Below are 43,117 nucleotides of genomic sequence, written 5' to 3'. Positions count from 1 at the left end.
TCCCGCCTGGCCTCAACCGCCAGCCGCGTAGCCCGCTCCCGCAACTCCTCAGGATACTTCCGTGGTGCCGCCATGACTGTGAATCCTCCGGGTGTTCGATGTCTCCATCAAACCCGGGGCGGGACATAGGTCCAGTCGCTAGCCTGATTGTATGGGACTCACAGCGGCCGAACTCTTCGACGTTCTTGGCCAGGATTATGAGACAGCCTTCGCAGGCCTGACCGCCCAGCGTGAAGAACTCGAGTGGCTGCTCGACGAACTGCCCGGCCGGGCTCGGGTGCTCGATGTCGGCTCGGGCACCGGCCGTCCTAGCGCCGAACTACTGACTGCGGCCGGCCATTCCGTGACCGGCTACGACGTGTCGCCGCGTATGGTCGAGATCGCCCGCGAGCAGGTCCCAGCCGCCAGCTTCGAGGTTGCCGACCTGCGGACGCTGTCGTTCCCGCCGGACAGCTGGGACGCCATCACCGCGTTCTTCACGCTGCTCCAGGTCACTCGTGCCGAGATCGACACCGCCCTCGCTGCTTTCGCCTCATGGCTCGCCCCGGGCGGCATCTTTCTGTTTGCCACCGTCCCTGCCGACATCGAGAATCTCGACATTGAGTTCATGGGCCAGCCTGCCACCGTCAGTAGCTACACCCAGGACGTCTACCGCGACAAGCTTGCTGGCCTTGGCTTCGACGTCGTGCGGCAGCGCATGGTCGAGTTCCAACCATCCCATACAGAGGCAGGCCCGGAGGTGGATCTGTTCATCGCGGCTCGCAAGGTCTGACGGAGTTTCACCGACCGCATCGACACCGCTACGAGTCCACGGCACCCAACCCCGGATGAGCAGCGCAGTCCGCCGACGGGCCATCCCGCAGAGCCGCCCACTGCCGCTGAAGGTGCGCCGCGATCCGCGGATCGATCGGCCTGAGCACGTCCAGAGCTTCCTCGACCTTGGCCCGGCCGTCGTCGCGTTCGCCGAGCGCGTAGAAAATCATGCCAAGCTCGCCGAGGGCTTCGGCCTTTCCAGGGGTATCGCCACATTCCTCGTAGGCTTGCAGGCTTTCCACGCCCACTCGCCGTGCCCGTACTAGATCGCCCGTATGCCGGTACGCCCGGGCTAGCGGGACGCCGGTGTACCCGCGCCCATGTGGAGTTCCTTCGTTACCCTGCAATGCGAAGGCATGGTTACCGTGCTCTAGGGCGAGATCCGTCTTGCCGAGCTCGAGGTAGGCACGCCCGAGGTGGGTGTGCGCGTAGGTTTCCCCCACCAACGAGCCGACCTGTTTCGCCACCGCCAATCCCTGCGCGCACAGCCGCGCCGCCTCGACGAAGTTCCCGCGTTCGTACATGATGTTGCCGAGCCCAACGTAGGCGAAACTGAGGATCCATGTCGGGCCGAGCTGCTCGGACACAGCCACCACGCGGGAGTTGAGTTCCCAGGCACGGTTCAGATTGCCGCGCCGCAGATACGCCTCGGCCAATTCCTCCGCTGCGGGGACGATACGCTCCGGATCCTTGGCTTGCTCGGCCGCTTGTAGCGCAACCTCGAAGGTGTCGATCCACACTTGCCACGGCCGGCGGTGCAAGTAGAAGTCGAAACAGTCCAGGGCAAGCCGCCAAGCCGGAAACAACAGGTGATGGTGCAACGCCAGCTCGCCGACTCCAGCGAGGTTGGGCAGCTCGGTCTCGTACCACCCGGCGGCTTGGTCGAAGGTGGTGATCGGCGCGGGCGTGACGCCGTCCGGGGCCGGGCCGAGGTCGAGGTGATGTTCGGGCCGGTTCGGCCAGATCGCCCACGAGGCCTTGTTGGCTGTGTAGAGGTACCAGTCCACCAGTCGGCGAATCGCGGCGTGTCGTTCGTTGTCCCACCGAGGATTGGCAGCCTCCTCGGAGGCGTAGTCGCGCAGCAAGTCATGCAGGCTGAACCGGTGCATCGTGATCTGCTGCACAAGGTGCGCCTGCACCAGCTCCGCCAGCAGCCGGGTCGCGTCACGCACTGGGATTGCTACTAACGCCGCAACCGCCGCGGCGCTGATATGCAGGCCCCGGTGCACGCCGAGCAGTCGGAACACCTGTGCCTGCTCCGGCCGTAGCGACTCATAAGACCAGCGGAACGTCGCCCGAACCTCGGTCGCGTCGTCATCCTCGACCCGCAGCTCCAGGCGCCCACGCTCGGCAAGATCGTCTGCGTGCTGCTGGACCGTCATCAGGTCGTTCGCGGCTACCCGTTCGGCAGCAATGTTCAGCGCGAGCGGCAGCGCTCCGCACAGCTCCACCAGGCGAGCGATTGCATCCGGCTCAGCCTCGGCGCGAGCCTCGTCGATAAAGCTCGCCATCAGTGCAGCGGCATCCAGAGCGTCCATCGGCTCCAGCCGTACCGACTTCGCGTGGGCTTCGATCACCACGCCGGACAGCCTGGTACGGCTGGTGATCAGCACCGACGTGTTCGGCGTCCCCGGAAGGACCTGCGCGACCTGGCGGGAATCGCGGGCGTTGTCCAGCACAATCAGCACGTGCTGCCCGACGCTGCGACGCTTCTCCAGTTGCCCCTGCAACAAAGCCAGCCGCAGCTCGTCGGTGCCGGGGATGCGGTCGTCCCGCACGCCCAGCCCGCGCAACAGGCTTTCCAGGACCTCCCCCGGCTCTGCCGGTGGCCGAGGCCCATAACCGTGCAGGTCGGCGTAAAGAACCTGCTCGAACCTATCCGCGTTCGAGTTGGCCCAATGGCGAGCAAGCGCGGTCTTGCCGACACCCGGTGGCCCGGCGACAAACACCACCGTGGATCGGTTTGGCATCTCGTTGGGAGCAACGATCAGCAAATCGGTCAATGCAGTGAGCGCTCGAGCTCGGCCGACGAAATGCAGCGGCGGCGGGGGCAGACCCGCATATGGTTCGGCGCGAGCCGCTGTCGCCAGTTCGAGCAGCGCACCCTTGGTATCCAACACCCGGTCGAGCTGCTCCGCGTGATCCGTGGTCGGCGACAATTGCCCGGCCTCGAGTCGTGAAATAATGCTATGGTGCACATAGGCCACCTTGGCCAATTCCCGCTGGGTCATTCCTTGACGGACCCGGACACCTCGAAGAGCCTTACCAAACTGCTCAGCGGCCGTCAACGGGCGTGCAGGCAGTTTTGCCGAGCGAGATTCCTCCCTGTCAGACACGCCACCACTTCCCTCCTGCCCCATGAGTGGATATTGCCATATCGCGACAGCAGCACCGTCCGGACCTGTGGACAACCAGTCCGGCAAATGGGACCTTGCCGTGGATCGGCGTCTGGGCAACGGTCCAGACACCCGGCTGGCGCGGCTGCCGCCCCACCCGCCAGCACAGCCCAAACCTCCATACAGTCAGGCAAGTCATCTGTCGCCGTCGGACGCTGACCTACCGCGCCACTACTTAGGCGTTTGCCTTGAGCGCGTACAACGTCGGCACACGAGGCGCATCCCCGCTTCCTCGCCACCACCCGTAGTCAGTCTGGACCATCCACGGCCATCGCTGAAACGGCAGAACGTCCGGCTCGATCAAGTGATCGATCTTCAGTCCGGCCAGTGCGAGCGCGGTCACCACCTCGCCCAGGCCGTGGGGCCACTCATAGTGCACGGTGTCGCCCTCAAGCGGGGGACCATCGGTGTAGGTACGGCTGCTGTCGCGCTCGACGGCGCCGCGACCTCCCAGATAATCGTGGCGGACAGTCAAGTCCACCGGATTGCCCGGGCGGACAGTCGTCCCGAACGCGTTGAGCAGGGGGTGAAATTCGACGACGTACACGAAACCTCCAGGCCGCAGCAGGCCTGCCACGACCTGTGCCCAGCGGGTGAGGTCAGGCAGATAACACAGCGAGCCCTTGCCGGTGTAGACGATGTCGAAGCGGGCGCCGCCGAGCACGTCGACCGCGTCATAGACGTCGGCCCGGACGTAGGAGATCTCGACCTTCTCGTTGCGCGCGGCGATATCGGCCTGCTCGACCGACCGTGCCGAGAAGTCCAGGCCGACGGTGCGGGCGCCGGCCTTGGCCAGAGCCATCGTCTCCACACCAAGGTGGCACTGCAGATGGACGACATCCTTACCCGCGAGATCGCTAAGGGCGTCCCACTCGAACGGCAGGATCCAGTCCAGCGGGTCACGCCTGCCGAGAGCGTAGAAATCGCTCCGAGCATGAATCCGGGTCCGCGCGTCCCAGTTGCGCTCGTTGAAGGCCATCTGCCGTTGGGTGTCGATGTCGAAAGCCATGGTCAACGGGTACCACACCGTGCGCCACTTTCCGTGTCCTCCGCACTAGTAGGGTGTCGCGGCTAGGTCTTGGGATATAGGTGGCGGAGCTTGACGCGTGCGTCGTCGGTAGTGAACTGCCAGTGGATTTGACGTTGGTCGGTATTGGTGGGGTGTTGCCATGCGGTGAGTTCGGTATTGAGAGTGTCGAGGTCGTTGATGAGGCGGTCGATGCATTGCTGGGTCAGTGCGGAGAGTTCGATTTCGGCGATGTTGAGCCAGGATCCGTGTTTGGGGGTGTGGTGTATCTCGAGGCGCTGAGCCAGCGCGAAGGCTTCTGCGGGTTCGAAGGCTTCGTAGAGCGAGGCGATGCCGTGGGTACCGAGGTTGTCCATCACCAGCACCACGGTCTCGGCGTCGGGATAGTCCACGGTCAGGAGTTCTTTGACCTGCCCGGCCCAGTCGATCCTGGTTCGCCGGGAGAGGGCGTGCACGCGGCGCCAGCCGCGCAGGTGCTCGACCCAGACGAAGATCGAGCAGGTGCCGCACCGGATGCATTCACTGTCTTCGCGGATGTCCTGGCCGGGCTGGGCGGGGAGCGGGTCGCGGACGTGGCCGAGTAGCTGAAAGGGCTTCTCGTCCATGCAGACCACGGGGCGGGTGGCGTCGCAGGGCCGGGCGTAAACCGCGATCACCTCCTCCATACAGGCCGCGAACTGGGCGTTCGCCTTCGGCGGAATGGTCCAGCATTTCTTCAGATGAGGACGCAGTTCCGTTTTTTAGGACCCGGCCGATGGCGGAGTGGTCCAGGTTCGGGATATCTTCGATGAGCGCGACGTGCTTCTCCAGCAGCCGCAACGACCACCGGGCATACCCCGCCGGCGGCTGCGAGCACGCCAGGGCGATCAGCCGCGCCTCGACCTCACCGGTCACCGGGGACGGCACCGGCGGATGCTCGCGCTGCTTGCGCTAGATCGTGGCCCAGATGTCACCACCGGTCTCGGCGAAGCGCTTGGCGACCAGCCGCAGCGTCTCACCCGATACCCCGACCCGCGCCGCGATCGCCTCTTTCGCGTCCACCTCGCCCACCGAGATGTCCAGCGCCAGCAGCACCCGCGCCCGCATGATCATCGACGCCGGATGAACACCCGTCGTGGGCACCCGGATCAACTCCGCGCGATCCCGCGCAGTCAACCTGACAGGCCGCTTCTTCTGCGAGGGCATCACAACCGTCCTTGTTCGACAGGGGAACGACCTGCCGCACAACAGCATCCCAGCCACGTAGACCACAACTAAGCAGCGACACGCTACTAGCCGGTTCCGGGGCAGGCTGCCGCGAAGTACCTGGTCAAGGCCGGTGCCAGTGATCCTCGTTGGTTGAGAAGGCAACCAACACCTGCCGTACAGCGGCATGTTTCAGGGAAAAAAGCAACACCTACCCCTTGCCACACTGCGCTCATCCCAGCACACTCGCAGTGATAGAAGGGGAAGGGCATGCACTACATGCGGAGGTGGCTGGCCAAGACGTCACGTGGTGCGTCTGTCCCAGGTGAATAGGCCAGTCAACGATGTAGCCGCCGACTGGAGTTGGAGCCACACTGCGGGCTACCGACTTCATGAAAAGAACCTGCGCGGACGAACGAATGAATGAAGACCTCAAAACGTCACAAGTCGCAGGCTCCGGATGCAGCCAACCGCACGTGGGGAAATCGATCTGAAGGGGATACGATGATGACCGTCGGGGAATACCTGCGACGACCGCTCAGTTGGACAAAATCTGTGCACCCCAGATGTACTCGCGGGGACTGGGGCTGGCCCGAGACGGCCGACCTACTATCGATACGCAAGGGTGATGCGGGTGCTGCGGCACCACTATGTTGACTCCTATGCCACATTCCGACGCAGGCCGGTTGGACTGAGGAGAACGTCCTGAAGGGGATGTCATTCGTGTCAGTGGACACCTCGGTGCTGGAGGGTCCGGCTGTCGAGGTCTCGCGTCGAACTAAAGGGGAGAGGAAGCCTTGACCGTGACACGGCCAACCCATGCGGGGACACGCCAGCAGTTTGGAGAACCAGCACCCCGCACCAGTGAGACCAAGCTGACGTCGACGGCTGCCCAACCTGCGGCCGGCCACCTTGCGACACCGTCACGGGACTGGGTGCCCGCTGGACCTGGGCGCGGCAAGCCCCTACCCACCTGCGGCACATTCTCAATCGTGGCTGCGCGGCCGCGGAGCCGGAATGGGTCTTCTGTGGACACCTGTCGACGCGGAAGTGTGTATTCGAAATGGGGGAACCGTTTGTGGCCGAGCACGGCGATTATCAAGTGAAATACCGCATGCTTGGACCATTGCGTATTGATTTTTGCGGGCAGAGTGCGGTGCCCAGTGCGCCGAAGCTCAGAATGTTGCTCACGCTGTTGCTGTTCAACGCGAACCGGCCGATCGCCACGCCTGTCCTACTCAAGGAGCTCTGGGGGGAGAACCCACCGGCCAGTGCGATGAACACCTTGCAGACCTACGTCTTTCAGTTGCGCAAGTGGCTCGCCGACAGCTGCGGCTCCACCCCGGACGAAGTGGGCCGCGACCTTCTTGTGACTGATGTGGACGGTTACGCGCTGCGCGTGCGTCGTGGCGAACTGGACGTCCATCTGTTCGAGGAGCAGGCACTGGAGGGCAGTCGGACCCTCGCCGCCGGGGAGCACGCCGCCGCCGCGTCGCTCCTGCGGGTGGCGTTGGAGTTGTGGCGCGGCCCGATCGTCACCGACTTCCAACCGGAACGCGGCATCCAGGCGCACATCACACGGTTGGAGGAGCGGCACCTGTACGTGCTTGAACAGCGCATCGAGGCGGACCTCAACCTCAACCTGCACCAGGAGTTAGTCAGCGAACTCGCCTCGCTGGTGGTCGAGCACCGACTGCACGAAACTTTGCACGCGAAGCTGATGATCGCCCTACACCGCTCCGGACGGACCTCGGGCGCACTCGACGTCTTCCGCCGACTGAGAGAGGAGATGGTGGACCAGCTCGGCATCGAGCCGTCCTTTCGGTTACAGGCGCTGCATCGGGCGATTCTGTCCGGCACCCGGTTGCTCGACTGGGCGCCGGGCCGCGGTGGCGTCCGTTCGGTGCTAGACCTGATCGCCGCCAGCGGCTGAGCCGTCGGGACGCCGGACCCGAGTCGGGGTCGGAGCATCAACCGCACATCGGGTCGATGCTCCGACCCCGCGTTTATCCGTCGAACCTCCCGGGCAGGCATTCGAGCAGAGCCCACCCGTGCCCGGGCCTGTTGTTCAGTTGAAAGCCAGCGGACTCGAGCATCCTGGTCCACTCCTCGAGCGTCCGCTCCCGGCCACCGAACAGCACCAGCATGTCCATGTCCAACAACCTGCCGTGGCTCAGTTGGTTCGGCGGCGGCAACACCTGGTCAATGATCGTCAGGCGCGCATCTGTGTCGCCGATGGTCCTTCGCACCCTGCGTAGCAGGGCCAGTGCCATCTCGTCCGACCAGTTGTGCAGCACCGCCTTGATCAAGTAGATGTCGCACCCGGTCGGCAGTGGCACCTCGAAGAAGTTGCCGGGCACCAGGGTCGCGCGATCCAGTACGCCGTGCTCCCGCAGCACCGTGGGCGCGTTGGCGACGACGTTGGGCAGGTCGATCAGAAATCCGCGCAACTCCGGCTGACGGCTGAGCAGGTTGGCGAGGAAGTACCCGTCGCTTCCGCCGATGTCGACGAGCGTGCTGTGGCCGGGAAAGGTCAGGTCCTTGAAGTCACCGTGCACCATCCGGCGGCTCCAGTGCATCATGAACCTCTCGAAGAACGCGCCGATCTCGGGCTCCTCGCGCAGGTACTGATAGAACGGTATGCCGAAGGTCCGCTCTAGCACCGGTTCGCCGGTACGCACGCTGTGCAGCATCTCGTTGTACGGCCGGCGAGTAACGTCGAGGTTATTGTACTTGACCAGTGGCAGCACGCTGTTGGGGTGGCTGGAGAGTAGACCGCAAGCCAACGGCGTGAGCTGGAAGGTCTGCTGCGGTTCCTCCCGGAAGATACCGACCGACGCGGCACATCGAAGGACCCGGTAGAGCGAGTCCGTGTGCGAGCCAGATTTCGCGGCGAGGTCGATCACCGAGTTGGTGCCGTCGGCCACGAGGTCGGCGATGCCCAGTTCCGCGAGCACGTGCACGACACGTGCGAGACGCTCGCCGCACGCCAGCAACAGGATCTGCTGTGTGAAGAGGTCCTCGGCGTCCTGTGCCGCGGACTCCCGATGCGCCTCCTGCTCGATGACTGCCTTGACGTGCTACATCTGAACGCGAGTCCTTCCGTTGAGATAGTCCGCCATCGCCTCGTCCGTGCGGCCGGCGCCGAGCTTCATCGCGAACTCCTGACACCAGGTCATCTCGGTGCCCGACCCGACTTCTTGGTACGACCAATGGATGTTCATGTGTTGAAACGGGCCGGTCTCGGTGCGCCGGGCGTCTGCGGTTCCGGCCTGCCGGTTCGTCCGGCGCTCGGAGACCCAGGTCCACACGTTGCCCTGTTCGTCAGGCACGGTCGTCAGCCGGAACGTGACGGTGTCCTGAGCTCGGCCCAGAATCTCGACGGAGGCGTACTCCTCGAACAGAGTGACCCAGGACTCAACGTCATTAGTCATCCGCCACACGAGATCCAGCGGGGCGTCGATCATAATCTTGTTCTCGATGCGCGTACCCATCACACACTCCTGGCCAGCGCACCGTTGACCAGATGGACTAAGGTCGCGGGCGTGGTGTGCTCGGTGGTCAGCTCGTCCGGGAAGGTGATGCCGACATCGCGCCCGATCTGACCGATGATCTCGATCAGCGCCACCGAGTCGTAGCCCAGTTCGTCGAACGGGACATCTGCGGCAGAATCGTCTAGCGCATGGACTTCCGGTTCTCCCGCACACTCCCGCATGATCACCAGCAGGTCGTCTAGAGTGAACCTACTCATGTCGTTCCTTTCGTAGAACCATGGCCGAGTTGAATCCACCGTGACCACGGGCGATCACGAGCACAGCGTTCGCGTGGCACCTCCTCCGTCGGCCGAGCACGAGGTCGAGTTCGTACGCTGATCGCGTCCGTCCCTGCGCCGTGGTCGGCGGAATGACGCCAGTTCGCAGGGTGAGCAGGGCGGTGGCCACGTCAAGCGCCGATCCTCCGGCGTACAGCCGGCCTGTCGTGGTCTTGGGAGCCGTCACCGGAATTTGGCCAGGGCCGAAGACCTCAGTGATCGCTTCAGCCTCGATCCGGTCCTGCTCCGCGACGGCACAGGCATCGGCGAACACCACGCCGATCTCTTCTGGATGCAGGCCGGCGTCGGCGAGGCTGAGTCGGATGGCGCGGGCCAGGGTGGCTGGCCGGCCACTGCGTGCTGGCGGGTCGAAGGTCGCGGCGTACCCGGCGACCTCGCCGTAGCGTTGCGGTGCACCTCGGTCTCGTGCCTGATCGGTATCTTCGAGCACCAGGATCGCGCCCCCTTCACCTGGCACGTAACCGCTTGCCGCGCGATCGAACGGCAGGTAGGCGGTGACGGGATCGCCGTGCTCGCTGAGCCGGCCGCTTGGCAGTTGCGCGACCAACCCCCAGGGGCACTGCAGCGCGTCGAACCCGCCAGTCACCATGGAAGACGCCGTTCCCTGCCGCAAGAGGCGCCGCGCGTGCCCGATCGCGTCGAGACCGCCGGCCTGTTCGGTAACCACCACCGATCCGTGTCCGCGCAGACCATGCCGGATCGAGATCTGCCCGGTGTTGACCGCGTAGAACCATGCGAAGGACTGATAGGCGCTGACGAACGGCGCACCGTCGCGCCAGAGCTTGGCCAGTTGGCGCTGACCGAACTCGAACCCGCCCGCAGCGGTCGAGGTGACCGTTCCCATGGCGTAGTCGGGCAGCTGAGCCGGATTCAGTTCCGCGTCCCGCAACGCCCATTCGGTTGCGGTCAGCGCGAGTTGGGTCACCCGGTCGGTCTGCGGCAGCAGCCTGGCCGGCACGTGCTGGTCGGCGAAGAAGTCCGTGATCTCGCCGGCAACCCGGACCGGGTAGTTGGCGGCGTCGAAGCGGCTGATCGGCCCCAACCCGCTGACACCGTCCTGCACTGCGGCCCAGTAGGATCCGGTTCCCAGCCCGTTGGGCGCGATGACGCCGATCCCCGTGATGACCGTCCCCCCGGTACCGTTCACGCCACTCGCTTCAGCAGGACGGCGCTCTGGAACCCGCCGAACCCGCTGCCCACGCTGAGCACCGTGTCCACTCGCTGTTCGCGCGGCTTGATCGGGACGTAGTCCAGGTCGCACTCCGGGTCGGGCTCGTGCAGGTTGGCGGTCGGAGGGATGACGTCGTGTTCGATGATCAGTGCGCACGCGGCGAGTTCGATCGAGCCGATGGCGCCCAGCGAGTGCCCGATCATCGACTTGATCGAACTCACCGGTACCTCGTACGCCCTTGCACGTAAGGCCTGTTTGAACGCCGCGGTCTCGTGCCGGTCGTTCAGCTTGGTGCCGGACCCGTGTGCGTTGACGTAGTCGACGTCTCCGGCATCGATCCGAGCCCGTGCGAGGACCGCCCGGATCGCCTCCGCCATCTCCCGGCCGTCGCTCCGGAGCCCGGTCATGTGGTAGGCGTTGCACCGGCTGGCATGGGCCGAGACCTCCGCATAGATGTGTGCGCCGCGGCGCCGCGCGTGGGCCAGTTCCTCCACCACGAACACCGCCGCTCCCTCGGCGAGGACGAAACCGTCCCGGCTGCGATCGAACGGCCGGGACGCGTGCTCGGGGTCCTCGTTGTTCGCCGAAGTGGCCCTGAGTGCGTCGAAGCAGGCCACGGTGATCGGCGATATGGGCGCGTCGGTGGCCCCGGTGATCACGATGTCGGCCGCACCCTCACGGATCAGGTCACAGCCGTGGCCGACCGCGTCCAGCCCCGAGGTACAACCGGTGGAGATGACCGCCACCGGCCCCTCGGCACCGACGGCCCACGCGACCTCGGCGGCCAGCGAGGACGGGACGAGGTAGTTGAACAGCTGTGCAGCTGCGTTCCTGTGGTCGACCAGCCAGTTCTGGCCGCTGTCGCTGACCACCGCGTACTCCGCGTCCAGACCCATGGTGCATCCCACCGCGGTGCCGATGGTCACGCCGGTCCGGTGCGGCTGTAGTTGTTCGGTGGACAGGCCGCTGTCCCGCACCGCCTCTCTGGTGCACACCACGGCGAACTGGGCCGCGCGATCCATACATCTGATCTCCAGTGGGGTGAGTCCCGCTCTGCGGGCGTCGAAATCGATCTCACCCGCGATCCGGGACCGGAACGGACCGGGATCGAACAAGGTGATCGGCCCGGTCGCGGTCCGCCCGTTGCTGATGAGGTCCCAGAACCCCGTGGTGCCGATGCCGCCGGGGGCAAGGACACCGATGCCGGTGATGACAGCCCGGCGCGTCACCGACCGCCGCCAACCGTCGGCGGCGCGGCGTGCGGGAACGGCACCGGTTCGGTGTCCACGTGCCCCAGTTCCGGGCTCGGAGCCAGCGGACCGATGTGGAAGACCGCGAGGACCGGTTCGCTGCCCTGGTTCTCCAGTCGGTGCCGGCGCAGCCTCGGCACCATGACCGCATCTCCGGCTAGGAGCTCGATCCGTTGTTCCCCCGCGCGCACCAGTAGGCTGCCGCGAACCAGGAAGATGAACTCGTCGGAATGTGGGTGGTAGTGCTCGGCGACGTGTTCTCCGGCCGACAATTCCAGCGTGCCCAGGAACCCGGCCGTAGCACCTACCGACTTCGGTGTGAGCAAGGCTCGGACCTGGCCACCCTGGCGAATGCCCGGAACAACGTCACCCATTGCGATTTTCACGATCTGTGCCACCAAATCCAGCCACTCCTCCCGCTCGCCTGTGACCCGTTCCGATCGTGTCCCAGGGCGGTTTACGAACCAGTGAGAACCGCTGGAGCTGCCCGTCCAACCTGGCGGTCGTCCAGCTCTTGATTGGAACTCACGTGGTCGGGCTGAAGCTTCATCCGTTACCAGCGAACGGAACGAGCCAGCGGAGGTACGACTGTGTACCGGGCACTGATGGTGCTGCGAATGGACCCGACCGACGCCGAGCGCGTAGCGCGGATCTTCGCCGAGCACGACCGAACGAATCTGCCGCACGAGATCGGCGTGACCAGGAGGACGCTGTTCCACTTCCACGGTCTCTACATGCATCTGATCGAGGCGGAGGACGACGTCATGGATCGTCTGTATGCCGCTCGCAGCCACCCCGATTTCGTGGCAGTCAACGAGCAGTTGGCGGCCATCCTGCAGCCGTACGCGCCAACCTGGAGCGAGCTGAAGGACTCCAAGGCGGAGGTCTTCTACTCGTGGTCGGCTGATTGAGGCGATGCGTATGCGGCGCAGGCTGGTGATCACTGGCCTGCGCCGCACCCGGTGAACGATCAACCTGCCAGTGCCACGAGCCGATCGACCATCGCAGCCGGGGAGGGCAGCGCGGCGATCTCGGCGCGCACCTCGCTTGCCGCCTTCCGGAGTTCAGTGCTGCTCACCAGCTCCTGGATCACCGCACTGTCCAGACTGGACACCTCTGGCGCCAGACCGACCCCGCGCTCGGCGACGACCGAGGCGTTGTAGAACTGGTTGAGGCCGTGCGGCAGCACCAGCTGCGGGACGCCTGCGGTCAGCGCACCCATGGTGGCGCCGGAGCCGGCGTGGTGTACCAGCGCGGCACAGTTGGCGAGCAGTGCGTTTAACGGAACCCAACCCGCTGCCCGGACGTTGTCCGGCAGCGCGCCCAGTTCGGCTGGGTCGGCCTTGCCCAGTGCCAGCACGAAGTCAGCGTCGACCTCCGCGGCAGCCTCGACAAGCCCGCGCAATCCGCCGACACCGCTCAGTTGCGGCACGGTCGTACCGAGGGTGACCCCGACCAGCGGCCGTTCGGGCTTGGCCAGCAGCCACTCCGGCATGGAACCGCCCGTGTTGTACGGCACGTACCGCACGAACCAGCCGAAGGAGCTGTCGAACGCGATGCTCGGAGGTGCCACGTTGATCACCGCGTCCCGCCGTAGCGGGCCGGTGAGGCCGTGCCGCTGGTAGGAGTCGGCCATGTACTGGTGCAGCCGCTCGGTCAGCAACGGTTGGCTGCCGAAGTCGATTCCGTGCTCTACGGCCGGCACGCTGACCTTCTGCCCGACCAGCGGACCGACTCCCTGCAAGTGACCGTGCACCACCAGGTCCGGCCGCCAGGTCTCGGCCAGCCGCACGCCGCCGTCGACTCCGATGTCGGAGATCTTCGCGAATAGTTCTGCGGCGTAGTCGACGATGAACTCTCGGTCCGCCATCTGCGCGGAGTTCCAGTCCAGTCCGCTCTGCGCGGTGTACGCGCCGACCACCGCGCCCACGTTCGCATCCGGGGCGAGATCCACTGCGTGCAGACCAGCCCGTGCCACGGCGTCCACGGCGTCGCCGATGCCGCCGAACAGCACTTCGTGGCCAGCGCTGCGCAGCGCCCATGCGGTGGGGATGAAGGGGAACACGTGGCCAACGGCCGATGAGGTGAGGAAGAGAACCCGCATGTGGGATACCTCCATGTCGGTGAAAATGCGATTGGTTCACGCGCGAACCCACGCCGTTGAGCTCCGGCGTGATGAGTCGGGGCGATCGTGTTCGCCTCCATAGTTGCACGGAATTCTCATGTCACGCATATGTCAAGTGTCGCTCAAGCGTCACTCACCGGGGATTCGTGGATGGCGTGTTGCTATTGATTCCGAGGGGCGTAGCCAGGTCCTTAAAGAATTCGCTGAGATGCAGCACGTCCTCGCCCGAAGATGACTGAGGGAGATGTGTACGAGTGAAAACGATCCTTGTCACCGGTTGTGCCGGGTTCATCGGCAGCAACTACGTCAGGTACGTGCTCGAGAACGACGCCGACGCCGCCATGATCGGTCTCGACGTGCTCAACTACCGGGGCCGGCGGGACAACCTGACCAGCGCCGATGCGTCCGATCGGTTCGAGTTCGTCCATGGCAGCGTGTGCGACGAGGAGCTAGTCCGCGAGCTGATGGCGAAGGTGGACCACGTCGTCAACTTCGCGGCCGAGTCCTTCGTCGACCGGTCGGTGCTCGACCACCGGCCCTTCCTGCAGTCGAACGTGGCCGGCGTCGATGTGCTGTTGCGTGCCGCCCGTGACTCTGGGGTGACCCGGTTCCTGCAGATCAGCACCCCCGAGGTCTACGGTCCTCGGCTGACCGACGCAGCGGACGAGCTCGACGCCCTGCGACCCAGGAACCCCTATGCGGGGTGCAAGGCGGCGGCGGAGATGCTGGCACGCGCCTACCAGCACAGTTTCGGCGTCCCGGTGCTGTTCACCCGGGGCGCCAACGCCGTGGGGCCGCAGCAGCACATCGAGAACGCGGTGCCGCTGTTCGTGACCAACGCGCTGGACGGTGAGCAGCTCCCGCTGTACGGCAGCGGCGTCGCCGTCCGGGACTGGACCTTCGTCGACGACCTCAATTCGGCCAATCATCTGGTGCTGTGCGAGGGCGAGGTCGGCGCGGCGTACAACATCGCCGGCGGTAACGAGCGCAGTCTCGTGCAGCTCGGCGAGACAGTGCTGCGGGAACTGGGGCTCGAAGGACAGGACCTGTTGCAGTTCATCGGCGAGCGGCCGGCTCACGACCACCGCTATCACCTCGACACTACTCGTTTGCGCGCGTTGGGCTGGCGTCCCAGGAACTCCTTCGAGGACACGATTTTCGAGACCGTCCGCTGGTACCGGGAAAACGAATCCTGGTGGCGCCCGGTGAAGGAGAGCGAGCAGCTCCGTGAATCGCGTCGTGCGATTTACGACCCCAAGAAGGTCGGCGCGAAAGCATCGTAGTCCGGCGGGACGGCGGCAGAGAGGAAACTGGGAATGACTGTGACGATGGTGACCGGCGGTGCCGGCTACATCGGCCGGATACTCGTCGCAGCTCTGGTGAACACCGGCCGGCACGTGGTCGTGGTCGACCGTCTGCTGTACGCGCAGCCACCACCTGGCGGGGCGGACACCGGCGTCGAGTTCCTACATAAGGACATCCGCGACCTGGCCGGCTCCGAACTGTCCGGAGTGGACGAACTGTTCGATCTGGCGGCGATCAGCACGGAGGGCGCGGCTGACCTGCTACCGGAGCTCACCTGGGAGATCAACGACGTCGGCCGCCGCAGACTGGCCGACCTCGCCAGACGGTCCGGTGTGCGCCGCTATCTACTGCCGTCCTCATCCAATGTGTACGGAGCGCGTGCACAACCCTACGGGGAGGATGATGAGGTGGCCGTGGCGAGCATCTACGCCAAGGCCAACCATGCGGCGGAGCAGGGCGTCCTCAGACTGGCTTCCGCCTCGTTCACACCGATTGTGCTACGGCAAGCGACGGTCTACGGCTGGTCGCCGAGTATGCGCTACGACCTGGCGATCAACGCGATGACCGCCGATCTGCTTACCCGAGGCTGCTGTCAGGTCATGGGCGACGGCCGCCAACGCCGGCCCTTCGTCTGGGTGCGGGATCTGGTCCGCGTGCACCTTCGTCTGCTGGAGCTGCCCGCGGAGCGGGTCGCCGGCAACGTGATCAACGTCGGTTCCGCCGGTGACGAGTTCGCGGTCGGTGCCCTGCCGGGTCTGTTGGGCCGGATCGCCGGTGTCGAGCCAGAGATCGGGTACTACGGCGTACCGGACCGGATGAGCCACGGCCTGTCTTACCGGCGGCTCAACGAGATCACCGGCATGGAGTTGGGCCCGGGCCTGCATGCCGGTGTCACAGAACTGGCCACGCACATTCGTGCCGGCTCGGCGCAGGTGGGCGATCCGAGCACGCGCAGGGCCAATTGGATGGAGGCGACATGGTGCTCACCGACGAACTGATCGCGGCGGCGGTGCGCGGCGGCGAGATCGTCATCGATCCGTTCCACGCCGAGCTGTCCCGTCCTGCCAGCCACCTGCTGACCCTGTCCGGCAGATTCATGCGCAGCAACGGGGAAGGCGGACCGATCGATCCGTTCCTGCGATCCGATGTGGACAGTGAATTTGATCCGCTCTTCCTGGCGGACCGGGTGGAACTGGCGCCAGGTGAATTCCTGCTCGGCGCCACTCGCGAGCTGGTTTCTTTGCCCTCCAAGTATTTCGGCCGGATCACCGGGATGTCCCACCTGGCACGCCTCGGGCTCGTCGTGCACGTCACCTCCGACCTGATCAGCCCTGGCTTCGGATTCGGTGCGCCCACTGCGATCACTCTGGAGTTGGTGAACCACCATCCCAGGCCGATCGTGCTGCACGAGCACATGCCCGTGTGCCACCTGCAATTAGCTCGGCTGGAGACGGAACCGACCAAGTCGTACCACCGGCTGCCGACCGGCTACACCGCGGCGGTGCAGCCGACCGCCAGCCGGTACTGGGCCGAGTTCGGCCCTGGAAACGCCACGAGTGCCGGAGCGCGTTCGTGATCGTCCGAGATGTCGATGTCGCGATCGTGGGCGGCGGGGTCGCCGCGCTCTGGTTGGCCGCGTTGGCCGCGCGGACGAAGCTGCGCGTTGCACTGCTCACCGCCGGTCTACTCGGTAGCCACTCCTCCACCAGGAATCAGGGGTGGATCCACAGTGGATCGTTCTATGCCGCCAACGAAGCGTGGACACTCGCCGAGCACTGTGTGCGTGGCGGCGCCGACATTGACCAGTTGGCTCGCAGCACACCAGAACTGATCGCCGGACCGCGCGGGGAGTGCGTGCTGCGCGATGCCGAGCACCTGGACCTGGTCACGGCACGGCTGCGGCGTGTCGGGATCAGCCACCAGTTGGCGTCTGCGCCGGCGGTGAACGCGTCCAGGCTGTTCCGGCGGGGCGACGCTTTCCCGGTGTTGCACACGCCGGACCGTGCCGTGGACAATTCGTTGCTGCTCGACCGGCTCGCGTTCCAGGCCAGGCAGGCAGGGGCGGTCGTGGTTGCGAATTCGGGGCAGCCGGAACTCCGGCGGGACGGTCGCCAGTGGTGCCTGCGTGAGGGCGACTGCGAGGTGCGGGCGGACCAGGTCGTGCTCGCCCTCGGTACCGGGTTACCGACGTACCTGAAGCGGTGGCGGCCCGGGACACGGCATCTGCTCTACGCGTCGACGACCACACGCGTTGTGGTGGTTCCGGGACTGGGCCTGGATGCGCCGGTCCTACCGCTGTTCGACGCGGCACCGACCGTCGTCCCGGTCTGGCACGCGGGACGTGTCGGCGGCGTGACCATCTGCGTGCCGTTCGACAACGTGCGGCATTCTGGATCGCCGCGCCCGGTCACCGTTGAGCTCGCGCAGGAGGTGGTGGACCTCTGCGTACGCCAACTGCCCGGGCTCGCCGATCACCTGCGCGAGAACGAAGAAAGCCCGATCGGGATCTACAATTGCGAGAAGCTAATCATCGACGGCCAGCAGGACGGTGCCGAAGAAAGTCGGAGCTTCCGCGTCGACAGGGTCGAGGCGGGGCTGTACGCGTTTTATGCGGGAAAGTTCACCACAGCTTCCGTGGGGGCATCCGCAATGCTCGACACCCTCGGGACTTCAACAACCAGTTCGGGTGGTCGAGTTCGCCGTCCCGGTGAACTGATTGGAAATCTGACTGTCTCCCGTCGGGCCGCTGCTCGGCCTATGAACTTCGTAATCGGCTCTGAGAAATCCGAATTTCTTGTATCGCCTCAACGGGGGTACCTTAGATGACTGTCGACAATTCTGAAGTGTTTGATTCCTGCGCCGCCTCGGCGTACGACAAGGACTGCACGTTCTGTGTCGAGTTCAAGCACGGCGCTCGGCATCCGGGTAGTCCGGCCGGTACCGTGTTGGGCGCCGACCGCGAGGACCGGCTGATCTGGCAGGACGACGAGTTGGTGGTGGTCCCGTCGATCGGTCCGATGACGAAAGGTCATTCCATGGTGCTCACCCGCGAGCACTACCTGTCCTTTGCCCAGCTTCCGCTGCCCCTGCTGGAGCGGGCCGAGAAGGTGGCGAAGACGTTGTGCCAGCAGCTGTCCAGCCTTGGCTCTCCGATCATGTTCGAGCACGGTGCGATGAGCGAGAGCGCGACGGGCGGAGCATGCACGGACCACGCGCATCTGCACTGCCTGCCCCTGGAGGACATCGACATCAAGGAGCAGTTGGACGAGCGGCTGACCCCTCGCCGTATCGACTCACTTTTGGATCTCGTTGAGCAGCGGGAACGCGGCCAACCGTACATCTACTACCGGAACCAACAGGGCGAGTCATGGGTGTACGACGTAACCACGGACTTGCCCTGTCAGTTCGTCAGGCGGGCGATCAGCAGTTCTCTGAACGCCGACAGCGAGTGGGACTGGCTGGTTCATCCACGGCCGCAGCTCGTGCGTGCCACCCTGGACGCGGTTCGCTGGAACTAACTAATTCTCCTTGATCAAGTGCTAGGATGGCCGCGTGACCAAACTACTCGTAACCGGCGCTGCCGGATTTATCGGCTCGAATTTTGTTCGGTACTGGCGACGCAGTCACCCGAATGACGGTGTGGTTGCGCTGGACATTATGTCCTATGCTGGAAACGAAGAGAACCTATCCGATGTGCGGGCGGAAATCGATTTCGCCAAGGCTGACATCGGCGACGGTGACGCGGTCCGAAGCGTACTAGCCGAGCACTCCCCGGATGTCGTGGTGAACTTCGCGGCCGAGTCGCACAACAGTCTCGCCGTACTCGACCCGACCCGGTTCTTCAGGACTAATGTGATCGGCACTCAGACGTTGCTGGAAGCGTGCCGACAGGTCGGTGTCGAGCGCTTCCACCACGTGTCTACGTGCGAGGTGTACGGCGACATGGCGCTGGACGACCCGGGCAGTTTCACCGAGTCGTCGCCCTATCGGCCCCGCACTCCCTACAGCGCCAGCAAGGCTGGCGGGGACCATGCAGTCCGGTGTTACTTCGAGACGTTCCAGCTGCCGGTGACCATCACCAACTGTTCCAACAACTACGGGCCCTACCAGTACCCGGAGAAGATCCTCCCGCTGTTCACAGCCAAGGCGCTTGCGGGGGAGCAACTTCCGCTTTACCAGTCCAGCCAGAACCGGCGAGAGTGGATTCACGTCCTCGATCACTGCCGGGCCATCGACGCTGTGCTGGCAAAGGGCCGGGTCGGCGAGACCTACCACGTTGGGACGGGGACCGAGGCCAGCATCGAGCAGATCGCCGATCTAGTGCTCACGGAGCTGGGGCTGCCGTCCTCGATGAAGACGACGGTGCCCGACCGGCCCGGCCATGACCGCCGCTATCTGCTCGAGTCGAGCAAGATCCGCGACGAGCTGAGCTGGCAGCCGGAGTACGAGTTCGACAAGGGCGTACGGGAGACCGTTCGCTGGTATGAGGCCAACCCGGGCTGGTGGCGTCCGTTGCGTGAGCGGGCCCGCGTCGTCGAGGAGAACTGGAAGGCCGGCTCGTAACCGGATCCTGGGGGTGACGCCGCTTGAGGTTGTCACCCCCGCCGCTTCGGCCGTCGGTACCAGCGGGGGCAGCAACAGGGGGGGGAGATGAACGATCAGCTTGTTCCGCCATACCGGATCTGCCTGGACGAAGGTCAGGTGCGGCAGGCGGTTGACGGGTTCGAGGAGGTACTGCGCGGCGGCACGTTCGTGCTAGGGCCGAAGACCCGCCGATTCGAGCAGGAGTTCGGCGCCCTGGTCCTTGGCCGCGAGGTCACCGCAGTGAGCACGGGCACGGTCGCGCTGGAGATGATCTTCCGGGGCATCGGAGTGCACGGCAGGGATATCCTAGTGCCCGCCAACACCAACTTCGCCACCGCTCGCGCGGTCACAGCGGCCGGCGGCCGGCCGGTGCTCTACGACGCCGGGCTACTGCCATCGGTGACAGCGATCGAGCAGGCCCTGACGCCGCAGACCGCTGCCGTCACGGTCGTGCACATCGGCGGCCACGTCAGCCCAGAACTGCCCGCTCTGTGTTCGCTGCTGGACAAGGTGGGTATCCCCTTGGTCGAGGACGCCGCGCACGCGCACGGCTCCACTCTCGGCGGCGTGTCCGCCGGCGCGTTCGGTGCGGCGGCAGCCTTTTCCTTCTTCCCCACGAAGGTGGTGACGACCTTCGAGGGCGGTGCGGTGGTGACCCGAGACGCGGAACTCACCCGACTGACCCGGATGTACCGCAATCAGGGCAAGGACGCGCACGGACTGCACGTGGTCGAGGGGAACAGTTGGCGCCTGTCGGAGGTGGGCGCGGTACTCGGCTTGGTGCAGCTTCGCAGGTTCCGAGCCGACCAGCGGCGGCGCGAACAGATCCTTGACCGGTACCGCGTCGAGTTGGACCCGTGTCCAGGCATCCGGTTCCCCACGGTACCAGCCGGCGCCGCGCTGAGTGGGCACAAGGCGATCGCGCTGCTTGCCGAGCCGGAGCACCGTACGCAGTTCCGGCAGACCCTGGCACTGCGCGGAGTCGGACTAGCTGGTGGGGTCTATGAGGTTCCACTGCACCGGCAGCCCGTCTTCGAGCACCTGGGTGCCGGCCGGCGGTTCCCCGAGGCCGACGCGTTTGCTGCCGCGCACATCTGTCTGCCCATGTGGGCCTCGATGAGCGACCGGGAGGTCGGCACGGTGATCGACGCTGTGGCCGCCGCGGTCCGGGATGACTGACCCGCCATCCACTGGCTTTCCGTTCCGTGCACAAGGTGATCCGGGCTGTCGGCGACTGAGTGCCCGGGCTGCCCTTACCCGAATTCTTCAGACAAAGCCGGCTAGGAGGAACTACGGATGCGCGTGGTGTTTGCACAAAAGGCAGTCATCATCCACGACAACAAGGTCCTGCTCGTCCAGAAGGACGACAACGACCCACACCAGCCGCTACGCTGGGAGATCCCCGGTGGCCGGATGGCACCGGACGAGACTCTGGACGAGCACATCAAGCGTGAGGTGCGGGAGGAGGTCGGCCTGGAGGTCGCGCCCGGCCGACCGCTGGCCATGTGGTCATGGGTGTTGGGCACGAAGCCAGACGTTCCGACAGCCGTCGCGGTCGCAAGGCAGTGCCGCGTTCTGACCGAGGACCGAACGATCAGCTTCGACCAGCACGACGAAAGTGACCACATCGGCAACTGGGCCTGGGTGGACCTGGCCGAGGTCGCCGGTTACGACCTCATTCCTGATCTGCGGCAGCCCGTGCTCGAAGCGCTCAGTCTGGTCGGCCCGGTGAGCGGGCGTAGCGATGGCTGACCGTGTCTGCGTGGTGATCGGCGACCTCTCCGTCGACTTTCTATCCACTGTGGACGAAGTCGACGCCGCGCCCAGGTTGGCCGATGGCAGGGACGTCAACGTGGACAGCGGCAGTCAGTTGCGGATCGGTGGCACTGCCTGGCTGTTCAGCGAGGCGCTGATGGACAAGAGTGATACCCGGCCGCTGATCCTATCGACGGTGGGCGAGGACCTCGCGGGCGAGTTCATCAGATCGCACGTCGCCTCGGTCGGCCTTGCCTCCGAAGGGATCGAGGTGCCGACCGGATTCGCCACGAGTACGTGTTCCATGACGTACTTCGCCGACAAGCAGCGGCTGATGCTATACCCGAGTAGCGCGCCGAAGGGCAGCTCTACCGAGCACGTCAACCAGTTTCTGACCGTGGCGCAACAGCGTTCTCCCACGTGTACTTGGTTGTCGGGACACACCGTCAACAAGAGCTCCGCGGAATGGCGGAAACTGCTGCGACTGGTGTGTGATTCGATGCGGGACGCAGGCAGCCGCGTGGTCGTGGACCTGGTGCCGCACAGGTTCCGCGAGGCGGTCGGCGAGTTGGATCTCGTGGACGGACTACTCGGCGTGGTGGACGGCGTCGTCGGTGAGCTGCCCACCCTGCTGGAACTTGTCGACCTGCCGGCGGGCCATGCACGGGGCGTCGAGGGCCAGATGAAGCAGCTCGCCGAGCTGACCAGCAGGCGTTACCGGCTCGGCGTCGTCCAGGGCCGATTCGACCAGGGCAGCTACGGCCAGGCAGTGGCCCTCGACGGTGATCTCATCAGCTGGCAGCGGGAACCACTTGCTGGCAGGAGTCTGCGCGGACTCGGTGATCAACTCTCGGTCGACGCACTGATCGTCGCGCAGTTCCTCTGAACTCGCCTACCACAAGCACGCCGAAACGAGGAGCACTATGCCCAGTATCTCCACCGAGCGGGATCTGTTCACGCTCATCAACGTGTTCACGGTCGACACCGCTGACCAATGCCGGCTGTTCGACCTGCTGACCGAGGCCACTGAGACGATCATCCGACATCTGCCTGGCTTCGTCTCGGCGAGCTTCCATCTCAGCGAGGACGGCCGGCAGGTGATCAACTATGCCCAGTGGCGCAGCAGGAACGACTTCGAGGTGATGCATGACCACCCGGACTTCCAGCCGCATATCGCCGAATGCCGGCGGATCGCGACGGTACAGCCCGTCGTGTGCCGGGTCAGGTACACGGCCGAAGGCACGCACCCCGGTGCTGGGCAGTGAGATGACGCGGTGGACCGTGCATGGCAGCCATCGAATCTACACGAGCCCGTGGCTGGACCTGGATCTGGACCTGGTCGAGCTGCCCGACGGGAAGCGGATCGAGCATCACGTGATCCGCTTCCCCCGGGGCTCGGTCGGCGCGGTCGTGGCCGAGTCGGACCACATACTTTTGTTGTGGAGGCACCGTTTCATCACCGATACCTGGGGCTGGGAGGTACCAGCGGGCTGGGCCGAGGACGGTGAGGATCCCGTAGCCGCAGTGCGGCGGGAGGTGGTGGAGGAGACCGGCTACCGGCCGGAGGCGGTCGAGCCATTGGTGAGCTTCGCGCCGTTGATCGGGATCAGCTCGCACCGCTTTGAGATGTTCGTGGCCTCAGGGGGACCCCTGGTCAATGAACCGGACTCCATCGAGTCCACGAAGGTGCAATGGCTTCCGCTGGCGGATATACCGAGGTTGGTCGCAATGGGCCAGATTTCGGACGGACCGTCCCTCACCGCGTTGGCCTACTACCAACTTCGCCACCACGCTCACAACTGATCCACCATAGGCGAGCGTTGCCGGTCTTGGCCTGGTCGAGCACCGCTGGCAGCGAACGGTCGACCTCGCGAGCCACAGTCGCCTGGTCGGCGACCGTGGCCAGCCACCCGTGGCGGCCAAGCCAGCCTACCGGGTCGTCGACGGCGGACTTCCAGTGACTGGCCACCACACGGCCGGGACCCTCTTTGGCGAAACGCGTGATCGCGGAGTTGACGTGCTCCGCTGCGAGGTGGCTGTGCGGTGTGGAAAGCCGGAACACGTCATCTAGCAACCGGTCGTTGTCGGCGTCTGACAGGTACGGCAGCACTCCCTCTACGAGCCAGGCCGTGGCCACTGTCCGGTCGAAGCTGGTGGAGTTGACCAGAGTGTTCGGCCAGTCCTCACGGAGGTCCGCGCCGACCATGGTGACGGCACAGGTGGGTTCAGTACCCAGCTGTGCCAATACGTTCTCCTTGAAGGCCACGACCTCCGGCAGGTCGATCTCGAAAACACGGGTGTCCGCGGGCAGGGGAAGCCGATAGGCCCTCGCATCCAGGCCAGCAGCCAGGATTACCACCTGGGGGATGCCGCTGTTCGTTCTCTCTAGCAGCCAGTCGTCGAAGTGGCGCGTGCGCAACGCCAAATATCCGCTCATGACCGGTGCGTGCTCGCTGATGGAAGCGCTGAGGTGACTCGGCCCAGCGGCGACGAAGGCCTCGGCCAGGTCATCCCGGAACAATCGGTCACTGCGTTGGCTCTCCAGCTGCCGCTCAACGGCCACCGTGAACGCTGTGAAGGAGCTCTGGGTATTCCACGTCATCCCAGTCCGCCTGCCGCCACGATGGACTGACCGGTAATCCAGCCAGCTTGTTCGCTGACCAGGTAGGCAACGATGTCCGCGATGTCACCCGGCTGGCCGATCCGGCCCAGCGGCGTCATGGAGGCGATCATGTCGAACTGTTGACGCACATGAGGCAGGATTCCGTCCGTGTCCACGAGACCGGGCAGTACGGAATTAACGGTGATGCGCCGGTGTCCTAGCTCCTTCGCCAGCGCGACCGCCAGCAGTTCGCCCGCTATCTTCGTTGCGCTGTAGGCGCCGGTGTCTGGACAGTGCGCACGAGTGCATCCGGTCGAGATGTTGACCACTCGGCCGCCCTCGTTAAGCTTGTTCGCCGCGAGCCGCATGGCGCGGAACGTGCCCTTGATGTTGACTTCAACCGCGCGGTCAAATGTTTCGTCGGTCACGTCGGCAATCTTGCCGTTCGCCTGGCTGGCGGCGTTCGTGACCAGGATGTCGAGCCCACCGAAACGTTCGAGTGCCGTGTCGAACAGGCGCTCTACGTCAGCCTGGACACCCATGTCCCCCTGCGCAGCGATCGCGCTCCCACCGCCTGCGGTGATCTCGCCTACGACCTGCTCGGCTGCGGTCAAATTGCTATGGTAGTTGACGGCGACCGCAGTGCCGTTGAGTCCGAGTCGTAGGGCGATTGCCCGGCCAATACCGCGGGAGGCTGCGGTGACGATTGCCGATTTCTTGGGTGTCGTCATTTTTGGATGTCTCCTAGCTGGGTACCGTAATCCGTATCGAAAGTACAACTGGATGGTGCTGCGGTCAAGGTTCATCTGTCAGGTGTGTGTTGACGTTCGTGGCGGTGTGAGAAATAGTGAAGGCGGGGTCAAACGATCATAGCGACGCCAGGATACGATCTTGGTAGCGCCGATCGATAGGAATGGTGCATGAGCTGGCACGAGTCATTGCGGTTCGAAGAGTGAGAGATCATCTCTCGTGAGTTGAGTAAAAGATCGTTCGGCTCGATTCATCGCGAAGGTGCTGGGGCAGCACCATTCGACGATTGCTCGGGAAATCGACCGCAACGGTGGCCCTGTGGAATATCGTGCTGTCGAGACGGTAACTGTTCACCTGGTTGGTAGAGGTGTTGGTGTCCAAGGATTTCCGGTGACAGCGGCACGGATTGATTCGAAGGCGTTGTGGCCGTGCTTGCCTGCGGTTGAGACGTAGCCGCGGATGCGGACCCAGGCGGTGGCGCTGGCCTCGGATCGGAAGGTTCCCGAGATTTTCATCTGGGTCTTGGTCGGCCGTAGATCGCGCTCGGCGAGGTTGTTGGTGAAGGGCACGGACAGGTCTCGGGCGAAGCGCAGCACCAGTTCCTCCCGGCCGAGTAGGCGTTCCAGGAGGTTGCGGGTCTTGGACTGCTTCCAGCCGGGCTTGCTGGGTGTCCCGCCTCGGGTTCGATGTCTCCATCAAACCCGAGGCGGGACAACATGCGCCGACATGGTCTTGCCGGTTCCCGGGGGTGTCCCTATGTGGTTGTCAAGCCGCGGTTGCGGTGGGAGTGGGTTCGGGGTGGCGGTAGTGGGTGTGGTTGCGGAGCATGGCGTAGAGGACGTCGCAGCGGCGTCGGGCGAGGCATATGAGGGCGGCGTTGTGTTTCTTGCCCTCGGCGCGGTTGGGTCGGCCCGAGGCGCGGTGCCGGTCTTTCGGCTGGTCCGTTTCCTCGGGCCGCCCGCCGAACCCGGCGTGCCCATTACTGAGCACCGGGCTCTCCACAGGTCCCGGCTGGGCGGCTGGTGGTCCTCAGTTCGTGGCGGTCTACGGTGTCAGGATCTTCGTGCCTCGGTAGCGGTAGCGGATGATCCGCATCCGGCCGGGATCGAAGAGGTAGGACTGACCGTCGACGGGCCACCATCCACCGCCGCAGAAGCGGCGTCGGAGTTGTTTCCAGGTGATCTTGCGGTGTTTGCGCCTGATCCATCCCATGGCCCGTTCCCAGGCGTACTTGGACAGGTATTGGAATGTCGAGGCGGACACCCCGGCCCGGAAGTAGGTGGACCAGCCCCGCAGCACCGGGTTCAGCTGGCGCAGCAGGGTCGCCAAGGGTTCGTTGATGTTCTGCCGGCAGATCGTCTTGACCTTGGCCATGACGGCCTTGAGAGCCTTCTTGGCCGGATAGGTGTAGATGTGCCGCCGGTTCGTGCCTCGCTTGCGGTGGCGCTGGATGCGCCAGCCGAGAAAATCGAGGCCCTCGTCGATGTGGGTGATCATCGTCTTGGTCTCCGACAGGCGCAGGCCCATCGGTGCCAGGACCGCCGCTACCACGTCACGCGCTTGCTCGGCGTGTTCACGGTCGCCGGACACCATGACCAGGAAATCATCCGCGTACCGGATCAACCGATAGCTGGCCTGGCCACGCAGCCGTCGTTTGCGGCGCTCCCACTCGCGAGTCGCCGGACCACCCTCGACCTGGGCGAAGTACTCGTCCAGAATCGACAGAGCGATGTTGGCCAGCAGCGGCGAGAGAATGCCTCCCTGCGGAGTGCCGGTCTCGGTGTTCCTGAATTGCCGATCCTGAGACAGGATGCCCGCCTTCAGGAACGCCTTCACCAAGTCCAGCACGCGTTTGTCCCCGACACGACGGCGCACCCGGTCCATCAGAGCCGTATGGTCGATCATGTCGAAGCACGCCTCAATATCGCCCTCGACCACCCACTCATAGGAGTGCTTGGCCAAGAACCACGTCTCGGCGATCGCGTCCTGCGCCCGGCGTCCGGGGCGGAACCCGTAAGAACACGGGTGAAACTCCGCCTCGAAGATCGGCTCCAGCACCAGCTTCAGGGACGCTTGGACCACCCGGTCGGCCGTGGTCGGGATGCCCAGGCGACGCATCTTGCCGTTCGCCTTGGGAATCATCCGCTCCCGAACCGGAACTGGGTGGAAGTTGCGCTGCTTGAGTTGGCAGCGCAGCTGGTCGAGGAATCCCTCGACCCCAATGGCGGTTTCGATGTAGCGGGCGGTCGTGCCGTCCGCTTCAGCCGTGCGCGACCCCTTGTTGCTCCGCACCCGATCCCACGCCACCAAGAGGAAGGCGGGATCGGCCACGAGGTTGAACACATCGTCGAACCGGCGATGAGGATCGCCGGTTGCCCATCGGTGCAGTTTGGTCTGGATCTCCAGTACCCGGCGCTCGGCCCAATACAGGACCGATTCCGGATCGCGGGTATTCACCCGTGGCCTCCCGGCATTCCAGCATCCTCCTTGCTGACTTGCTGGTCTCCTTCGCCATGTACGCGCCTCTCGCGCGCTCGGACTACTACGAGACCTCCGTCCCACCCCAAGCCCATCGGTCGGCAACGGACTTGCCCGCCGCCGGGCTGGCTGCCCGGTGGTGAGGGCGGACTGGGGCGGTTCCCACGTTCACTCGGTGTTCGATCGGCCAGGCAGGCACCCAGCTCTACCCCGGCAGCATCGCCACGCCTACGCCGCAGACCTTCAACGTGGCCTCCTCACCAATTAGAAGAACGTGGCTTCGGAATCGGTCCCCTCGCAAAACAGGGACCGCGCACTGCATCCCGGCCCATATCCGCCAGGTTGGAGCCGGTACTACGCTTACGGGGCGTCAACCCTGACCATTCACGGGGTTTGGTCAGAGGGTGAGGGGTCGGGGTTTTGCTGTGGTGGGGCGGTTTTTCGGTGTGGGGTCATGCCAGCGGCCCAGCAGTCGGGCCGGGTGGCCGGGGGTTCCACAGGCCCCCGAGGGTCTTTCTGGTTGCAGAGACGGGTTCGCGCTGTTCAGGGGGCTTGGGGCAGGGCGGTGATGCGCTGCCACGCGTTCATGATCTGCGCGGCCCAGGGCCAGGTGCGGGGAACTTTCAGGCGTCGTTCCGGCCGCCGCGGACGAGGCGGGCCGTGGTGTGCAGCACCCGGTAGCGCAACGTTTTCGGCTCGGCCCGCGCGAGATGGCCGTCGAGAGCGAGGAGTTTGAGCCAGGCGAGCAGGATCGCGGCGGTCATGGACGCGGTCAGCCACGCGGTGTTGATCGCGAAGTCGTGCGAGGGGAACCGGCCCAGACCGGTGTCCTTGCCGGTGCGGATGCAGTCCTCCACCCGCGCGTGCACCCGGTGCGCGGCATCGAGGTACTGCGGCTGCCCCAGCCAGCCGGTCGTAGTGTCGGGGCGGTTGGTGACCCACAGCGTGTAGCGCCACCCGTCCTCCGTTTCGAACAACGTCAGCTGCGCGCCGGGGTGGAGGCGTTCGCGGCGCACGAACACCCGCATCGTGCCCGGCCAGTTCTCCAACTGGTCCCCGCCCGGACCGTGGCGTAAGAGCCCGGTCAGCTCGGCCACGTGGGCTTGTTCGACCCAGCAACGCGAGTGCGCGCACCGAGCGTTGTCGCAGGCGTCGTCGGCGCGGCGCTCACGCAGCTGGCCGCGTGGCCCGATCGCTTGCACCCACGCCTTTTCGGGCACCCGTCGGATCGCGGTCTTCTCCCGCCCGGTCAGCGCCCACCCCACCGAGTAGATCAGCTGATACCCGCGCCGAGACGCGAGCGTATCCAGGTGCTGGATGAGGTCGTGGCTGGCGCCTGCACCGTCCACAGTGACCATCAACCGCCGCCGAAACCGTTGCGGCAGCGCAGTAATCGCCGCATCGACGATGCCCGTGTGGTCGTCGGCGGTGTTACTGCCCGCCGACCCGGCCCGCAGCATCCAGGCCAGCGGCTCACCCCCGGTGTTATCGCAATACGCCTGCAACGGGTGATGCCCGAACCCCTTGAAGTTCGCCTCGGCCCCCTCCTTGTCCGAATGCGCCACCGTCACCGTCGCGTCGATCCGGATACAGGTCACGTCGTGCAGGGTTCTGTCCGCGATCCGCACCCCGGGAAGTGTCCCGTGCCGCGCCACGATCCGGTCCCACGCATACCGGCGGGCGGCATTCACCGCGGCGGTGATCTCCTTCCCAGTCCGGGTGCCACCCGCGGCGATCTCGTCCAGCGTCCGCCACGCGGTCGGCACCGACGCCACCGGGCCGAACAGCTCTCCTTGATCACTCATCACCCGGAAATCGCTGATTGCCCGCGCTCCGTCGCCGATCGCGCACGCCACATCCGCCATCACCCGTCCCCGGTCATGCACCAGCAACCGGGTGCCTGGCCAGCGCCTTCGACAAGCCCCCGGTCAGACCCGTCTTATCGGTCAGGCCACGCAGCAGCGCGAGCCCGGCGTGCGACACGATCCCTTCACCATCCGCGGTGACTTCCAAACCCCGCGACCACCCAGTAACGTTCACCTCGGAAGTGCTCCTCGACCTTGGTGCGACACGGACCCTAGTGTCCTGCGTCGGAAATTCGGTGGCAGTATCGTGCGAGTGAGTCGATGATCTCTTCGGCGGTCTTGGCCCACACGAACGGTTTCGGGTCTTGGTTCCAGTCCTTGATCCACCCGCGGATGTCTTTTTCGAGGGCCGCGACACTTTTGTGTACACCGCGACGGATCAGCTGGTCGGTCAGGAATCCGAACCACCGCTCGACTTGGTTGATCCAGCTCGATCCGGTCGGGGTGAAGTGCATGTGGAACCGAGGGTGGCTCGCCAGCCATGTTCTGATCGCGGGGGTCTTGTGGGTGCCGTAGTTGTCGCAGATCAGGTGGATGTCAAGGCCTGCAGGGACGGTCTTGTCGATCGTGGTGAGGAATTTCTTGAACTCGATGGCGCGGTGCTGGCGGTGCAGTTCGCTGATCACGGTGCCGTCGGCGATGGTGAACGCGGCGAACAGACTGGTGATGCCGTGGCGGATGTAGTCATGGCTGCGCCGTTCGGGCATGCCGGGCATCATCGGCAGCACCGGCTGGGACCGGTCCAGGGCTTGGACCTGGCTCTTTTCGTCGGCGCACAGCACGACGGCTCGTTCCGGGGGCGGGTTGTGGTAGAGCCCGACCACGTCGATGACCTTCTCCATGAACAACGGGTCCGTCGAGAGCTTGAAGGTGTCCGCCTGGTGCGGTTTGAGCCCGAAGTCCCGCCAGATCCGCCCGATGGTCGACTTGGACAGCCCGGACCGCTCGGCCATCGACGTTCGCGACCAGTGCGTGGCGTTGCGGGGCGTCTGCTCCAGGGTTGTCACGATCACCTCCTCAACCTGATCCAGCGTGATCGACGGCGGCCGGCCCGGCCGGTCTTCGTCGACCAACCCGTCCAAACGATCAGCGAGGAACCGGGAACGCCACTTGCCCACCGTCATCCGATGGATCCCGAGCCGATCCGCAACCTCCACATTGGACAACCCATCCGCGCACGCCAGCACGATCCGACATCGCAACGCCAACGCCTGCGCCGATTTCGCCCGCCGCGCCCACCGAAGCAATGTCTCACGCTCGTCATCGCTGAGAACCAACTCGACTTTGGACCGTCCACGCGCCGCCATCACCGCATCCTACAATTAGATAGCGGACTTCCGACGCAGGACACTAGGCGCAGTGCAGCATTCTCCCGCAGCGCCGCGTCGAGTTCTTCCTGTCGCCTGCGACCACCGAACACCCGCGTCTCCCTTCGTCGGTTCCGGACCTGGCTGAGACGGTTCTCTCCGTCTCAGCGTCGCATCCTCCGCGCTACCCAGTGCCCGAAAGCGTTGATCTTTGTCCTCCGGCCCTGGAGTGTGCGCTGCCGAGAGCCGGCAGAGGTACCGCCGCACAGGCGTCGGACGGAATGTCTGGCACGATCGCGGATGAATGTTGCGAAGCAACCTGTTCGATACTCGGACGAGGGCTGGATTGTTCAACATCAGCCACGCCAACCGGAAATGACCTGAACCGTAGAGCCCCTTACTCGCGACGGTTGATCATGGCGTCGGCATTGTCGGCAGGGGTGGCCGGAGTTGCGTGGTCAGGATTCACGGATGTCCAGTCGCTGTCATAGACGATCGGGTCGAACGGTTGGGAATCGAGGATGATCATGTCGACGCGTGGAGTGTTCAAGAGGTGTGGGTGCCGGGAGCCGGAGACGGGGAAGCAGCGGGGAGCGGAGTGTTCTCGCTTGGATGAGGCAGGGCACGGGTCGTGGTGGTTCACGGCCGAGGGGCCGGTCACGGCTGACGGTGCGCGTTCGCGGGTGCGTCGTGGCGGGTACGCAACAGAGGAAGCAGCGGGAGAGGCGCGGAATCGCACGTTGGCGGCGGCGAAGGGGATCGGGTTGACGACCGGTCAGTGGCTGGATCGTTGGCTTGCAGGCAGTCGACTTCGGTCGAGCACGGTGCGTGCTTACCGTGGGCATGTGACGGGCTATTTGAAGCCGCGGCTGGGGCACGTGCCGGTGGCGGCGCTGAGCGTTGCCGATGTCCAAACAGTCTTCACCGCGATAGCTGGCGAGGCAGGAATTGGCGGCAGGAGGCTTGCTCCGGCATCGGTGGCCCGGATCCGTTCGACGCTGAGTTCAGCTTTGACCGCCGCTGTCCGAGAGCAGGTTATTGCGCACAATCCGGCCCGAGGAAGGGAGATCGATCTTCCGAAGGCACGCAAGCCGAGGCCTCTGGTATGGACAGACGCGCGCGTCGCCCATTGGCGTGAGACTGGCCGTACGCCTGGGCCGGTGTGCGTGTGGACCCGGGAGCAAACCGTTGAGTTTCTGCGTGCCATTGCTGGAGAGAAGCGCTATCTCTACTACCACTTGATTGCGGTGACGGGTTTGCGTCGTGCTGAGGCGGCGGCGTTGCGCGAGTCAGATGTGGATCTTCGAAGCAGTGAGGTGTTCGTGGCACCGCAGCCGGGCCAGCAGGCGGATGATGACGGCGAACTCAAGAGCCCGGCCAGCGCTCGCACCTTGGCACTTGATCACGTCACCAGAGGGCTGCTCAGGCGCTACCTCGCAGACCGTCGTAACGTGCCCTCCGCCGAGGACGGGAACCGTTACCTGTTCAGCACTCCGGGCGGGCGGCCTTGTGGGTTGAGTTTGTTCTCGCACGAGTTCAAAGAATTGCTCTATGGATGCACGAGCCTTCCGCCGATCCGGCTGCATGATCTTCGGCACGGCGCTGCGTCGCTGTCCTTGGCTGCGGGCAACGACCTCAAGGACATTCAGGAGATGCTCGGGCACGCCTCGCTGTCTTTCACCGCCGACTACTACGTCTCGGTCTATCCCAGCCGGCGGCACAGTACGGCCGAAAGGATTGGAAGCTTCTTGTTCCCCGCGAAATCCAACCGGTTCGGCCGGGCCAGCCGCCAGGTCCTCTGCTGCCGGCGGCTAGCCGGACGTCTCGTTCCCGGCAGCAGCCAGGGCCGAACGTCGGCAACGGATCACAAATCCGCGGGAAACAGCGGAACTCGCTAGTCCACTGCCAGGTTGACCAGTGGAAACCATCAGATGCCGTCGTAGCGGTGTCTCCGATTGGGCTCCGTTGCTCAAGCCGTGCTCACTGGATCCGCGTGCAGTGCCGGTTCCGGGCACACCTCAGGGCCCATAACGTCATGGCGCGCCAGCGGTTGGCCTCGGCAATCGGCCAGGTGCTTCCGACTTCGCGACTTCCTGTCATCAGGCTGTCTACCTGCAGAAATAGGCCGCGTAGCACTGCGTCGGGCGATGCTGTGGAATCGTCGGGGCCGTGGCCGTTTTGTCACGGCCCCAACGCGGAGACGCCGACCCGGTCACGCTGCTGGGCACACCCCGACCCGCGGACTTCTCCGATGATCATCAGATGCGCTGCTTCCGCAGGTCAACGGGATAAAATGAGTGGGCCGCCAGGGGATCGAACCCTGGACCCGAGGATTAAAAGTCCCCTGCTCTGCCAACTGAGCTAGCGGCCCGTGGGGAGAGTTTAGCGTGGGGTCGTTGGGCGTTGCGGGCGTGGTGTGCGATGGCGTGCCGGGAGTTGTGCGGAGGTGGACGGCCGTTGGCTCGGCCTAGGGAGGACTGGGTGCGTTGGCTGGTGAGATACCGGGCTGAGTGGCTCACCGGGTTCGTTGTCGGGCCTGAGGGCGTGCGTTGTGGGCTTTTGCGTGGCCGCTGTGTTCGGGGACGCGTCCGACGGCAGCGAGTGTGTAGGGCGCTCGGGGGTTGGCGGTGTTGTCGGGCTCGGGCCAGCAGCCGGGGGTGGTGATGCCGGGGTGGAGTAGGTCGAGGTCGGCCAGTAGTGAGGCGAAGTCGGCGGGACTGCGAAGCAGGTGGTGGGGCGGGGCGCACCTGTGGTGTGCTCGACGCCATCGTGCGGTGTCCGCGCGCAGGTCTTCGAGGACGCCGGTGTCCGCGGGTGGTCGCAAGGGCTGGTCGGCAAGGTGTGTGGCGGCGATCAGGCTGCCCGGCGCGAGCCTGCGGGCGAGGCGGCGAGGCACGCTCCGCACGTTGATGTCGGGCTCGCCGAAGTGCAGGATGTCCACGGCCAGGACGCACACCCGCTGATCGAGATCAAGTAGTCCTCGCTTCGCGAGGCTGGCGAGCATCCACCCAGTCGCGAAGACATTTCCTTCCACGAAGGTGGATCGGTGCCAGTCCGGAGGCTGGTTCTCCATGTCCAGCTCGGCTCGTGCTCTGACGATGACGTCGTGGTCGATCAATACGATGCGTGGGGCGGGTTGGGTGCGCGCGGCGGCGATGGCGGCGTGCGCGGCGCTGATGTGCGGGTCGCCGGAGCCCAGCTCCAGAAACTGCGTGATGCCCAGCCCGAGGGCGTAGTTGATTGACCTGCTCGTCGCCCTCAGCGCCTGCCTCCCGCGACTCGCGGGCCAGCAGCACCCAAACCAGCTGGTCAGGGTCGCGCTCGATCAGCGTCCGACCCCGCTCACGACGTGGCTGCGAAACTCCCAGGACACCTGGTGCGCACTAGAACATCCACAGCTACGGCGACGAAGTACCTGAGTTGGCGAAGTTCCACGCGCCCAGTCTGCGCGACGTCAGTCGAGCCGGGCCAGACGCGCGGCGCTCTCGCTGTCCGGGGCGGCACTCAGCGCCCGTGAATCCGTTGGCCGGGGCCAGTTGACAAGCCTTCCCGGGGCTGCCAGCCTTGGCGTAAATTACCGATGTTCATTTCATCGAACGCGGAGAAATCGAACGCGGAGAACCGGAGGCGAGTATGCCCGACCGCGCCGGAAGCCGGGTGACGTCCACGAGTCCGCGCCTCGGCCGTTTCGGCGCCGAGTTCGTCCGTGATCCCGATGCCGCGGTCAGTGCGCTGCTGGCCGACGTCGCCGCCGCACGCGGGCCGGTCATCGAGGACGTCGCGGGTGCGCCGGATGCACTGGTGACCTTTGTGTATGTCGACGATGTCGACCAGGTCGAACTCGGCACCCAGGCCCTCATGCTCGAAGTTCCGCGCAACAGTGAGCGGATGCGTCGCGTGGCGGGCGCGGATGTCTGGACGCTGGTGCTCCGCGTGGCCCGCGATATTACGACGGCGTACTGCTTCCAGGTGGACCCGCCCACGCTCGGCGACACCACCGAGGAAATGATGGCGACGGTGTCCGACCCCGAGCGGCATGCCGCGTTCGTCGCCGCCGACGCCCGTTCGATACGCGCCGATCCGTACAACCCGCGCCGGGTGACCGATTCGATGAGCGATTCCGGCGAACTGCGCAACAGCGTGCTGGTCATGCCCGATGCCGCGGCGCTGCCGGCACAGGCGGAGGTCTCCGATCGGGTCGAGGAGCATGCGCTTCCGGGTGGGCGGCGGGTCGATCTCTACCGGCCGGTGAACGGGGGCGACGACCTGCCACTGGACGGCGAACACTGCCGGCAAGGGCTGGTGCTGGAGCACCTCGACGCCGCGATCGCCGAAGGTCGTGTTCCACCGGTGTGGGTCGTGCTCTGGCACAATCTCTCGCCGACCTCGCGGATGGTCGAGATGGCGTGCAATCCCGTCCTTCCGGCGGCGCTCGCCGACGAGCTTTTCCCTTGGCTCCACGCGCGCGGGCTGCTTCCTCCCGTCTCGCAGCGCGTGCTGGCCGGCTTCAGCTACGGCGGGCTCGCGACGGCGTACACCGTCTTGCATCGCCCGGATCTTTTCGGCGCCGCGCTGCCGATCTCCGCGAGCCTGTTCTTCACGCCCGACCCGAACACCGAGCAGGCCGAATGGCTCGCCCGCCAGGTGCGGCCCGGCAGCACGCGGGCCAGGTGGTTCCTCGCGGTGAGGCAACTGGAGGACACCGCGATCGGCCTGCCGGGCGTCGCGGCCGGCACCACGATGGTGAGCAGCGCCCGTCGCTTCCACGACGCGCTCCGTGATGCGGGCGCCGACGTCGCCGGCCTGCTCGAATATCCCTCGGGGCATGGAGATGTTCACCGTGCACGCGGCGGTCGAGCAGGGGCTGACCGCGCTGCTCACGCCTCCGGCTCGGTCGGCAGATCTCGCAGAATGAAGTCGAGGTGAGCGCTGATGTCGTCGCGGTGCCCGCTGGGGTGCCGGGCGAGGTAGCGGGCCGTCAGTGGGCCGGCGTCGGCTATGCGGTCCGCGACCCGATCCTGCAACGGGCGTCGCCGCGGGGCCCTGAGGTTGGCTGCGGCCACCGAATCGCCCACGGCGACCGTGACCAGCAGCCGGTACAACACGTGCGCCTGCGGCTCAGAGGCGCCGGCCTCGATGAGCGCCGCGAGCATCTGCTCCGCGTAAGCCATTTGCGCGGAGCCCGACATCTCCGGGATGTGGCCGACGGTGTTGCTGAGCATCCCCGGCTGGTCGATCCCCGCTCGGTGCAGCCGCGTGACCAGTTCGCGGATCCGTCGCATCGGGTCGGCGGGCAGGGGCTGCTCCAGCAAGTCGCGGATGAACGCGTCCGCGATGGCGTCGATGAGTTCTTCCTTGTCGGCCATATGGTTGTAGAGCGAGGCCGGGGTGACGTCCAGCTCCTGCGCCACCAGGCGCAGCGACACGTTGGACAGACCGAGTCGTCTCGCCACCCGGGTTCCCGCGGCGACGATCGACTCGCGGCTCAGTCCGGCCGACGTGCCGCGGCCACGGCGAGAGGCGTTCATCGTTCAGCACCGTACCGAAATGGAGGGAAATGATGTCCGAGAGTGTTCGCCCCGAGAGCGTGGGCCCCGACTGGGAGCATCTCGACCGCCTCATCGCCGCAGCCGGGCGCACCGGGAATATGGGCCGCGAGTTCCTGCACTCGATGACCGAGGGGTGGCAGGCGTCGTCCTTCGACGATTCCGAGTGGACGGGCACCCCGCCCCGGCGGGCACGTCGCGACCGGGTTGCCGCGGAGCTGCGGGGTACGACGGTGCTCGTGCCCGTCGGCGTGCTTGTTCGCCGTACCAATGACCTGCACTATCCGTTCCGCCCCGGCACCGACCACATGTGGCTCGCCGGACCGACGGATGCGGGCGCCGTGCTGGTGTTGTCGGCCGAGGGCGACTGGACGCTGTACGTGGACGAACGCCCGCCTCTCGGCGACCCGATGGCGTTGCTGGACATCACGCGCGGCGCGATCTGGGACGGGCCACCGGTTCCGCCTGAGGTGCTGAGCAAGCGGCTAGGCCTCGACGTGCGGCCGATCGACGAGCTGGAGCGGCACGTCGCCGGGCTCTCCGCCCGCGCCGTTCGGGGCCTCGACCCGCGCGTCGATGCCCTTTCGGTCGATGACGACGGCGAACTCGAACAACACCTCGCGCGATTGCGGCTGATCAAGGACGAGTACGAAATCGCGCAGCTTCAGGACGCTGTTGACGCCGCGGTCCAGGGCTTCGAAGCGGTCGCGACCGAGCGTCGCCGGCTGCTGCAGCACGGAGAGGCATACGTGGAAGGACTTTTCGCGCTGCACGCGCGGTCGCGTGGCCGCGGTTTTTCCTACACGCCGGTGGTCGGCGCCGGCGTGCACGCGACCGTGTTGCACTGGTTCGGCAACGACGGCCGCATCGACGAAGGCGACTTGCTCCTGCTCGACGCCGGTGTCGAAGGGGCCGAGCTGTACAGCTCCGACATCACGCGCACGCTTCCGGTGTCGGGACGGTTTTCCGCAGTACAGCGCGATGTGTACGACATCGTGCAGGCGGCTCACGCGGCCGCGCTTGCCGCGGTGCGTCCTGGCGCGCCGTACACCGCGGCCGGCGAGGCTGCGCGCGCAGTCCTGGTGGACGGGCTGCGTGACCTCGGCGTGCTCCCGCATCCCGCGCTGGCGCATCTGCCCGACACCGAGGCCGTTCGCCGGTGGTCGCTGCACGGAGTCGGGCACATGCTCGGCGCGGACGTGCACGACGCCGGTGTGATAGCGGCGGAATACGCGGCGGGCACCTATCAGGTCGGCCACTGCCTCACCATCGAACCCGGCCTGTACTTCTCGCCGTACGATCAGTGGGCGCCCGAACACCTGCATGGGGTGGGAGTCCGCATCGAGGACGATGTCGTGGTCACTGCGGACGGCGTGAAAGTGCTTTCCGCCGCACTGCCGACGAAAGCGGGCGAGGTCGAGAGCTGGCTGGAGGACCGCTAGGGGTACCGGCTCAATACGACGGAGTGGGCGCGAGACTTCCGCGGTTCTTGGCTTCAGCGGTCAGATGGCATCCGGTGCGAACCAGGAGTGTCGTGTTGACGGCGGAGCCGAAGTTGAGTTCAGCCCGGTACTGATCGCGGAAAACGATCTCGTTGTCGTTGGGTCGCTTCACGGTGACTTGTCCGGCGCCGAACCCGTAGCTTCGAGCGATTTCGCGTACGTCCGTCGCTGCTTGCTGCCATTCCTCGTTCGGTAGATTTCCCGGCGCTGTCCAGGTGGGCAGGCTGCGCGTCTCGGCATCGGCTCGGCCAGAGACATCGATTGCCGCGAATTCCCGGCTGCAGCCTGCCCGGCCAGCCTCGTCTGTCTGCGCCCAACGGAGCGCGGGGAATCTGGCTGCCAGGTGCTCCCGAACTTTCGGGAGACCTCGTCGTAACGCGTGGTGGCCTGGTCTATATCCGGACGTTCGGTGAGTGGGTATTTGAGGCGGTGGGCCTCAGGCACCGTCATAAACCCCATGTGCGATCCCTCCCCATGATCGTTCCCCACAGCGTACGAGACCAAGACCAGCCAATACCCGCCTTTGATCACAGCCGGGCCGCACAGGCACAGACCAATCGGGCAAGGCGTGGAGACCCTCGGCCCGCGTAAGATCAACCGGGCACAAGGTCATCCTGGTGAAGAGGGGGTTCGGTGTCCAATCCGCTGGTGGCGCCGGTAAAGGAGACTTCGGCGGTGGCCGGGGTGCCGTTGCTCGAAGACGCGACGGGGCTGAAGGACGCGATCGAGAGCAAGAACTGGGCGGCCGTAGCCGTCGGTGCGGTGGGGACCGCGCTGGACGTGCTGACGGCGGTGATGGACCCGTTCGGCGCGATCTTCGCGGCCGGCGTGGGCTGGTTGATGGAGCACGTCGGCCCGCTCAAGGAGGCGCTCAACGCGCTCACCGGCAACGCGGACGAGATCGAGTCCCAGGCCGAGACGTGGACGAATGTCGCCAAGGAGCTGGAAAGCGTCTCGGGCGAGCTGGCGGAGCTGGTCAAGAAGGATCTGGAGGGCTGGCAGGGCGAAGCGGCCGACGCGTACCGCAAGCAGGCCGAGGACACCTCGCAGCTGCTCGCCAGCGCCCAGAAGGGCTCGGAGGGCGCGGCCAGCGGGGTGAAGACCGCTGGTGAGGTCGTGGCGGCGGTGCGGTCGCTGGTGCGGGACACGATCGCCGATCTGGTGGGGCATCTGATCAGCTGGGCGCTGCAGGTGGTCTTCACCATGGGCGTCGGGATGACCTGGGTGGTGCCGCAGGTCGTCTCCGCGGTGGCGAAGACGGCGTCGAAAATCACCCAGGTCACCACGAAGCTGGTCAAAGCCCTCAAAGCGTTGATGCCGCTGCTGAAGAAGGCCGGGACGCTGTTCGAGGAAGCCGGAAAGGCGTTGAAGGGCATCAAGGGTGGCAAGCCGAAGCCCGGCGGCAAGCCCAAGGACATCGACACCCCCCAAGGCGCCCCGGGCAAGGACGACGGCACCACGACCGCGGGAAGTCACAGCCCCCCGAAGGACGGCGGCACCCACGGTTCGGGCAAACCGGATTCGCCGCCACCCGGTGAGCGTGGGGGTGACGGGGAAGGGGCTGCCACCAACGGCGGCGGCTCCTCGTCGAAGTCGAAGCCCGACACCCATGACCGGCCGGTGCCGGATCGGCGGGTGTGCCGGGACGAGGTGCCACCGAAGAAAAAGAACACCTGCGGCGACCCGGTGGACATCGCCACCGGCGAGGTGATCATGGAGCAGGTCGACCTGGAACTGGGGGCGTTCCGGATCGGCCGCGTGCACCTCTCGTCCTATCGCGCGGGGCGCTCGTTCGGCGCCACCTGGGCGGCCACCGAGGACCAGCGCCTCGAAATCGGCCGGCACGACGTGCGCTTCGTCGGCCCGGACGGGACGATCCTGACCTACCCGCTGACCGCGCCCGGCGCGCCGGTGCGGCCGGTGAGCGGCCCACGCTGGATGTTGCACCGCGACGCCGACGGCAGCTTCACGCTCGACCAGGGCGACGAGGGACGGATGCTGTGGTTCGCCGGCTCCGGCGTACGGCCTGGTGCGGTGCTGCCGGTGCAGGAGATTCTCTTCGCGAACGGTGAGACCGCGCGCTTCACCTACGAAACCGGTGCCCTGAAAGGTATTCAGCACTCCGACGGCGCCCGCGTCGCGTTCCGGCACGCGAAAGGGCGGCTGATCGAGATGCGCGTCCTCGGCGCCGAGCAGGTGCCGGACGTAGTGGTCCAGACCTATGGGTACGACGAGCATGGCCACCTCAACGCGGTGGTGAACTCCTCGGGTCTCGCCCTGCGGTTCGACTACGACGACGCGGGCCGGTTGACCGGCTGGCAGGACCGCAACGGCGTTTGGTACCGCTACCTCTACGACGCGCACGGCCGTTGCATCCGGACCGTCGGCGCCGAGGGCTTCATGGACGGCACCTTCGACTACGAGCCGGGCCGCACCCGCTACACCGACGCCCTCGGCCACGTGACGAGCTACGAGCTGAACGAGCGCGGCCAGACCGTGCGGCTGACCAACCCGCTCGGCGCGGTCACCGAATTCGCTTGGGACGAAAGTGAAAACCTGATCTCCCGGGTTGATCCGCTCGGCCGGTGCACCACCTATGACTACGCCTCCGAGGGTATTCTGCGCCACGTCATCCGCCCGGACGGCAGCGTGGTCACGCTCACCCACGAGCAAGGCGCGCTGACCGCAGTCGCCATGCGGATCGAGGATCGCCTGTGGCGCCGGGATTATCGCTCCGGCGCAGCCCCCGACCCGGTGACCACGCAGGTCGGCGCGGCAATTGCGGCGCTGCCCCCGGCCGTCGCCGAGGTACTGCCCGAGCCTGCCGAACGCGACCAGTTCGGCAGGCCGCGTTCGGTGCGCGAGGCCGGCGGCCGGGTCTTGCTCGGCTGGACGGTCGAGGGGCTGCCCTCGGCTCGTACCGGCGCGCGGGGCGAGCGTGAGGTGTGGCATTACGACGGCGAAGGCAACGAACTTGAGCACATCGACGAACTCGGCAGGCTGACCCGCCGGGAATACGGCCCGTTCGACAAGCTCATCGCGGTCACCGATCCGGCGGGCGCGCGCACGCAGTACGGCTACGACAGGGCGCTGCAGCTGGTATCGGTGACCGATCCGCTGGGCCGGGTATGGTCGCTGCGTTACGACGCCGCGGGGCGGCTGAGCGAGCAGACCGACTTCGGCGGCCGGACCTGGACCTTCGAGTACGACGCGGCAGGTCAGCTGGTGCGCGTCATCGGGCCGGGCGGGGTCACCGAGAACCGATACGACCTGCTCGGCAACCTCGTCGAGGTCCGCGCCCCGCACGGAACGACGACCTACGAGTACGACCCGGTCGGCGAGCTCATGCGGGTCGCCTCGGCGGATTCGGTGGTGGAGTTCGAGCGGGACGAGCGGGGCCGGGTCGTGCGCGAGACCATCGACGGCCGTTCGGTCACCTTCGCCTACGACGAGGAACAGGCCACCATCCGGCGGCGGACACCGTCCGGAGTGGACAGTGAGTGGTCCTTCGACGGCCAGGAGCGCCCGGTGGCCCTTGCCGTCGGCGGACACACCGTGCGTTTCCGGCTCGACGAGCAAGGTCGCGTGCTCTCCCGTGAAACCGATGCGGCAAGCATGCTGCAGCAGACCTACAGCCCGCGTGGGCTGCCGGCCGGGCAGACCCTGGCGACCCCGGCCGGTGGCGTGCTGCGCCGAGCGTTCGATTACGCCGCGGACGGAGGTCTCGCCGGGGTGCGTGACGAGCAGATCGGCACCACAGGCTACGCGCGGGACGCGGCCGGCCGCATCGTTTCGGTGTCCGGCGCCGCCGGGCCGGAACAGCTGGGCTACGACCTGGCAGGCAACCTCACCCAGTGGTCGGGCGCCACCGGCGGCACCGACGAATACGACGGCCTCGCCCGGCGGACCCGGCACCACGAACCGGGTCCCGGCGGCCCGCGGACCTGGGAATACCACTGGACCGGCGAACGGCTCACCGGCGTGGGCACCCCGGACGGCGGGCGGTGGCGCTACCGGTACGACCCGCTCGGCAGGCGGATCGCGAAGCAACGGTTGCGGCCGGACGGTTCCGTGGCCGAGTGGGTGCGTTTCACCTGGGACGGCACGACACTCGTCGAACAGGAGCACGCCGACGCCACCGGCGCCCGACGCACCACCACCTGGGAACTGCGGCCCGGCACCGGCGAACCGGTCGCCCAGCTGGAACGTGACGCGCTGGGCGCCCGGTTCTTCACCTTCGTCACCGACGGCGTCGGCACGCCGACCGAGCTGGTGGACGAGGCGGGCCGGGTGGCCTGGCGCGGCGCCCGGACGTTGTGGGGCCGGGTGCGGCCGGTTCCGTCGCCGGCGGGCACCCCGCTGCGTTTCCCCGGCCAGTACGCGGACCCGGAATCCGGCTTGCACTACAACGTTTTCCGCTACTACGACCCGGCCACGGCGCGGTATCTCAGCCAGGATCCGCTCGGCATGGATGCGGGCTCGAACCCGACCGCGTACGTCGCCGACCCGTTCGCCGAATTCGACGCGATCGGCCTGCTCACCGAATGCGAGCGGAAAGAGCTGGAGGCGAAGAACAAAGCCGCGGCGACCGACCCGCAGAGCCGGCATAATGCCGCCAATTCAGGCGGCAGCAGTGACACTCCGTCGGGCAATTCGAACAAGCGGAAGGCCGAGGACCCACCGGAGGACACCACGCAGCCGAACTCGAAGAAGACGAAGAACGACCCGTGGGAACGAGTTCCCTGGACCAACGAGACCAACCAGCACCTGCTCGACCAGAAAGCGGGCCCGAATGGCCCGCTCAACGGCTGGAAGATCCCGGAGCGGGCGAGCAAACCGGGGGAGCGTTGGGACGGGCGGCACATCATCTCGTTCCAGACCATGCGGGACAACCTGCAGAAATGGGTCAACCACCATTATCCGCCGGGGCATCCCGAGCGGGACAAAATGTACAACGAGAAATATCCCGAGGTGCTCAAACAGCTCAACAGCAAGAAGGAGAACCTGCCCATCGGGGAGGGGACCACGAACAGCTCACTCGGGGCCATCGTGAAGAACTTCCCGGTCGTCGAGAAGCGGGTCGACGGGACCTACACCCCCTCCGGCAAAACCCATCCCGATCCGCCGATGAACCCGGAGAAGGCGCTGGACAAGTCCGGTGGTTACAGCAAGCCGCTGAAGGGCGAGTTCGCCAAGCCGATCTACGACGCGTTCCCCAACAGCAAGGGCTTCTCGGGCGACTACCGGCATTTCGGGACCCCGGAGCAACAGCGGCCGCTGCTCAACGACATCCGGGACAGCGCCGACTTCGACTGGCCCGGCGGCAAGCCGCAGCAGTTCGAGGACTGGTCCAGCTCGTTCCGCGAGTTCAACCAGCTCGGGCAGCACCCTGAACGGTTCGGCCCGGAGGATCTGGACGGGGTGATCGACCGGTTCATGAACCTGAAGGCCCCGGACGGGTCGCACGACAGCTTCGACCAGTTCAACCACCGGCCGGGCGCCACCACCAAACCCCTCACCAAGAAGTAACCGTTCTTGAAGGCTGTGAAGGGACCCTTCACGGACTCAGAGTCCGTGAAGGGTCCCTTCACAGCTGCGGCAGGCAGGCTCAGGTGAGCAGCGCG

40 protein-coding genes, 1 tRNA gene and 2 pseudogenes are annotated in these 43,117 nt (G+C 65.9%); 19 read left to right on the top strand and 24 right to left on the bottom strand.

From position 1 onward, the window contains the following. The first annotated feature begins 151 nt into the window (after nucleotides 1–151). Nucleotides 152–772, top strand: a complete 621-nt coding sequence (locus D5S19_RS23085; RefSeq protein WP_120025493.1) for a class I SAM-dependent methyltransferase — start codon at nucleotides 152–154, stop codon at nucleotides 770–772. Between the two features lie 28 nt (nucleotides 773–800). Here the strand turns inward: D5S19_RS23085 and D5S19_RS23080 are convergent, their stop codons facing one another. The 4 genes from D5S19_RS23080 to D5S19_RS33285 form a co-directional block, all read right to left on the bottom strand. Beyond that, entirely contained in the window at nucleotides 801–3,173 is a 2,373-nt protein-coding gene (locus D5S19_RS23080; protein WP_120025492.1) for an ATP-binding protein, read from the bottom strand. Between the two features lie 211 nt (nucleotides 3,174–3,384). Then, a complete protein-coding gene (locus tag D5S19_RS23075) occupies nucleotides 3,385–4,218 on the bottom strand; it encodes a class I SAM-dependent methyltransferase (protein WP_199730646.1) in 834 nt (277 codons plus the stop codon). Between the two features lie 62 nt (nucleotides 4,219–4,280). Then, nucleotides 4,281–4,937 (bottom strand): IS630 family transposase, encoded by a 657-nt coding sequence (locus D5S19_RS32555; RefSeq protein ID WP_233574105.1) that lies wholly within the window; start codon nucleotides 4,935–4,937, stop codon nucleotides 4,281–4,283. Nucleotides 4,938–5,166: 229 nt separating this feature from the next. Then, nucleotides 5,167–5,391, bottom strand: a complete 225-nt coding sequence (locus D5S19_RS33285) for a hypothetical protein (RefSeq protein ID WP_233574102.1) — start codon at nucleotides 5,389–5,391, stop codon at nucleotides 5,167–5,169. 1,108 nt (nucleotides 5,392–6,499) lie between these two features. On the opposite strand from D5S19_RS33285, the gene D5S19_RS23065 reads away from it, so the two are divergent. Continuing rightward, the gene (locus D5S19_RS23065; protein ID WP_158605619.1) at nucleotides 6,500–7,354 is read left to right on the top strand and encodes an AfsR/SARP family transcriptional regulator; all 855 of its coding nucleotides are present in this window, start codon (nucleotides 6,500–6,502) and stop codon (nucleotides 7,352–7,354) included. Nucleotides 7,355–7,427: 73 nt separating this feature from the next. On the opposite strand, the gene D5S19_RS23060 is transcribed toward D5S19_RS23065, so the two are convergent. From D5S19_RS23060 to D5S19_RS23035, 6 genes are all read right to left on the bottom strand, one after another. Then, nucleotides 7,428–8,423, bottom strand: coding sequence for a methyltransferase (locus D5S19_RS23060; protein ID WP_456061915.1), 996 nt, complete (start codon nucleotides 8,421–8,423; stop codon nucleotides 7,428–7,430). A gap of 78 nt (nucleotides 8,424–8,501) precedes the next feature. Further along, the gene (locus D5S19_RS23055; protein WP_120025489.1) at nucleotides 8,502–8,915 is read right to left on the bottom strand and encodes an SRPBCC family protein; all 414 of its coding nucleotides are present in this window, start codon (nucleotides 8,913–8,915) and stop codon (nucleotides 8,502–8,504) included. Further along, nucleotides 8,915–9,172, bottom strand: a complete 258-nt coding sequence (locus tag D5S19_RS23050) for an acyl carrier protein (RefSeq protein ID WP_120025488.1) — start codon at nucleotides 9,170–9,172, stop codon at nucleotides 8,915–8,917. Before D5S19_RS23050 ends, D5S19_RS23055 begins: the two co-directional genes overlap by 1 nt. Beyond that, nucleotides 9,165–10,400: a ketosynthase chain-length factor gene (locus D5S19_RS23045; protein WP_120025487.1), complete on the bottom strand. Its 1,236-nt coding sequence runs from the start codon at nucleotides 10,398–10,400 to the stop codon at nucleotides 9,165–9,167. The genes D5S19_RS23050 and D5S19_RS23045 overlap by 8 nt, the downstream gene beginning before the upstream one ends. After that, nucleotides 10,397–11,653, bottom strand: a complete 1,257-nt coding sequence (locus D5S19_RS23040) for a beta-ketoacyl-[acyl-carrier-protein] synthase family protein (RefSeq protein ID WP_120025486.1) — start codon at nucleotides 11,651–11,653, stop codon at nucleotides 10,397–10,399. Before D5S19_RS23040 ends, D5S19_RS23045 begins: the two co-directional genes overlap by 4 nt. Beyond that, nucleotides 11,650–12,072 carry a cupin domain-containing protein gene (locus tag D5S19_RS23035; RefSeq protein WP_233574101.1) on the bottom strand — a complete coding sequence of 141 codons (423 nt, stop codon included), beginning with the start codon at nucleotides 12,070–12,072 and terminating at the stop codon, nucleotides 11,650–11,652. The genes D5S19_RS23040 and D5S19_RS23035 overlap by 4 nt, the downstream gene beginning before the upstream one ends. 192 nt (nucleotides 12,073–12,264) lie before the next feature. Between D5S19_RS23035 and D5S19_RS23030 the strand changes: the two genes are divergently transcribed. Continuing rightward, complete coding sequence (locus D5S19_RS23030) at nucleotides 12,265–12,585, top strand: TcmI family type II polyketide cyclase (protein ID WP_233574100.1); 321 nt, start codon at nucleotides 12,265–12,267, stop codon at nucleotides 12,583–12,585. Nucleotides 12,586–12,644: 59 nt separating this feature from the next. Here the strand turns inward: D5S19_RS23030 and D5S19_RS23025 are convergent, their stop codons facing one another. Further along, nucleotides 12,645–13,778, bottom strand: a complete 1,134-nt coding sequence (locus D5S19_RS23025; RefSeq protein WP_158605618.1) for a nucleotide disphospho-sugar-binding domain-containing protein — start codon at nucleotides 13,776–13,778, stop codon at nucleotides 12,645–12,647. Between the two features lie 275 nt (nucleotides 13,779–14,053). Here D5S19_RS23025 and D5S19_RS23020 point away from each other — a divergent pair, with 275 nt between their 5' ends. The 11 genes from D5S19_RS23020 (at nucleotide 14,054) to D5S19_RS22970 (ending at nucleotide 23,246) form a co-directional block, all read left to right on the top strand. Continuing rightward, on the top strand, nucleotides 14,054–15,082 hold the full coding sequence (locus tag D5S19_RS23020; protein WP_120025484.1) for a dTDP-glucose 4,6-dehydratase: 1,029 nt from the start codon (nucleotides 14,054–14,056) through the stop codon (nucleotides 15,080–15,082). A 33-nt stretch (nucleotides 15,083–15,115) separates the two neighbouring features. After that, nucleotides 15,116–16,102: an NAD-dependent epimerase/dehydratase family protein gene (locus D5S19_RS23015; RefSeq protein WP_120025483.1), complete on the top strand. Its 987-nt coding sequence runs from the start codon at nucleotides 15,116–15,118 to the stop codon at nucleotides 16,100–16,102. Next, complete coding sequence (gene dcd / locus D5S19_RS23010; RefSeq protein WP_120025482.1) at nucleotides 16,081–16,680, top strand: dCTP deaminase; 600 nt, start codon at nucleotides 16,081–16,083, stop codon at nucleotides 16,678–16,680. The genes D5S19_RS23015 and dcd overlap by 22 nt, the downstream gene beginning before the upstream one ends. Beyond that, the gene (locus D5S19_RS23005) at nucleotides 16,677–17,930 is read left to right on the top strand and encodes an NAD(P)/FAD-dependent oxidoreductase (RefSeq protein WP_158605617.1); all 1,254 of its coding nucleotides are present in this window, start codon (nucleotides 16,677–16,679) and stop codon (nucleotides 17,928–17,930) included. The genes dcd and D5S19_RS23005 overlap by 4 nt, the downstream gene beginning before the upstream one ends. Continuing rightward, nucleotides 17,927–18,622, top strand: a complete 696-nt coding sequence (locus D5S19_RS23000; protein WP_120025480.1) for an HIT family protein — start codon at nucleotides 17,927–17,929, stop codon at nucleotides 18,620–18,622. The genes D5S19_RS23005 and D5S19_RS23000 overlap by 4 nt, the downstream gene beginning before the upstream one ends. Before the next feature lie 34 nt (nucleotides 18,623–18,656). Next, the gene (gene rfbB, locus D5S19_RS22995) at nucleotides 18,657–19,667 is read left to right on the top strand and encodes a dTDP-glucose 4,6-dehydratase (protein WP_120025479.1); all 1,011 of its coding nucleotides are present in this window, start codon (nucleotides 18,657–18,659) and stop codon (nucleotides 19,665–19,667) included. An 87-nt stretch (nucleotides 19,668–19,754) separates the two neighbouring features. Beyond that, the gene (locus D5S19_RS22990) at nucleotides 19,755–20,867 is read left to right on the top strand and encodes a DegT/DnrJ/EryC1/StrS family aminotransferase (protein WP_120025478.1); all 1,113 of its coding nucleotides are present in this window, start codon (nucleotides 19,755–19,757) and stop codon (nucleotides 20,865–20,867) included. Between the two features lie 117 nt (nucleotides 20,868–20,984). Beyond that, nucleotides 20,985–21,440 carry an NUDIX domain-containing protein gene (locus D5S19_RS22985; RefSeq protein ID WP_120025477.1) on the top strand — a complete coding sequence of 152 codons (456 nt, stop codon included), beginning with the start codon at nucleotides 20,985–20,987 and terminating at the stop codon, nucleotides 21,438–21,440. Next, the gene (locus D5S19_RS22980) at nucleotides 21,433–22,329 is read left to right on the top strand and encodes a carbohydrate kinase family protein (protein ID WP_120025476.1); all 897 of its coding nucleotides are present in this window, start codon (nucleotides 21,433–21,435) and stop codon (nucleotides 22,327–22,329) included. The genes D5S19_RS22985 and D5S19_RS22980 overlap by 8 nt, the downstream gene beginning before the upstream one ends. A gap of 37 nt (nucleotides 22,330–22,366) precedes the next feature. Continuing rightward, a complete protein-coding gene (locus tag D5S19_RS22975; protein WP_120025475.1) occupies nucleotides 22,367–22,708 on the top strand; it encodes an antibiotic biosynthesis monooxygenase family protein in 342 nt (113 codons plus the stop codon). Nucleotide 22,709: 1 nt separating this feature from the next. Then, the gene (locus tag D5S19_RS22970) at nucleotides 22,710–23,246 is read left to right on the top strand and encodes an NUDIX hydrolase (protein ID WP_120025494.1); all 537 of its coding nucleotides are present in this window, start codon (nucleotides 22,710–22,712) and stop codon (nucleotides 23,244–23,246) included. Here the strand turns inward: D5S19_RS22970 and D5S19_RS22965 are convergent. Further along, nucleotides 23,200–24,006, bottom strand: a complete 807-nt coding sequence (locus D5S19_RS22965; protein ID WP_158605616.1) for an SAM-dependent methyltransferase — start codon at nucleotides 24,004–24,006, stop codon at nucleotides 23,200–23,202. The genes D5S19_RS22970 and D5S19_RS22965 overlap by 47 nt on opposite strands. A 35-nt stretch (nucleotides 24,007–24,041) precedes the next feature. After that, entirely contained in the window at nucleotides 24,042–24,776 is a 735-nt protein-coding gene (locus D5S19_RS22960; protein ID WP_120025473.1) for an SDR family oxidoreductase, read from the bottom strand. A 280-nt stretch (nucleotides 24,777–25,056) separates the two neighbouring features. Here D5S19_RS22960 and D5S19_RS34245 point away from each other — a divergent pair, with 280 nt between their 5' ends. Next, complete coding sequence (locus D5S19_RS34245; protein ID WP_407641778.1) at nucleotides 25,057–25,248, top strand: hypothetical protein; 192 nt, start codon at nucleotides 25,057–25,059, stop codon at nucleotides 25,246–25,248. A gap of 32 nt (nucleotides 25,249–25,280) precedes the next feature. Here D5S19_RS34245 and D5S19_RS34240 read toward each other — a convergent pair. The 7 genes and pseudogenes from D5S19_RS34240 to D5S19_RS33605 form a co-directional block, all read right to left on the bottom strand. Then, nucleotides 25,281–25,433, bottom strand: a pseudogene (locus D5S19_RS34240) (IS66 family transposase); the annotation flags it as partial. Between the two features lie 127 nt (nucleotides 25,434–25,560). Further along, nucleotides 25,561–25,698, bottom strand: a pseudogene (locus tag D5S19_RS22945) (IS110 family transposase); the annotation flags it as partial. Between the two features lie 141 nt (nucleotides 25,699–25,839). Further along, nucleotides 25,840–27,378 (bottom strand): group II intron reverse transcriptase/maturase, encoded by a 1,539-nt coding sequence (gene ltrA / locus D5S19_RS22940; RefSeq protein WP_233574098.1) that lies wholly within the window; start codon nucleotides 27,376–27,378, stop codon nucleotides 25,840–25,842. Between the two features lie 518 nt (nucleotides 27,379–27,896). Continuing rightward, nucleotides 27,897–29,138: an IS1380 family transposase gene (locus D5S19_RS22930; protein WP_199730645.1), complete on the bottom strand. Its 1,242-nt coding sequence runs from the start codon at nucleotides 29,136–29,138 to the stop codon at nucleotides 27,897–27,899. 13 nt (nucleotides 29,139–29,151) lie between these two features. Beyond that, the gene (locus D5S19_RS32095) at nucleotides 29,152–29,313 is read right to left on the bottom strand and encodes a hypothetical protein (RefSeq protein WP_158605615.1); all 162 of its coding nucleotides are present in this window, start codon (nucleotides 29,311–29,313) and stop codon (nucleotides 29,152–29,154) included. A 37-nt stretch (nucleotides 29,314–29,350) separates the two neighbouring features. Continuing rightward, nucleotides 29,351–30,445, bottom strand: coding sequence for an IS630 family transposase (locus D5S19_RS22925; protein WP_120025469.1), 1,095 nt, complete (start codon nucleotides 30,443–30,445; stop codon nucleotides 29,351–29,353). A gap of 397 nt (nucleotides 30,446–30,842) precedes the next feature. Further along, nucleotides 30,843–30,974: a hypothetical protein gene (locus D5S19_RS33605; protein ID WP_267901144.1), complete on the bottom strand. Its 132-nt coding sequence runs from the start codon at nucleotides 30,972–30,974 to the stop codon at nucleotides 30,843–30,845. A gap of 316 nt (nucleotides 30,975–31,290) precedes the next feature. Here D5S19_RS33605 and D5S19_RS22920 point away from each other — a divergent pair, with 316 nt between their 5' ends. Then, on the top strand, nucleotides 31,291–32,343 hold the full coding sequence (locus tag D5S19_RS22920; RefSeq protein ID WP_158605614.1) for a tyrosine-type recombinase/integrase: 1,053 nt from the start codon (nucleotides 31,291–31,293) through the stop codon (nucleotides 32,341–32,343). A 400-nt stretch (nucleotides 32,344–32,743) separates the two neighbouring features. On the opposite strand, the gene D5S19_RS22915 is transcribed toward D5S19_RS22920, so the two are convergent. Next, a tRNA-Lys gene (locus D5S19_RS22915) sits at nucleotides 32,744–32,816 on the bottom strand. A 144-nt stretch (nucleotides 32,817–32,960) separates the two neighbouring features. Continuing rightward, nucleotides 32,961–33,644: an SAM-dependent methyltransferase gene (locus D5S19_RS22910; RefSeq protein WP_233574104.1), complete on the bottom strand. Its 684-nt coding sequence runs from the start codon at nucleotides 33,642–33,644 to the stop codon at nucleotides 32,961–32,963. Nucleotides 33,645–34,102: 458 nt separating this feature from the next. Between D5S19_RS22910 and D5S19_RS22905 the strand changes: the two genes are divergently transcribed. After that, nucleotides 34,103–35,371: an enterochelin esterase domain-containing protein gene (locus tag D5S19_RS22905; RefSeq protein ID WP_158605613.1), complete on the top strand. Its 1,269-nt coding sequence runs from the start codon at nucleotides 34,103–34,105 to the stop codon at nucleotides 35,369–35,371. On the opposite strand, the gene D5S19_RS22900 is transcribed toward D5S19_RS22905, so the two are convergent. After that, nucleotides 35,323–35,973, bottom strand: a complete 651-nt coding sequence (locus D5S19_RS22900; protein WP_120025465.1) for a TetR/AcrR family transcriptional regulator — start codon at nucleotides 35,971–35,973, stop codon at nucleotides 35,323–35,325. The genes D5S19_RS22905 and D5S19_RS22900 overlap by 49 nt on opposite strands. 29 nt (nucleotides 35,974–36,002) lie before the next feature. On the opposite strand from D5S19_RS22900, the gene D5S19_RS22895 reads away from it, so the two are divergent. Continuing rightward, entirely contained in the window at nucleotides 36,003–37,433 is a 1,431-nt protein-coding gene (locus D5S19_RS22895) for an aminopeptidase P family protein (RefSeq protein WP_120025464.1), read from the top strand. A 10-nt stretch (nucleotides 37,434–37,443) separates the two neighbouring features. Here the strand turns inward: D5S19_RS22895 and D5S19_RS34235 are convergent, their stop codons facing one another. Further along, nucleotides 37,444–37,914: an LppA family lipoprotein gene (locus D5S19_RS34235; protein ID WP_120025463.1), complete on the bottom strand. Its 471-nt coding sequence runs from the start codon at nucleotides 37,912–37,914 to the stop codon at nucleotides 37,444–37,446. A gap of 212 nt (nucleotides 37,915–38,126) precedes the next feature. On the opposite strand from D5S19_RS34235, the gene D5S19_RS22885 reads away from it, so the two are divergent. Beyond that, on the top strand, nucleotides 38,127–43,022 hold the full coding sequence (locus D5S19_RS22885; protein ID WP_120025462.1) for an RHS repeat-associated core domain-containing protein: 4,896 nt from the start codon (nucleotides 38,127–38,129) through the stop codon (nucleotides 43,020–43,022). Nucleotides 43,023–43,117 lie beyond the last annotated feature (95 nt).

Origin of the sequence: Amycolatopsis panacis, from assembly GCF_003600245.1 — a bacterium.
Classification (GTDB): domain Bacteria; phylum Actinomycetota; class Actinomycetes; order Mycobacteriales; family Pseudonocardiaceae; genus Amycolatopsis; species Amycolatopsis sulphurea.
Note: the sequence above shows the minus strand (reverse complement) of the source record. Positions and strands in the feature narration are given on the sequence as shown.

What these genes read in the sequence shown, in the direction of transcription:
- D5S19_RS22980 (WP_120025476.1), top strand. Translation starts at nt 21,433, where the DNA reads ATGGCTGACCGTGTCTGCGTGGTGATCGGCGACCTCTCCGTCGACTTT.
- D5S19_RS22990 (WP_120025478.1), top strand. Translation starts at nt 19,755, where the DNA reads ATGAACGATCAGCTTGTTCCGCCATACCGGATCTGCCTGGACGAAGGT.
- D5S19_RS33605 (WP_267901144.1), bottom strand. Translation starts at nt 30,974, where the DNA reads ATGATCATCCTCGATTCCCAACCGTTCGACCCGATCGTCTATGACAGC.
- D5S19_RS22970 (WP_120025494.1), top strand. Translation starts at nt 22,710, where the DNA reads ATGACGCGGTGGACCGTGCATGGCAGCCATCGAATCTACACGAGCCCG.
- D5S19_RS23025 (WP_158605618.1), bottom strand. Translation starts at nt 13,778, where the DNA reads ATGCGGGTTCTCTTCCTCACCTCATCGGCCGTTGGCCACGTGTTCCCC.
- D5S19_RS22895 (WP_120025464.1), top strand. Translation starts at nt 36,003, where the DNA reads ATGATGTCCGAGAGTGTTCGCCCCGAGAGCGTGGGCCCCGACTGGGAG.
- D5S19_RS23075 (WP_199730646.1), bottom strand. Translation starts at nt 4,218, where the DNA reads ATGGCTTTCGACATCGACACCCAACGGCAGATGGCCTTCAACGAGCGC.
- D5S19_RS23000 (WP_120025480.1), top strand. Translation starts at nt 17,927, where the DNA reads ATGACTGTCGACAATTCTGAAGTGTTTGATTCCTGCGCCGCCTCGGCG.
- D5S19_RS22900 (WP_120025465.1), bottom strand. Translation starts at nt 35,973, where the DNA reads ATGAACGCCTCTCGCCGTGGCCGCGGCACGTCGGCCGGACTGAGCCGC.
- D5S19_RS22960 (WP_120025473.1), bottom strand. Translation starts at nt 24,776, where the DNA reads ATGACGACACCCAAGAAATCGGCAATCGTCACCGCAGCCTCCCGCGGT.
- D5S19_RS22930 (WP_199730645.1), bottom strand. Translation starts at nt 29,138, where the DNA reads ATGGCGGATGTGGCGTGCGCGATCGGCGACGGAGCGCGGGCAATCAGC.
- D5S19_RS23015 (WP_120025483.1), top strand. Translation starts at nt 15,116, where the DNA reads ATGACTGTGACGATGGTGACCGGCGGTGCCGGCTACATCGGCCGGATA.
- D5S19_RS23050 (WP_120025488.1), bottom strand. Translation starts at nt 9,172, where the DNA reads ATGAGTAGGTTCACTCTAGACGACCTGCTGGTGATCATGCGGGAGTGT.
- D5S19_RS22925 (WP_120025469.1), bottom strand. Translation starts at nt 30,445, where the DNA reads ATGGCGGCGCGTGGACGGTCCAAAGTCGAGTTGGTTCTCAGCGATGAC.
- D5S19_RS23085 (WP_120025493.1), top strand. Translation starts at nt 152, where the DNA reads ATGGGACTCACAGCGGCCGAACTCTTCGACGTTCTTGGCCAGGATTAT.
- D5S19_RS23080 (WP_120025492.1), bottom strand. Translation starts at nt 3,173, where the DNA reads ATGGGGCAGGAGGGAAGTGGTGGCGTGTCTGACAGGGAGGAATCTCGC.
- D5S19_RS22975 (WP_120025475.1), top strand. Translation starts at nt 22,367, where the DNA reads ATGCCCAGTATCTCCACCGAGCGGGATCTGTTCACGCTCATCAACGTG.
- dcd (WP_120025482.1), top strand. Translation starts at nt 16,081, where the DNA reads ATGGTGCTCACCGACGAACTGATCGCGGCGGCGGTGCGCGGCGGCGAG.
- D5S19_RS23055 (WP_120025489.1), bottom strand. Translation starts at nt 8,915, where the DNA reads ATGGGTACGCGCATCGAGAACAAGATTATGATCGACGCCCCGCTGGAT.
- D5S19_RS22985 (WP_120025477.1), top strand. Translation starts at nt 20,985, where the DNA reads ATGCGCGTGGTGTTTGCACAAAAGGCAGTCATCATCCACGACAACAAG.